General features: G+C 69.8%; 44 protein-coding genes, 4 pseudogenes and 2 CRISPR repeat arrays (2 of these 50 only partly in view). Of the genes and pseudogenes, 12 read left to right on the top strand and 36 right to left on the bottom strand.

Translation table 11 applies throughout. From position 1 onward, the window contains the following. The 12 genes and pseudogenes from TthTMY_RS11840 to TthTMY_RS04390 form a co-directional block, all read right to left on the bottom strand. Nucleotides 1–2948, bottom strand: the 5' portion of a protein-coding gene (locus TthTMY_RS11840) for a hypothetical protein (protein ID WP_267873999.1). Its footprint begins 2440 nt before the window's first position; 2948 of the gene's 5388 nt are visible here — the first part of the coding sequence; its start codon is at nt 2946–2948; the stop codon falls past the left edge of the window. Further along, nucleotides 2945–5647 (bottom strand): hypothetical protein, encoded by a 2703-nt coding sequence (locus TthTMY_RS11835; RefSeq protein WP_267873998.1) that lies wholly within the window; start codon nt 5645–5647, stop codon nt 2945–2947. Before TthTMY_RS11835 ends, TthTMY_RS11840 begins: the two co-directional genes overlap by 4 nt. 50 nt (nt 5648–5697) lie before the next feature. Further along, complete coding sequence (locus TthTMY_RS04440; RefSeq protein ID WP_096412861.1) at nt 5698–8373, bottom strand: DUF11 domain-containing protein; 2676 nt, start codon at nt 8371–8373, stop codon at nt 5698–5700. A 14-nt stretch (nt 8374–8387) separates the two neighbouring features. Further along, nucleotides 8388–8882, bottom strand: coding sequence for a hypothetical protein (locus TthTMY_RS04435; RefSeq protein WP_172844689.1), 495 nt, complete (start codon nt 8880–8882; stop codon nt 8388–8390). A gap of 275 nt (nt 8883–9157) precedes the next feature. Further along, nucleotides 9158–10266 (bottom strand): annotated as a pseudogene (locus TthTMY_RS11940) (ISAs1 family transposase). A gap of 40 nt (nt 10267–10306) precedes the next feature. Next, nucleotides 10307–10792, bottom strand: a pseudogene (locus TthTMY_RS04420) (transposase); the annotation flags it as partial. A gap of 112 nt (nt 10793–10904) precedes the next feature. After that, nucleotides 10905–12617, bottom strand: a complete 1713-nt coding sequence (locus tag TthTMY_RS04415; protein WP_096412855.1) for an aldehyde ferredoxin oxidoreductase C-terminal domain-containing protein — start codon at nt 12615–12617, stop codon at nt 10905–10907. A gap of 265 nt (nt 12618–12882) precedes the next feature. Beyond that, nucleotides 12883–13752, bottom strand: a complete 870-nt coding sequence (gene uvsE, locus TthTMY_RS04410) for a UV DNA damage repair endonuclease UvsE (RefSeq protein ID WP_096412852.1) — start codon at nt 13750–13752, stop codon at nt 12883–12885. Then, nucleotides 13749–14261, bottom strand: a complete 513-nt coding sequence (locus TthTMY_RS04405) for a YceI family protein (RefSeq protein ID WP_096412849.1) — start codon at nt 14259–14261, stop codon at nt 13749–13751. The genes uvsE and TthTMY_RS04405 overlap by 4 nt, the downstream gene beginning before the upstream one ends. Then, a complete protein-coding gene (locus tag TthTMY_RS04400) occupies nt 14258–14764 on the bottom strand; it encodes a flavin reductase family protein (protein WP_096412845.1) in 507 nt (168 codons plus the stop codon). Before TthTMY_RS04400 ends, TthTMY_RS04405 begins: the two co-directional genes overlap by 4 nt. Next, nucleotides 14765–15388 (bottom strand): SDR family NAD(P)-dependent oxidoreductase, encoded by a 624-nt coding sequence (locus tag TthTMY_RS04395; protein WP_223903465.1) that lies wholly within the window; start codon nt 15386–15388, stop codon nt 14765–14767. A 61-nt stretch (nt 15389–15449) separates the two neighbouring features. Next, complete coding sequence (locus TthTMY_RS04390) at nt 15450–16895, bottom strand: SDR family oxidoreductase (protein WP_223903464.1); 1446 nt, start codon at nt 16893–16895, stop codon at nt 15450–15452. Nucleotides 16896–16978: 83 nt separating this feature from the next. Here TthTMY_RS04390 and TthTMY_RS04385 point away from each other — a divergent pair, with 83 nt between their 5' ends. Beyond that, nucleotides 16979–18382 carry a phytoene desaturase family protein gene (locus tag TthTMY_RS04385; protein ID WP_096412842.1) on the top strand — a complete coding sequence of 468 codons (1404 nt, stop codon included), beginning with the start codon at nt 16979–16981 and terminating at the stop codon, nt 18380–18382. Here TthTMY_RS04385 and TthTMY_RS04380 read toward each other — a convergent pair. The 11 genes from TthTMY_RS04380 to cas2 form a co-directional block, all read right to left on the bottom strand. After that, nucleotides 18297–19565 (bottom strand): alpha/beta fold hydrolase, encoded by a 1269-nt coding sequence (locus TthTMY_RS04380; RefSeq protein WP_172844688.1) that lies wholly within the window; start codon nt 19563–19565, stop codon nt 18297–18299. The genes TthTMY_RS04385 and TthTMY_RS04380 overlap by 86 nt on opposite strands. A 5-nt stretch (nt 19566–19570) precedes the next feature. After that, nucleotides 19571–20323, bottom strand: coding sequence for a methyltransferase domain-containing protein (locus TthTMY_RS04375; protein ID WP_096412837.1), 753 nt, complete (start codon nt 20321–20323; stop codon nt 19571–19573). After that, the gene (locus TthTMY_RS04370; protein WP_096412833.1) at nt 20310–20975 is read right to left on the bottom strand and encodes a DUF4397 domain-containing protein; all 666 of its coding nucleotides are present in this window, start codon (nt 20973–20975) and stop codon (nt 20310–20312) included. Before TthTMY_RS04370 ends, TthTMY_RS04375 begins: the two co-directional genes overlap by 14 nt. A gap of 327 nt (nt 20976–21302) precedes the next feature. Then, the gene (locus TthTMY_RS04365) at nt 21303–22532 is read right to left on the bottom strand and encodes a YeeE/YedE family protein (RefSeq protein WP_096412829.1); all 1230 of its coding nucleotides are present in this window, start codon (nt 22530–22532) and stop codon (nt 21303–21305) included. A gap of 147 nt (nt 22533–22679) precedes the next feature. After that, nucleotides 22680–24074: a type III-A CRISPR-associated protein Csm6 gene (gene csm6, locus TthTMY_RS04360; RefSeq protein WP_096412826.1), complete on the bottom strand. Its 1395-nt coding sequence runs from the start codon at nt 24072–24074 to the stop codon at nt 22680–22682. A 10-nt stretch (nt 24075–24084) separates the two neighbouring features. After that, on the bottom strand, nt 24085–25209 hold the full coding sequence (csm5, locus tag TthTMY_RS04355; RefSeq protein ID WP_172844687.1) for a type III-A CRISPR-associated RAMP protein Csm5: 1125 nt from the start codon (nt 25207–25209) through the stop codon (nt 24085–24087). Beyond that, nucleotides 25197–26081, bottom strand: a complete 885-nt coding sequence (gene csm4 / locus TthTMY_RS04350; protein WP_223903463.1) for a type III-A CRISPR-associated RAMP protein Csm4 — start codon at nt 26079–26081, stop codon at nt 25197–25199. The genes csm5 and csm4 overlap by 13 nt, the downstream gene beginning before the upstream one ends. 9 nt (nt 26082–26090) lie before the next feature. Next, nucleotides 26091–26816: a type III-A CRISPR-associated RAMP protein Csm3 gene (gene csm3 / locus TthTMY_RS04345; RefSeq protein WP_096412819.1), complete on the bottom strand. Its 726-nt coding sequence runs from the start codon at nt 26814–26816 to the stop codon at nt 26091–26093. A gap of 10 nt (nt 26817–26826) precedes the next feature. Next, nucleotides 26827–27231, bottom strand: coding sequence for a type III-A CRISPR-associated protein Csm2 (csm2, locus tag TthTMY_RS04340; protein ID WP_096412817.1), 405 nt, complete (start codon nt 27229–27231; stop codon nt 26827–26829). Beyond that, nucleotides 27232–29649: a type III-A CRISPR-associated protein Cas10/Csm1 gene (gene cas10 / locus TthTMY_RS04335; RefSeq protein WP_223903462.1), complete on the bottom strand. Its 2418-nt coding sequence runs from the start codon at nt 29647–29649 to the stop codon at nt 27232–27234. 55 nt (nt 29650–29704) lie between these two features. Further along, nucleotides 29705–29977, bottom strand: coding sequence for a CRISPR-associated endonuclease Cas2 (cas2, locus tag TthTMY_RS04330; RefSeq protein WP_096412813.1), 273 nt, complete (start codon nt 29975–29977; stop codon nt 29705–29707). A gap of 29 nt (nt 29978–30006) precedes the next feature. Further along, nucleotides 30007–31788: direct repeats of the CRISPR family, unit length 36 nt; unit sequence GTCGCAATCCCCTTACGGGGCTCAAGCTCTTGCAAC. A gap of 460 nt (nt 31789–32248) precedes the next feature. Here cas2 and csx2 point away from each other — a divergent pair. Next, a complete protein-coding gene (gene csx2, locus TthTMY_RS04325) occupies nt 32249–33436 on the top strand; it encodes a TIGR02221 family CRISPR-associated protein (protein WP_096412810.1) in 1188 nt (395 codons plus the stop codon). Here csx2 and cmr6 read toward each other — a convergent pair. From cmr6 to cas10 (TthTMY_RS04295), 6 genes are read right to left on the bottom strand one after another with little or no spacing between them, the layout of a single operon-like run. Next, nucleotides 33433–34479 carry a type III-B CRISPR module RAMP protein Cmr6 gene (gene cmr6 / locus TthTMY_RS04320; RefSeq protein ID WP_096412806.1) on the bottom strand — a complete coding sequence of 349 codons (1047 nt, stop codon included), beginning with the start codon at nt 34477–34479 and terminating at the stop codon, nt 33433–33435. The genes csx2 and cmr6 overlap by 4 nt on opposite strands. 2 nt (nt 34480–34481) lie before the next feature. Continuing rightward, on the bottom strand, nt 34482–34826 hold the full coding sequence (gene cmr5 / locus TthTMY_RS04315; protein WP_096412803.1) for a type III-B CRISPR module-associated protein Cmr5: 345 nt from the start codon (nt 34824–34826) through the stop codon (nt 34482–34484). Between the two features lie 3 nt (nt 34827–34829). After that, nucleotides 34830–35690: a type III-B CRISPR module RAMP protein Cmr4 gene (gene cmr4, locus TthTMY_RS04310; RefSeq protein WP_096412800.1), complete on the bottom strand. Its 861-nt coding sequence runs from the start codon at nt 35688–35690 to the stop codon at nt 34830–34832. Between the two features lie 15 nt (nt 35691–35705). Beyond that, nucleotides 35706–36935 (bottom strand): type III-B CRISPR module RAMP protein Cmr1, encoded by a 1230-nt coding sequence (cmr1, locus tag TthTMY_RS04305; protein WP_096412797.1) that lies wholly within the window; start codon nt 36933–36935, stop codon nt 35706–35708. Then, nucleotides 36932–38017: a type III-B CRISPR module-associated protein Cmr3 gene (locus TthTMY_RS04300; RefSeq protein ID WP_223903461.1), complete on the bottom strand. Its 1086-nt coding sequence runs from the start codon at nt 38015–38017 to the stop codon at nt 36932–36934. Before TthTMY_RS04300 ends, cmr1 begins: the two co-directional genes overlap by 4 nt. Beyond that, entirely contained in the window at nt 38007–39761 is a 1755-nt protein-coding gene (gene cas10 / locus TthTMY_RS04295; RefSeq protein WP_096412794.1) for a type III-B CRISPR-associated protein Cas10/Cmr2, read from the bottom strand. The genes TthTMY_RS04300 and cas10 (TthTMY_RS04295) overlap by 11 nt, the downstream gene beginning before the upstream one ends. Before the next feature lie 126 nt (nt 39762–39887). On the opposite strand from cas10 (TthTMY_RS04295), the gene TthTMY_RS04290 reads away from it, so the two are divergent. Genes TthTMY_RS04290 through TthTMY_RS04265 form a run of 6 tightly spaced genes read left to right on the top strand, consistent with a single transcriptional unit; the run spans nt 39888 to nt 43655 of the window. Then, the gene (locus tag TthTMY_RS04290) at nt 39888–40298 is read left to right on the top strand and encodes a hypothetical protein (protein ID WP_096412792.1); all 411 of its coding nucleotides are present in this window, start codon (nt 39888–39890) and stop codon (nt 40296–40298) included. Further along, nucleotides 40291–40776 (top strand): hypothetical protein, encoded by a 486-nt coding sequence (locus TthTMY_RS04285; protein WP_223903460.1) that lies wholly within the window; start codon nt 40291–40293, stop codon nt 40774–40776. Before TthTMY_RS04290 ends, TthTMY_RS04285 begins: the two co-directional genes overlap by 8 nt. Before the next feature lie 45 nt (nt 40777–40821). Beyond that, nucleotides 40822–41919 carry an IS4 family transposase gene (locus TthTMY_RS04280; RefSeq protein WP_096410480.1) on the top strand — a complete coding sequence of 366 codons (1098 nt, stop codon included), beginning with the start codon at nt 40822–40824 and terminating at the stop codon, nt 41917–41919. A 48-nt stretch (nt 41920–41967) separates the two neighbouring features. Next, on the top strand, nt 41968–42441 hold the full coding sequence (locus tag TthTMY_RS04275; protein ID WP_223903459.1) for a hypothetical protein: 474 nt from the start codon (nt 41968–41970) through the stop codon (nt 42439–42441). Beyond that, nucleotides 42410–43129, top strand: a complete 720-nt coding sequence (locus TthTMY_RS04270) for a hypothetical protein (protein ID WP_223903458.1) — start codon at nt 42410–42412, stop codon at nt 43127–43129. The genes TthTMY_RS04275 and TthTMY_RS04270 overlap by 32 nt, the downstream gene beginning before the upstream one ends. Nucleotides 43130–43133: 4 nt before the next feature. Beyond that, complete coding sequence (locus TthTMY_RS04265; RefSeq protein WP_223903457.1) at nt 43134–43655, top strand: hypothetical protein; 522 nt, start codon at nt 43134–43136, stop codon at nt 43653–43655. On the opposite strand, the gene TthTMY_RS04260 is transcribed toward TthTMY_RS04265, so the two are convergent. Next, nucleotides 43626–45539 carry a hypothetical protein gene (locus TthTMY_RS04260; protein WP_223903456.1) on the bottom strand — a complete coding sequence of 638 codons (1914 nt, stop codon included), beginning with the start codon at nt 45537–45539 and terminating at the stop codon, nt 43626–43628. The genes TthTMY_RS04265 and TthTMY_RS04260 overlap by 30 nt on opposite strands. Nucleotides 45540–45922: 383 nt before the next feature. Here TthTMY_RS04260 and TthTMY_RS04255 point away from each other — a divergent pair, with 383 nt between their 5' ends. After that, the gene (locus TthTMY_RS04255; RefSeq protein WP_223903455.1) at nt 45923–46441 is read left to right on the top strand and encodes a transposase; all 519 of its coding nucleotides are present in this window, start codon (nt 45923–45925) and stop codon (nt 46439–46441) included. 10 nt (nt 46442–46451) lie between these two features. Further along, a CRISPR array of direct repeats spans nt 46452–46950; the repeat unit is 36 nt; unit sequence GTCGCAATCCCCTTACGGGGCTCAAGCTCTTGCAAC. A gap of 355 nt (nt 46951–47305) precedes the next feature. Here the strand turns inward: TthTMY_RS04255 and cas1 are convergent. The 4 genes and pseudogenes from cas1 to TthTMY_RS11825 all read right to left on the bottom strand — a co-directional run. Beyond that, nucleotides 47306–47887, bottom strand: coding sequence for a CRISPR-associated endonuclease Cas1 (cas1, locus tag TthTMY_RS04250; protein ID WP_223903454.1), 582 nt, complete (start codon nt 47885–47887; stop codon nt 47306–47308). Nucleotides 47888–48017: 130 nt separating this feature from the next. After that, nucleotides 48018–49223 carry a TIGR02710 family CRISPR-associated CARF protein gene (locus tag TthTMY_RS04245; RefSeq protein WP_223903453.1) on the bottom strand — a complete coding sequence of 402 codons (1206 nt, stop codon included), beginning with the start codon at nt 49221–49223 and terminating at the stop codon, nt 48018–48020. Between the two features lie 19 nt (nt 49224–49242). Then, on the bottom strand, nt 49243–50775 hold the full coding sequence (locus TthTMY_RS04240; RefSeq protein ID WP_223903452.1) for a glycerol-3-phosphate dehydrogenase/oxidase: 1533 nt from the start codon (nt 50773–50775) through the stop codon (nt 49243–49245). After that, nucleotides 50775–51467, bottom strand: a pseudogene (locus TthTMY_RS11825) (FGGY family carbohydrate kinase); the annotation flags it as partial. The pseudogene TthTMY_RS11825 and the gene TthTMY_RS04240, both read right to left, overlap by 1 nt. 66 nt (nt 51468–51533) lie before the next feature. Between TthTMY_RS11825 and TthTMY_RS04230 the strand changes: the two are divergent. Then, entirely contained in the window at nt 51534–52631 is a 1098-nt protein-coding gene (locus tag TthTMY_RS04230; RefSeq protein WP_096410490.1) for an IS4 family transposase, read from the top strand. Nucleotides 52632–52639: 8 nt separating this feature from the next. Here TthTMY_RS04230 and TthTMY_RS04225 read toward each other — a convergent pair. Beyond that, nucleotides 52640–53446 (bottom strand): annotated as a pseudogene (locus tag TthTMY_RS04225) (FGGY family carbohydrate kinase); the annotation flags it as partial. 132 nt (nt 53447–53578) lie between these two features. Between TthTMY_RS04225 and TthTMY_RS04220 the strand changes: the two are divergent. Both TthTMY_RS04220 and TthTMY_RS04215 read left to right on the top strand, forming a co-directional pair. Continuing rightward, complete coding sequence (locus TthTMY_RS04220) at nt 53579–54253, top strand: glycerophosphodiester phosphodiesterase (protein WP_223903451.1); 675 nt, start codon at nt 53579–53581, stop codon at nt 54251–54253. Nucleotide 54254: 1 nt separating this feature from the next. Next, nucleotides 54255–55724, top strand: coding sequence for a PhoU domain-containing protein (locus TthTMY_RS04215; protein ID WP_223903450.1), 1470 nt, complete (start codon nt 54255–54257; stop codon nt 55722–55724). Here the strand turns inward: TthTMY_RS04215 and TthTMY_RS04210 are convergent. Next, nucleotides 55630–56159 carry the 3' end of a multidrug effflux MFS transporter gene (locus tag TthTMY_RS04210; RefSeq protein WP_223903449.1) on the bottom strand. 715 nt of this gene lie beyond the right edge of the window, so the window shows 530 of its 1245 coding nt (coding positions 716–1245); its start codon lies off the right edge, out of view; its stop codon occupies nt 55630–55632. The genes TthTMY_RS04215 and TthTMY_RS04210 overlap by 95 nt on opposite strands.

The following is a 56159-nucleotide window of genomic DNA, read 5'->3' as shown; positions in this document are numbered from 1 at the left end:
TCCACCTCAACGCCGTTCACCCGCACGGCGATGGGCCCGAGGGGAGCCTCAATCTTCAAGGCCACGGCCTCCTGCTGCACGATGGCCCCGTCCATGGGCTCCTGGATGAGCCCCTTGCGCTTGGCGGAGAGGGGCTTGGCCCGCTCGTAGTCCCTTAGGCGGAGTTCCCCTTTTAGAGGAAGCTCCCGGTCCAGGCGGAGGAGGGTGAGGGCGGGCTCGGGGAGGGGCGGCAGGGCCCGGGTGTGGAGGAGGGTGAGGGTCAGGAGGCCTTCCCGGGCGAAGGGGAGGCGCCAGACCAGGGTGCCGTCCGGGAGGACCCTCGGCTCCTCCACGGGCCTCCCGTCCAGCCGGGCGGAGCCTGGGCTGTACTCCGCCCCTTCCGGGGGCCTGAAGCCCAGGAGGAGGGCGTCCCCTTCCCCCTCCACCCGGAAGGGCAGGCGCACCACCGAGACCCGCTCGGGGGCGAAGAGGGGAAGGACGGCCACCTTGGCCTTGACGGGGAAGGCGGCGGGGGTCTCCCCGAGGAAGGCGGAAAGCCCGTTTTCCAGCTCGCCCACGGCCTCGGCCCGGAAGGGAAGGGCGAAGGTCCTCTCCTCCCCCGCCTCCAGGGCCACCCGCTCGCTCCAGGGGGCCATGCCGAGGCCCTGGCCCGGGATGTCCTTGAGCTCCACCTCCACCCGGTGGTCCGCGGGGTTCCTCACCCGGAGGCGGAAGACCCCCTGGCTTCCCTCCAGGAGGCGCGGGGGGTCGGCCTCCTTCCCCAGGAGGAGAAGCCGCCTCTCCAGGGCCACCTCCGCCCGCAGGGTCTCCGTGGGGGTGCGCAGGGTGGCGGCGCAGGTGCCCTCCGCCTCGGGCCCCAGGAGGACCCGGGCCCGGTAGGTGTGGAGGGCCCCTTCCCCGGGCTTGAGGTAGCCCTCAAAGCGGGTGGGCCCCAGGGGGCTCAGCCAGTCGGGGCAGGCGTCCTCCAGGACGTAGCGCATGGGGGCCTCGCCCCGGTTCTCCACCCGGAGGGCGAGGGCCACCTCCTCCCCGGGCAGGTAGATCCGGTGGGGGAGGCTCCGCTCCAGGTGGGCCTTGGGCCTGAGGACCCGCACCTCCGCCTCGGCCTTTTCCCCGGTGGAAAGCTCGGCCCGGTTCACCAGGGTCCCTTGGGCCTCGAGGGGCACGGGGAAGGCGAACTCGTAGCTCCGCCCCTCCTTGGCCTTCAGGAAGACCTCCCGCCGCTCCTCCCCTCCCAGGAAGCGGTCCAGGAGGAGGGCCCTGCCTTCCTCGTCCCCCTCGTTCACCACGGTGACGCGGAAGCGGGCCACCCCTCCGGCCTCCACCTCGGGGGTGAGGGCCTCCTTGGTGAGGCGGAAGGTGGCAGGGCGGACCACCACCACCCTTCCCTCCGCCCTAAGCCCCCAGGGGGCGAGGAGGCCTTGGAGGGCGTAGGTCCCCTCCTTCTCCGCCAGGAAGCGCACCTTGAGGGGGAAGGGGCGGTCCTTGGTGAGGGGCCCCTGGGCCCTGGGGGCGCCCAGGGGGGCGAGCCCTTCCGGCAGGGCCAAGGAGAGCTCGGCGGGGAGGAGGCCCGGGTAAGGGGTGGTGGCGGTGAGGACCACCTCCCCCTCCTCGCCCACCCGCAGGTAGACCTCCTCGGGGGCGAGGCTCAGGGCCACCTCGGGTAGGAGGCGCACCAGGACCTCCTGCCGCTTTCCGGGGAGGACCTCCACCTCCTTGGGGGCCTCCACCCGGGCCCCTTCGGCGAGCACGGCCAGGGGGTAGCGGCCCTGGGGCAGGGCCAGGGTCTTTTCCCCGTCCACGGGGGCCTCGAGGTCCCCAAGGCGGAGGGTGGCCTTGGCGGGGAGGTCGCCGCCGGGCAGGGCCACCACCACCCGGAAGCGCACCTCTCCCTGCGGGGGTCTTTCGGGCTCGGGGGGCTTGGGAAGGCGGACCACGAAGGCCACCTCCCCCCCGGGGCAACCCACCCTCACCCGGTCCCCCTCTGCGAAGACCGCCCCCCGGGCCTCCACCCGGAGGAGGCTTGCCCCCTCGGGGAGGAGGGGCCGGAAGACCCGGTCCTTCGCCTCCACGGGGACGGAGAGAGGCCTGCCCTCCTCGTCCACCACCCGCGCCCGGGCCTCCCCTGAGGGGACGGCCTTCAGCACCCCGTTCTCCAAGGAGGTGCAGGCCCCCACCCGGAAGGCCACGGTGTTGGAGTACTGCCTGGCCGTGGGGGGTTGGGTGAAGCCGAAGATGGCGAGGCCCGGTCGCTTGGTGTAGGCGATCCACTCTCGGTCCCCGGAAACGGGGCGCTCTTCCACGGAGCCGTCCCCGTAGCGCACCCGGGCGCGAAGCTCCTCGGGGCCGTCTTCGTCGTAGAAGGCCACCTCCAGGGGGCCTTCGGAGTAGACGCTAAAGGGCTCCACCCAGACCCAGCCCCGCTCGTCCGGAAGAAGGCGCAGGGTGGTGGTCTGGGTGGAGACGTCAAGGATGAGCTGGGGCCTAGGGTCTAGGAAGAACCCGAAGTTCGGGGCCTCCACGCGGAGGACGAAGGCGTTTTTGCCGTTTCCGAGAAACTCGCTCTGGAAGAGGTAGACCCCCGCCTCCACCTCCCCCTCAAAGAAGCCGGCCCAGCGGTGGGGCTCCACCCCGAAGGCCATCTCCCGGAGGAGCTTCCCGTCCTTGTAGAGGCGGAAGGTGGCCTTAAGCTCCCCCTTCCCACCGTCGTAGCGCTCGTCCCCTAGCTCCGGTTTCCCGAGAAGGGCGCTCCGGTAGTCCGTGGGGTCAAACCCCGGGGAGAAGAGGTCCAGCCGAGCCCTTCCCTTCTCCGGGATCGCGAGCCAGATCTCCAGGGTGTGGGTTTCCCAGCCCACCCCGTCCCCCACCACCGTGGCCTTGAGTTCCCGGACCACGGGCTGGGCCAGGGCGGAGAGGAGGAGGAGAAAGAGGGCCAAAGTCCGCTTCATGGGTACCTCCAGCGCACCTCGGGGTCGGACATGAAGGGCCTGTCCAGGGTGTACTCGTAAAGCAGGACCTCCTCCCCGCCGAAGCGGGCGAAGGTGAAGGTCTTCTCCGTGCCGTCGGGCAGGGGGTCGCGCACGGTGAGCTCCTCCAGGGGCTCCTGGGAGCGGAGGATGAGGACCACCCGGAAGCCCCCTTCCACGGGAAGGAGGCGCTTTTCCAGGGTGAGGGGTCCAAAGCGCAGGGTGGTCTCCCGGTAGGCCTCCACGAACCCCTTGGGGGCCTTAAGGGGGAAGTCCGAGACGCTAAGCCCCTGCACCCGCACCCCGTGGCGGTACCCCTCCCCCAGGGCCTCGGGGTGGGGGAGGGGCGGGAAGGGGGCGGAGGCGGGGTCCAGCATCACCTGCCACACCCCGGGGTCCAGGTCCCGGAAGGCGTAGCGGCCCTCCCGGTCCGTGAGGGCCTGCCAGCCGTTGGCCAGGACCACCCGGGCCCCGGGCACGGGGATATCGGTTCCGGGCTCGTAGCGCCCGTTCTCGTTCACGTCCAGGTAGACCCGCCCCAGCAACACCCCCCGCTCCAGGCCCAGGGTTCCAAGCCGCGCCCGCACCTGGGCCCGGGCCTGGACCTGGGCGGTGGCCGCCCCTTGGGTGCTCAGGCCCTGGGCCTCGGCCACGTTGAGCAAGGTGGCGGGGGCCCCGGGGAGGACCCGCATGCGGTACTCCAGGCAGAAGCTCTCCTTGGGGCCCAGGGTGAGGGTCCAGCGCAGGGAGGCCCCTTCCCTCACGGGCTCCAGGGGGCCCAGGCTTCCCCCGCACCGCCCTCCCCGGGCGCTTCCCTCCAGGTAGGCCAGGTGGGGGTCGGGGGTGTCCTTTAGGCGCACCTCCAGGGGGGTGGAAGCGGGGTTGGTGACCCTTAGGGTGTAGGTGAGGACGTCCCCCGGGGCGGCCTCCTCGGGGCGCACCCGCTTTTCCAGGGCCAGGTTCACGGAGAGCACGGGGTGGGACACCTCGTTGGACACCAGGGGGTTAGGGGTGGCCTCGGAGGTGAGGGTGAAGCGGTTCTGGAGGAGGGTGTCGTCCGGGGTGTCCGCCTTCACCCGCACCCGCACCCACAGGCGGGTCTCCCCCAGGGGCAGGGGGTCCAGAAGGAAGACCACGGCGTGGCGTTCCGGGTCGTAGCTTCCCCCGCTGGCCTCGAGGAACTCCACCCAGGAAGGCAAGCGGTCCTCCACCCGGGCCTTGAGAGGGGCGAAGCGGTTTTCCACCACCAGGGTGTAGGTGAGGAGGTCCCCCGCCTTCAGGGTGGTCCCCGGGGCGGGGTCCGCCTCTTTGCGGAGGGAAAGGGCGCCTTGGGGAAGGACCTCCAGGCGGTCTCTGGTGCGGTTCTCCCCGCCCCCCGCCAGGGAGACCGCCACCAGGGTGGCCTCGAGGACCCCCGCCTCCCTGGGGTCAAAGCAGGCCAGGAAGTCCAGGCTCTCCCCCGGGCCCAGGGGGATGGGCTCGGGGAGGGGTGTCCCCTGGAGGGTGAGGAGGCGCACCGGGGCGCCCTCCACCCGGATGCGGTAGCGGTCCTGGGCGGTGCCCTCGTTGAGGAGGGTGTGGCGGAAGCAGTAGGGCTGGCCCGCAAGCCCCCGGGCCTCCTGCAGGTCGTCCCCGCTCCCCTCCCCCCCTGGCAGGGCCTTGGGGTTTCCCCCGGGGCCCAGGTGGTGGAGGTAGAGGGGAAGCACCTCCACCACCGCCACCCCTTCCGCCGGCCCCCCGGGGCCTTCCGCCAGGGCCCGGTTCTCCCGGGGCCCCGGGGAGGCGGTGGGAAGGGCCTCCACCCCGAAGGAGAGGGTGGCCTCCTCCCCGGGGAGGAGCCTCTCCAGCCGGAGCCGGACCCCGAGGGGGGAAGGGGGCTCCTCGGGGCGCCAGGAGGTGCCGTCAAAGAACTCCAGAGTCCCCTTGGGGGCCCGGGCGCTTCCCGGCACGTAGCGGAAGCCCTCCAGCCCCGCGAAGAGGTCGGTGAGGAGGATGGGCCCCCCGGCCTCCCCGGTTCCCAAGTTCCTCAGGGTGAGGGTGAAGGTGGCCCGCTCCCCGGGGAGGAGGGCGGCGGGGCTTACGGCCTTGGTGAGGAAAAGGCTGGGTTGGGGGATGGAGGAGGCCTCCACCCGGGCGTAGTTCTCCCCGTCCTCCTCCCCCCCGGAGCAGGTGGCCACGGGGCTGATGAAGAGGCTTCCCGAGGCGGTGGCGGGCACCTTCAGGGCCAGGACCAGGGCCACCTCTTCCCCCATATCCAGGGCCACCTCGGCCACCTCGGGCTCCCCGGGGTCGGGGAGGGCGTTGCCGTTTAGGTCCAGGTGGAAGCGCACCGCCTCGGGGGTCCAGGAGGAGGTTCCGTGGACGGCGTGCCCCAGGGCGAAGGTGTAGGGGGCGTTTCCCCCGTTCTTAAGGCGGTAGGGGAGGTAGACCCAGCCCCCCGGGGCGGCGCTCGCCCTCAGGCCCGGGGCCTCCGGGGTCCCGTCGGGAGAGAGGAGGGGGCGGCAGACCGCCTGGACCCGGGTTTCCGCCACGTTGGAGAGGTAGCGCTCCCCCGAGGCCTCCGCCGCCGCCTGGTTGCGGATCACCGTGCCCGCGGGGGTGAGGGCGAGGGCGAAGGAAAGGAGGAGGGGAAGGGCGAAGGTCATTCCCCAGATGCCTCTCCTTTCCCTTCGCGTCCTCATCCTTACCCCTCCTCCCGTCTTCATTCTTCACCTTCCCTGTGAAAACCTCGTCAAAAAGCGCCCTGCACCTGCACCTGGAGGGTGATGGTGATGCTGGCGGCCGGGGGCATGAGGTCGGCGTCGGTGATGTTGCCGTCCCCGTTCGTGTCCACGCCCACGTAGACCGAGCCGCCCGTGGGCACGGAGGTGGGGGCGCTCGTGCTCCAGGTGACGCCGTCCGTGGAGTAGAGGACGGTGTAGGTGCCGCTGAAGCCCGTGGCCGTGGCAGAGACGCTCACGAAGGTGGTGTAGGCGGGGATGGGGTCGGCGACGATCACCTTCTTGAGGTCCCCGGTGCCGATGTTCTCGGCGACGATGGTGTAGGTGAGGGTCTCCCCGGGGTAGGCCGTGGCCTTGTCCACGGACTTCTGGAGCCTGAGCTCCCCGCCCACGATGGTGGTGGTCTCCGTGGCGGTGTCCGTGGCCTCGTAGCTGTTGTCGGGGGTCCCCGTGGTCACGTCGCACTGGGCGGTCACCGTGTTCACGTCCACCCGGCCCACGGGCTCCCCGGCGGGCACCAGGACGCGGACGTAGATGGTCTGGGTGCCGCCGTTGGGCGCTGCATAAACGTCGGCCAGGGCGCCGTACCAGCTGGTGCCGTCCATGGAGTACTGGTAGGTCCAGCCGTGGCTCCCGCCGTCCCCGGAGATGTCGCAGTAGGCCGGGGCGTTGGAGTTGTTGAGGAGGGTGTGGGTGTAGGTGATGGTGCCCGGGCTCGTCACGGTGCCGGAGCGGTCGGGGTCCAGCTGGACCTGGGCCAGGAGGTTCACGTTGACCGTGGAGCTGATGGTGTCGGAGACCGTGCCCACCGTGGTGCTGGTGGCGGTGAAGGACACGGGGTTAGCCCCGGGAGCAGTCCCGCTAGGCACGCTCACCGCCGCCACGAAGCAGCGCTTCTGGTTGGGGTTGATCACGCCCGTGTTGGTCACGGGAGCGCCGTCGGGCGTGCCGTTGCAGTCCGTGTCCGGGTAGAAGACCGCGCTCCAGCCCGTGGGCACGCTGGCGGTGAGGGTGTAGTTGTCGGCGTTGTTCCCGGCGTTGTAGACCTCAACGGGGAAGTAGACCGTCTGGCCGGGGTTGGCGCTCTGGGCGGGTGGGTTGTCGTTGGTGGGGTCGCCGTCCCCAGCGAAGCCCTGTTGCGCCAGGTCCACCGCGTACCCCAGGAGCACCTGGCTCACCGTGTCCGTGGTGGTGTCCTGCTTGCTCGGGTCGTTCGCGCTGGTGGCGGTGACGGTGAGGTTCACGGGGCTCGTGCTGGTGTAGCTTCCCGGGATGGCGCACTTCAGGGCGAAGTCGTAGGTGCCGCCCGCGGGGATGGGGCCCACGGGGCCGGAGATGGGGGTGGTGAGGTCGTCCGCCACCAGCTGGCAGGCCCAGCCCGAAGGCGCCCCGGAGAAGCTCAGGGTGAAGCTGTCCGCGGCGTTCCCGGTGTTCTTCAGGGTGTGGCGGAAGACCACCGTGGTGCCGGAGTAGGCGCTGGCGATGGTCTGGGTGTCGCCGCTACGGGCCACGGTGTAGCCGCCCACGCTGTAGGAGCCGGAAGCCCCTGCCTCGGGGTACCCGTAGGGCCCCACGGCCACGTTGTGGCTCGCCCCCACGGTGTTGGTGGTGGTGTTGGTGGAGACGGTCTCGCCGGGGTCGTTGGCGTCCCCGTCGCCGTTGGCGTCAAACTGGACGGTGGCGTAGTTGGCGTAGCTCGTCCCGGCGCTGGCCGCGGGGGGCACCGTGGCGGTGAAGCTGAAGGTGTACCCGGCCCCCACGGGGAAGAAGGCCCCCGTGCCCTCAATGAGCATGCCGATCTTCACCGTGCCGTTTCCGGTGAGGGGGAGGGCCGAAGCGGTGAGGGTCTGCCAGCCTGCGCCGCTGTCGTAGATGATGCTCACCGTGCCCGCGCCCGCCGAGCCCGTGGGCATGGTGTTCACAATGAGGCCCGTGGGGATGGTGTCGGCGATGAGGATGCCCGTCTTGGACGTGCCGTCCACCGTCACCGGGATGCCGTAGGCCGGGCTTCCGCCCACGTTCTGGCCGCTGATGGTGTAGGTGATGGTGCCTCCGGGGCTTGCGCTGCCCGCGGGGCTTGCCGCCTTGCTGGCGGTGAGGGCGGCCAGGGTCGTGGCCACGGCCCGGGCCCAGTTGTTGTTGTCGGTGATGGGGCTAGGGGCGGCGTCGGTGCCCACGAGGTTCAGGTTCCCGTACTGCCCGCTCGTGGCGCTCGCGGGAATCGTGGCCACCACCAGGACGCAGGCGCTTTCGCCCATGCCCAGGGTGAGACTCGTGATGGGCGTGGTCTCCCCGGCGTCCAGGGTGCCGTTGCAGTTGGTGTCCCGGTAGATGGTGGGGCTTAAAAGGTTAAAGTCGTCCGCGGTGCCCTGGGCGGTGGAGAGGTTGATGGTGTCGGTGCCGTTGCCGTTGTTGGTCACCACGTAGTTGAAGACCACCTGCCCCCCGGGAAGGGCGTTTTTGGTCTGGCCCGGGGAAGCCTCGGTGCCGTCTGGCGTGATGGTGAAGGCGTAGACCTGCTGGACGATGGTGGTCACCAGGTTGGACGTGGTGGTGCGGAGCTGGTTCGCCGAGTCAATGTAGCTCGCCGAGGCCTGGTTCTGGATGGCCGTGCCCGCCGGGGTCATGGCGTAGGCCAGCCCCAGAACCAGGGCTACCAGAAGACCGATAAGACCTGCTCTTTTCATGCTCTAACCTCCTCTTACCTCACGATGGTCCTGAGGCTCACCATAACCTTGGTCCCCTTGGGAAGAAGGGGGATGAGCCAGCGCGCGTGGGTGTACTCCTCGGGCTTGACCTCAACCTCCTTCTCCACCTCCTTTCCGTTTTCCACCACCCGGATCCGCTTCTTGAGGGGGGGCTTGCCGAAGGTCTTCCCCCCGTCAAAGCTGAACTCGGGCGGCACGGCCGTCCCTCCCACCTGCAGGGGCTTGGCGCTCCCCTCCAGGTAGTAGGTCTCCTTGGGGATGGGGATGACGAGGGCCACCTGGCGGAGGTCGCCCTGGGCGCGGTTTTCCGCCACCAGGCGCCACTCCAGCACGTCCCCCGGCTTCACCGCCAGGGGGTTCTCCTCGTAAACCTCCTTGCCCTCCGCCACCTTGACCAAGTAGGCCCTCAGGTCCAGGGTGAGGGCCTGGGCCAGGGCCAAGGAGGCCAGGAGCAAGACCGCTAAACCAAGAACACGCTTCCGCCTCATGCCGTGAGCATAATAAACATGCCCGTGTGAAAACCGTGTGAAACCCCCCCCAGCGCCAGACCCCGCCCTCCCCCTGGCCATCTCCCTCGGGGACAGGCTCAGGGACCGCCCGGACCCCAGGCAGTAGGCCGAGGAAGGCTCCGGCCCTTCCCGCGAAGCCGGGTTCAGATGCCTTCGTGTGCTACCTCATAGCTCCACCCCGGCCATCCTGAGAAGCACCCGGCTACGTATGAGGTTGTGAACGAGCGTCAGCGGAGCTACGGCAGACTTGACCGTTATACCGCATAGAGCCCCAGGAACCTGAGGGCGGAGAGGGGATGGAAGGAGAAGGTCTCCAGGGCCGCCTTCTTCTTCCGCACCCCCCTGCGGTACAGCAGGGACACCAGAAAGGCCCGGAGGACCGCCAAGACTTGCGCCCCCACGCCCCGCACCTGGCAGGCGTCCTCAAGGTAGCTTCGCTGACCATGTAGGAGGACGTCCCGTACCCAAAAGGACCGGTTCTCCACCTCCCACCGGGAAAGGAGAAGCTCCCCAAGCCGCCTCGCGTCCGCCTCCTCGGCTCCCAAGCTGGTGAGGGCGTAGCTCACTGTCCGCCGCACCTCCCCCGTCCCCTTGTGCACCACCTCCCGCTCCACCCGCACCACCTGTCGGCACCCGGGAAAGGCCAAGAGCGCATCCGGCAGATAAGGGGAAGCCCAGACCCGGTAGGTCCACACCTCCCCGTCCCGCACCACCTCCCAAGCTGACTCCGTCTCCCCGGGAAGCCGCCTTTCCTCCATCCCCTTGAATACCTCCAGAGCCCACTCCAGCAGTTCCCCCTGGTTGGCCTTCAGAACGAAGAGGTATGCCCCCCTTTTTCCACCACCTTCCCCGCCACCTCCGGGTACAGGTACCCCGCGTCCCCCACCACTACCTTCCCTTTGAGCCCCTCCGCCCCCAGGCGGTCCAGGAGCTCCAAAAGTGCTTGGTCCTCCCTCCCCTCCACCCGGGCCTGGGCCAGGGTGGTCTTGAGGTGCAGGGCCAGGACCTCCACGAGCCTGACCTGGGGGCTCTTCCCCTTGCCGCTTCCCCGGAGGTGCTTCCCGTCCACCACCAGGACCCCTCCCAGGTCCACCTCGGGGAAGACCTGGAGGAGGGCCTCCTGGAGCTTCTTTGGGTCCAGACGGTGAAGGAGGAGGGTGAGGATGGTGTGGCCCGGGGGGTTGCGCAGGCCCAGGTGGGGCAAGAGGTGAGGGTTGGCCCGGGCGAAACGTTCCACGCCGCGCAGGGAGTCCACGCGGGCGAGAAAGGCCACCAAGATGAGGGCCAACAAGCCCCACAAGGGATACCGCCGGTTGCGGGCCCTGGGGTCGGGGACTTGGGACAAGGCCTCGCGTAGGGTCATGCCTCCTCTTTACCCTAAGGCCGCATATCGGTCAAGTCTGGGGGCCCACCCCCACAGCGGCCTCAGGGAGGTCCAAGCCGTGAATCCGGTGGCCGTGGGCCAGGGGGATGGGTTTGGTCACGGGCGAGGCCCGTAGCTTGGGGTCCACCACCTGCAGAAGACCTTGCCCTCCGGAGAGCCTTATGGCCAGGTGAGCCAACAACTCCTGAGCCTTCTGAAGGACCCGGTAGAAGCGGGAGAGGTGGGGGAGGGAGGGGAAGTAGGCCTTGAGGGTGGTCTTGGCGGCCAGGTAGCCTTTGGCGAGGTCCTGGCCTTGCAACAGGAGGGTCACGGCCGAAGGCCGTATCTTGCAGATGGCGAGGGTCAAGAGCTCGGCCAGGGTAGCTTTCTGGTGCTTTTGCTTTGGGGGGAGCTTGAATCCTTGGGCCTGCAGGGCTTTCAGTTCGTCATCTACCCAGACGTAGATAGCCACGAGAAGGGTTTCTGCGTCAAGATAGTAAAGGGGGTGCTCACGATTTTGCTGCATAGCACCCCCTCTTTTTTCACACCCCGAGGGTCCAGATCAAGTAGCACACGAAGGAATGCAAAAGGCCGCTATGACACGGGAAAGCATAGCGGCCACTATTTTTGGGTTAAGGTTACGCCTCCCGGTGGAGCCGCTCGTAGAGGGGCCCTAGGTCCTCGGGGCGGAAGCGGGCGGTGTGGCCCTTGGGGGGCACGGGCTCCTCGTAGAAGAAGGCGGGCAAGCGGTCGTCCTCGTGGGTGAAGCCCGCCAGGTGGTTGAAGCGGTGCTCCAGGCGCAAGACCCCTTCCCCGAGCTCCCGCCAGAAGGCGGGGGTAAAGGCGGTGCCCAAAGCGGCGTTCACGCTCTCCACCACGAAGGCCACCTCCTTGTTGGTCACGCTCCCCCCGAAGACGCAAAGGCCTAGGCTGTCGTTGGCTGCGGCGTTCACCTGGGCGGTGTAGCTCGCCTCCAGGATCTCCTCCGGCTTCATGGCCCGGGTCTCCAAACGGGGGGCGTTTCCCGCCGTGTGGTCCGCCCCCTGGGCGGTGACCATCATGGTGATCCCCGTGGCCTCCACCACCCGGGGGTCGTAGGCGGAGATGGCCTGGCGCTTGATCACGGGGACCCGCTTAAGCCCCAGGGCCTCCCCCACCCGGGCCGTGCCCTGGGCAAGGAAGCGGGCCTCCTCGGAAGGGGTGTAGAGGGCCTTGAGCTTCCCCTCCATGAAGGCGTAGTCCCCCCAGGGGGCGAGGCCCTTCTCCATGAGGAGGGCCAAGGTGGCCCCGGTCTCAATGGTGTCTATGCCCAGGTCGTTGGCCAGGCGGTTCAGCCGGGCGAGGGCATCGGGGTCGTTTAGGCCGCAGTTGGTGCCGAGAAGCCCGATGGTCTCGTACTCCAGGGGGGAGACCACCTCCTCGCCCTTCTCGTCCACGATGACGTTGGAGCACTGGATGACGCATCCCGGCATGCAGGCGTGGGTGTGCTTGCCGCCCCGGGCCTTGTTGAGGGGGGCGATGTACTGCCCCCCCATGCGGAACTCCTCCGGGGGGGCCAGGCGCCCTTCGCGGAAGTTGCGCACGGGAAGCCCCCCGAAGGCGTTCTGGAAGTCGGCCATGCCCATGGTGCCGATGGCGTTGTAAAACTGCATGACCAGGGGGTCTTCCCTTAGGAGCCTGGCGTAGCGGCGGATGGCCTCGGCCACCTTGGGCTTGTCCACAACCTCGGCCTTCCCCGGCACCTCCACCACGATGGCCTTCACCCGCTTCCGCCCCATCACCGCCCCCACGCCTCCCCGGGCGGCGAGGCGGGAGGGCCGGCCGTCTATGTCGGAGAAGGCGATGCCGGAAAGGAGGCCCAGGTACTCCCCCACAGGGCCTAGGAGGGCGAAGGCGATCCGCTGCCCGTAGGCGGCGAAAAGCCGCTTGGCCGCCTGGAAGTTCCCGAGGCCCAGGAGGTCCTGGGCGGGGTCAAAGTGGACCTCCCCGGACCGGGTGAGGCGGAGGACCACCCACTCGGGGCTTTCCCCCTCCAGCACCAGGTGGGCGAGCTTCAGCTGGCCCAGGGCGTAGCCGAAGGTGCCCCCGCCGTTCGCCTCCTTGATGCCGAGGGTGAGGGGGCTACGGGTGCCCACGCTGGTGCGGTTGGCGTTGGAAAACCCCGTCCCCGCCAAGGGCCCCACGGCGAAGACCAGGGGGTTTTCCGGGGAGAGGGGGTCAACGCGGTAGGCCTCCCGCTCCAAAAGGAGCTGCCCCGTGCGGTAGCGCCCGCCAAGGGCCACCTCCTCGGGCGGAACCTCCTGCCAGTAAGCCTTCCTCGCCTTCAGGTCAACCCGCAAAGACCGCCACACCGTCCACCTCCGGGCGGAAAAAGGTCCTCTTCCCACGATACCAGCCCGGGGCTTTGGGAGGCACACGCCCCCAGTCCAAAATCTCCGTGGGGCGGCCCTCGGGATCACCATCTCCTCGTAGGCCCGCACCGGGCGGGCGATGGCGTGGTCCTCCAAGCGGTAGCGCGCGGGCTCTGCGGAGCCCCCAGGGAAAAGGGCCAGGGCCCCCGCCGCCAGAGCGCCTTTGAGGACATCCCTTCGCCTCCGGCCTCAGGCTAGGGGGAGGTCAGAGGGAAGCCAAGAGGAAGGCCTCCCCTCGAGGCCCCAGGCCCCTCTCCTTGCCCTTGGCCTCCACCATCACGTCGGCCGGGGCGGGCAAGGCGGCAAGCAGGCGCTCCCAGTCGGGCTCCGCCACCCGGAAGGCGTGGGCCCCGGGGCGCTTGTTGGGGTCCTGGCTTGCCAGGTGCACCTTGGGCCGCCCCCGCCAGGTGGGAAAGGCGAGGCGGAAGGCCTCCTCCAGGGAGAGCCTCCCCGGGTTTAGGGCGTGGTGAAGGGTGTCCACCACCACCGGCACCCCCAGGGCCTCCGCCGCCTCCAGGGCCTCCTCCACGTTCCAGAGCCTCTCGTCGTTCTCCAGGGCCAGGTAGCGCAGGACCTCCCCCTCCCCCCGGAGGTTTTCCACGAAGCGGCGGAGGGCCCTCCCCTTCTCCCCGTAGGCCCCGCCCAGGTGGAGGACCAAGACCCCGTCCTCTGCCCCGAGGAGGGAGAGAAGGCGGGCGGAGTAGCGGAGCTCCATTAGGGAGCGCTCCACCACCTTGGGGTCTTGGCTTCCCGGGTTCACGTAGGGCCCAGGGTGCATGGAAAGCCGCTGGCCGAGGGCACGGGCCAGGGCCCCGAGGCGCCCCAAGGCCTCCTTGTGGGCCTTCTCCCAGTCGTAGGGAAAGAGGGGGTGGGAGGCGAAGGGGATGAGGTGTTGGCCGATGCGGAAGAGGGCGAAGCCGTGTTCGGCGTTGAAGCGGAGGACCCTTTCCAGGTCCTTCAGGTTTTCCGCCACCTTCTCCCGCACCCTCTCCTCGGTGAGGTGGGCGAGGCGCAGGGTGCGGTTGGTGGTGGCCTTCAGGGTGAGGTTCTCGCAGGGGTAGCCCAGGCGGATCACCGGAGAAGCCTCGCCTCTAGGTAGACCTCCACCTCGTCCCGGACCTCGAGGAAGAGGAACCTCGGCCGCTCCAGGCCCCACTGGGAAAAGCGGGTGGTGAAGCGCCCCGAGAAGCGGTACCCCCCTCCCTCCTCCCTAAGCTCCCCAAGGACCCTCACGGGAAGCCTTTTCCCCGCCATCTCCAGCTCCCCCTCCACCACGAACCCGGAGCCTTCCCGGTAGGCCCTTTGGGGGTAGAGGCAGGCCTCGGGGTGGGCCTCGGCCTTCAGGATCTTCCGCGCCTTCTCGTCCCGCTCGGCGTTCCCCGAGTCCCAGGCCGCCTGCTTTAGGCAGACCTTTCCCGAGGCCTTCTCCCGCCCGTCCCAAAGCACCTCCCCCCGGGCCGTGGGGTTCACCCCCTCCCAGCTTCCCAAGGGGTAGTACCCCCGGTAGCGGGCCACCCCCTCCACCGCCAGGGGGGCCTGGGCCTGGGCCAGGAGGAGGAAGGCGAGGAGGAAAGCCCGCCTCACGGCCCACCCCCTCCCGAGGGGGAGAAGCGCCAGCGCTCCCCCAAGGTGGCGTAGTCCCGGAAGCCCAGGAAGAGGATGGGCCTGAGCCTGGCCTCGGGGCTTCCCTCCACGTGGACCACGTCCCCCAGGAAGAGGGCGTGGTCCCCGTCCATGGGCCACTCCGTCACCTTCAGCTCAAACACCGCCAGGGCCTTTTCCGGGACCAGGGTGTGGGCGAGCCTCCGGGCAGGCCTCAGGGCCACCCCGAGCCTTTCCGCCTTCCGGCCCTTCCTCCCCGTGAGGTAGCCCGCCCGCACCACCCAGGCCCGCTCCTCCCAGGGGAGGAAGGAAAGGGCCGCCTCGGAGAGCTCCCGAAGGAGGCTTAGGGTGTGGTTCTTCCGGTCCACGGCGAGGAGGAAGCGGAAGGGGCTTTTGGAAACGGGGGTCCACCAGGCCATGGGCATGAAGTTCTCCCCCGAGGAGAGGAGGGCGAGGCGCATGGGGTAGAAGAAGCTCCGGTACATCTAGACCTCCAGAACCTGCGGGGGAGGGTCCTTGAGGACCCCCTCCAGGACCTTCCGGGCCGCCTCCTCCGGGGAGAGGGCCCCCTTGGGCGGCCCCCCGAGGGGGGCCCAAAGCCCCGTGGCCACGGCGGGAAGCCGCACCAGGACGAGGTGCACCCCTTCCCGAAGGAGCTCCTTTCGGGCGGCCTCGAGGTAGGCCTCGAGGGCCCCCTTGGCCGCGGCGTAGGCGGCGAAGCCGGGAACCTGGACGTACCGGGGGTAAGCCCCGAAGAAGACCGCCCTCGCCCCCCGCTGGAAGCGGGCGTGCTTCAGGAGGAAGGCCGCGGTGAGGAGGTGGGCGGCGAGCATCCCCTCCAAGAAGTCCCGCCCCGCCTCCCGCACGGAGGCCCGCCCCGCCTTCCCCACGGCGTGGACCAGGAGGTCCAAGGGCCCCACCTCCTCCAGGAGGGCCTTGGCCTCCAGCTCGTCGGCGAGGTCCGCGGGAAGCGCCCTGGCCCCAAGCTCCCGGGCAAGTTCCAAAAGCGCCCCGGCCCGCCTCCCCGAGAGGAAGAGCTCGTGCCCCTTAAAGGCCCGGGCAAAGGCGCCCCCCAGGCCTCCCGTGGCTCCGGCGATGAGGACCCGCATGGCCTTCAGGCTAGGGCCTGGGGCGGCTTTGGTTTGTAGGGCAGGGAGAAAAGGGCTCCTCTCACCCCGCCCCACCTCGCGGTGGCGCATGGGCGGCTTCGGCCTCGCGGACGATGGCCCGGGCCAGGTCGCTGAAGATGCGCCGGTGGATGGGGTAAAGGGCCCACCAGTAGAGGAAGCCCGTGAGGCCCTTGGGCTCAAAGTAGGCGGTCTGGAGGAGGAGGCTTCCCCCCTCCTCCTCCCGGGCCTCCCACTCCAGCCAGGCCCGCCCGGGCAGGCGCATCTCCGCCCTTAGGCGGAGGAGCCTCGGGGGCTCCACCGCCTCCACCCGCCAGAAGTCCACCGCCTCCCCGGGGAGGAGCTCGGTGGGGTGGCGCCTCCCCCGCCTCAGGCCCGGCCCCCCGAGGAGGCGGTCCAGAAGGCCCCTCAAGGCCCAGGCCCAGTTCCAGACGAGCCAGCCCCTCTCCCCTCCCAAGGAGGCGAAGCTCCGGAAGAGGGCCTCCGGAGAGGCCTTGGCGCGGAGGGCGCGGACCTCGCGGATGAGGCCCTCCCGGTCCTCGAGGCGGAACCCCCCGCCGTAAAGCGCCCCCGACCAGCGGGTCTCCACCTCCCCCAGGGCGATCCTCTCCAGGGCGAGCTCCACCGCCTTGCGGTAGGGGATGGGCGAGACCTCGGGGAAAAGGGCCCGGGCCCGGGCGGTGTCCGCCACCAGGGGGTGGAGGATCCCCTCCACCAAGGGGAGGGCAAGCCGGTTGGGAATGGGGGTGACGAGGCCCACCCAGAGGGCGGCAAGCCTCGGGGCGAGGACGGGGACGGGGACGGGGAGGATGACCCGCTTAAGCCCCCGCACCTCGGCGTAAGTCTCCATCATGGCCTTGAAGGAGAGGGGTTCCGCCCCGATCTCCACCACCCCGGAAGGCCCCCTCTCCAGGGCCAGGAGGAGGTAGGCCAGCACGTCGCGGACGGCGATGGGGGAGACGGGGTTCAGCACCCAGCGGGGGGCCAGCATGACGGGCAGGCGCTCCGTGAGGTAGCGGACCATCTCAAAGCTCGCCGAGCCCGAGCCTACGATGGGCCCCGCCCGGAACTCCGTGGCGGGAAGGTTCGCCCTCAGCACCTCCCCCACAAGGGCCCGGCTTCGCAGGTGGGGGGAGGGCTTCCCCTCCTTGGGCAGGAGGCCCCCGAGGTAGACCACGTGCGCAAGGCCCGCCTCGCGGCCCACCCGGGCGAAGGCCTCCGCCTGGCGGCGCTCCGCCTCCTGGAAGGCCCTCTCCGAGAGCATGGCGTGGACCAGGTAGTAGGCGGCCTCCACCCCCTCCAGGGCCCGCCTCAAGGCCTCCTCGTCCTCCAGGCTCCCCTGGACCACCTCCACCCCCTTGGCCCAGGGCCTTCCTGCAAGCCGCGCCCCGTCCCGCACCAGGACCCGCACCTCGTGCCCCCGCTCCAGGAGGCGGGGCACGAGCCTCCCCCCCACGTACCCCGTGGCCCCCGTGACCAGGACGCGCACGCCCCAAGCCTACACCCCTATTCCCCCGGGAAAAGGGCGGTAGGCCAAGGTCTTGCCGGAAAAGAGGCGCTACCCTGGCCCCCGTGCGGGCTTTGGTGGTGGGGGCGGGGATCGGGGGGCTCGTGGCGGCCCGGGCCCTGCAGAAGGCCGGGCTAGAGGTGCTGGTCCTCGAGGCCCACACCTACCCGGGGGGCCTCGCCGGAACCTTCACCCACAGGGGGCACCGCTTGGACGCCGGGGCCACCCTGCTTTCCGGCTTCGCTCCCGGGGCCCCCCTGGCCCTGGCGGCCGAGGCCCTGGGGATGCGCTTCCCCCTGGAGCCCCTCCCTGAGGGCTTTCCCCTCCTCGAGGTCCACCTGCCCCGGGGAAGGGTGGTGCGGCCCGTGGGGCGGGAGGCGGAGCGGGAGGCCCAGCGGGACTTCTTCGGACCCCGGGTCCTCCCCTTCTGGCGCTGGCAGGAGGAGAGGGCCAAGGCCCTCCTCCGCCTCGCTCCCCGCCTCCCCTGGCCCCCCGAGAGGGAGGAGCTTCCCCGCCTCCTCGCCCTCGTGCCCGGGCTTCTCCCCCTCCTCCCCGACCTCTTCTTGAAGGCGGTCCACCGGGCCCCTCAGGACCCCCACTTCCTCCGCTTCCTGGACGCCCAGCTCCTCATCGCAAGCCAGGCGGAGGCGGGGCGCACCTACGCCCTCTACGCCGCTTTGGCCCTGGACCTCCCCCACATGGGCCCAGCCCTCGCCCCAGAAGGCGTGGGGCGGGTGGCGGAGGCCCTGGCGGAGGGCCTTCCCGTGCGCTACAAGGCCCGGGCGGAGAGGCTTCTCCTCCGGGAGGGGCGGGCCTTCGCCGTGGAGGTGGCCTACGGGGGAAGAAGGCGGGGGGAAAGGGAGGTGGTGGAGGCCGACCTTTTCGTCCTGGACGTCCCCCTCGCCCCCCTTCTCGGCCTTCCCCTCAAAGCGCCCAAGGACGCCTGGGGGGCCTTCGTGGTCCACGGGGTCCTGCCCTTTAGGGCCCCTCCCCCCTACTTCCGGCAAAACGCCAGGGAAAAGCCCTTCGCCTTCCTCTCCCTGCGCCCCGAGGGGGAGAAGACGGCCTTCGCCCTAAGCCTCCACACCCCCCTCGCCCTCTGGGAGGGGCTTTCCCGGGAGGAGTACGGAAGGCTCAAGGCCCGGTGGGGGGAGATGGCCCTACGCCTTGGGGAGGCCCTCCTCCCGGGGCTGAGGGAGGCGGAGTTCCTCCTCTTCGGCACCCCCAGGACCTACGCCCGCTTCGCCGGGCGGGCCTGGGTGGGGGGGTATCCCCAGACCCACCCCTTCCGCTTCCCCCGGGTGCGGCCCTTTCCCAACGTCTTCCGGGTGGGGGAAGGGGTCTTCCCGGGGCAGAGCGTCCCCGCGGCGGCCCTCTCCGGCCTCAGGGCGGCCCGCCTGGCCCTAGAAGCCCTAGGCCTTGCAGGTAGCGAAGGAGAAGCCCGGCCGTCCTTCCCTCCCTCTCCGTGAGGAGGTCCAGGTGGGTGAGGCCGGGGAGGACCTGGGCGCGGGCCTCTGTCCCCGGGAAGAGCTCCCCCAAAGGGAAGTCCTCCGCCCTCGGGTAGAGGCCCCGCCCGGCCCCCAAGGCGAGCACCGGGTAGGGCAGGGCCCGGGGCTTGAGGCCCCGGAGGACGTAGGGGTACCCCCCCACCTCCAGGAGGAGCCGGTAGGGGAAGTACCACTCGGAAAAGCCCGTCTCGGGGAGGGCGAAGGCCCTCAGGAAGGCCCTGGGGTCCGTGGCCTTCCCCGTGTCCCGCCAGGCGACAGGGCCCGCCCTCGGCCCCCGCACCGTGCGCACAAGCCGCCCCTGGAGGAGGCCCAAAAGGCTAAAGCCCTCCCTGGCCCAGGCCCGGCCCACGCCCACGCTGAAGACGGGAAGGAGGCTGTAGTCGTCGTCCACCCTTAGGAGGGCTAGGGCTTCCCGGGTGGCCCGGTAGGGCCCGAAGGGAAGGACTTCCTCGGGCCTTCTCGCCGCCAGGAAGGCCTCGGCCTCGGCCAGGGCGAGCGCCTTAGGCCCAAGGCCCAAAAACTCCACGACAGGGCTTCCCTCCCCCCGGAGAAAGGCCCGGTAGCCCACGAAGCGGCCAAAGGGGAGGTCTGTCCCTTCATAAAAGGCCTCCTCCGTGAGGCGCGCCACCCCGGGGGCCCCGTCCAGGAGGACGAGGCCGGAAAGCTTCTCCCCGTGGAGGAGGGCGTAAAGCCCGGCAAGGGCCGCCCCCAGGGAGTGGCCCCCGAGGACCACGGGGGCGCGCCTCCTGGCCTCCTCCACCGCCAGGTCCAGGTCCTTGAGGTGCACCTCCAGGCCCCAGGCCCTTAGGGGGGTGAGGTCGGGGAGGGGCATGCGCCGGTAGTAGGCCACGGGGTCCTCTTGGAGGAAGCCCCGGCGGTCCTCGAGGCCATTCGCTCGCCTCTCCCAGGCCCAGACCTCGAGGTCCGGGTCAAGGGCGCGCAGGTGCTCGGCCAACAGGGCGAAGTTGGTGCTCCCCCCGAGAAGCCCCGGCACCAGGAGGAGGGCCTTGGGCCTTGGGGCGGGGTAGACGAGGGCGTAGCTATGGTCCAGGTCGGGCCGCCCCGTGTCCGCCCCGGGGAGGGCCCGGTACTCCTGGCCTTGGGCCAGGAGGAGGGCGAGGGAAAAGGCCAAAAGCCGCCTCATGCCCCTCACCCTACCTCGGCGAGGACGAGGCCAATGAGGCCTAGCCTCCGGACCTCGGCCCGGAAGCCCGCCCCTTCCAAGAGGCGGAGGAGGGCTTCCGGGGAGGGGCGGAAAAGCCCGAGGGAGGCCCCGGGGCCGAGGAGGAGGAGGCCGAAAAGCCTCCCCCCAGGCCTTAGGACCCGCCTCGCCTCCCGGGCCGCCCCTTCGGGGTCCAGGAACTCGTTCCAGGTGGGCCCGATGGCCACGCCCCCAAAAGCCCCCTCCCGGAAGGGAAGCCTCTCCCCGTGGGCGAGGAGGTAGGCCCCCGGGCGGCGCTTCCGGGCCACCCTCAGGAAGGTGGGGGAAGGGTCCACCCCCACCATCCCCTCCCCCAGGGCCTCCCGGTAGACCCCGGTCCCCGTGCCCACGTCCAGAAAAGGCCCTCCCGTGGGAAGAAGCCACTCCCGGAGGAGGGCGAGCTCCCCGGCGAGGTCCAGGCGCCCCCCGGAGAGGAGGCCCGTGGAGCGGGTGCGCCAGAGGTCGTAGCCCAAGGCCACGGGGGGAAACCGGTTGACGAGGGCGAGGAGGGGCCTTTCCCGGAAGGCCCGGAGGTCCAGAAAGCCCCCCTTCCAGGGGAACGCCCGGCCACACCCGGGGCACCCCTCCTCGAGGAGGGGCCCCCGGCAGAAGGGGCAGGCGAGGAGGGGAGGGAGCCAAGGAGGAACCCCCTCCTCGGGAGGCCCCGGGAAGGGGGGCTTGGGAGCCTCAGCGGTTCCCACCGAGGGCGGTGGCGTCCACCACGGGGACCACGGTGAGGGTCCCCTCCTTGAGGCTCCCCACGGCGAAGACCGTGTAGACCTTGCCCGGCTCCAGCTCTACCCCGGGAAGGCTCAGGGCCACGGTGTCGGTGCCCGCCGCCCGGACCTCGAGGTCATAGGTCCCCGCGGCCACGGAGAGGTAGGGGCTCGCCTGGGGGAAGGGAAGGCCCGCGAAGAGCACGGGGCCCCCCTTCACCGCCACGTCCACCGCCGGGGCGTCGGGGGAGGCGTGGACCACCCGGATCCGGGCGTACCCCGCCCTGGGGAAGAAGCCGGCGAGGAGGTCCGTGTAGACCTGGGGCCGGATCTGGGCCAGGAAGCCCGTGGCGGCCACGGTGTAGTAGACCCCTTCCTTGAGGTCCAGCTCGGCGTCCATCACCACGGGGGCGTCCTGCCCCGCGGGCACCACTTGGACCCGGACCTTGGCGGCGGGGAGGGGGAGGTAAGGGGTGACCTCCTTGAAGGCCAGGCCGGTGATGGCCCGCTGCCCGTTCACCAGGACATCCACCGCCGGGGCGTCCGGGGAAAGGTGGGCCACCCGCACCATGGCCCCTTGGCCTAGGGCCAGACCCACCAAGCCCGTCAAAACCATAGCGAAAAACCCTCGTTTCATGCCTGTTCACCTCCAGGCCTTGAGCCTAGCCGGGAGGCCTCGGGAGAACCTGGGTTTGAACCACAAAAAACTTCCGAAAGTAGCCGGGCTTACGCTGCGTGGAAGCCCCTGGGTGCCGAGGTGCGCCTTGCGGCTGGATACGGAACGCCTCGTCCCCCCTCCTGGCTATGGACCCGTGCCCCATGCTCAGGACGCCCCCTTTCCCGGGGCCCTAAGGGCCGTCCTGCTAAGCGGCTGCACGTTGATTCCGCAACACGGGTGGCCCGAAATAAGGCTTGGGAAGGTCCTTTTGGGGCCCCCACCGCGGCGAAAGCCGCGGTGGGGTACTTAGACCCTGTGGGCCTCGAGGCCCTCCTTCCCACCTGCCTGCGGTGCGGATCCCCCTTCGTTTTCCAGGCGGCAGACGGGCCTAAGCCGCACCCCCAGGGCCGTCCCCAATAGGGCGAAGACTCCCCAGAGGGGGCCGTGGAGGCTGAAGGAGGCGGTACCCCCCAGGTAGGCCCCGATGTTGCACCCCCCGGCAAGCCGGGCCCCATAGCCCATGAGCACCCCGCCTAGGAAGACGCCCAGGTGGGTGCTCCAGGGAATTCGGCGAAGGTCCTTCAGACGTAGGCTTCCGCTTAGGGCCGCCCCTAGAAAGGCCCCCAGGAAGAGGCCGAAGTTGGTAACGCTGGTGGCGTCCCTCAGCACGCTCTCCTGCAGCCTCTCGGCGAAGGCGGGGTTGTGGAAGAGGGCCCAGTCCAGCACCGGGACCCCCAAGGCCTGGGCCAGCTTGCCCCCCCAGAGGGCGAAGGCCGCTGTCACCCCCCAGGGGCGGCCCTGGAGAAGGAGGAGAAGGAGGCTTCCCAGGGCCAGGAGAAAGGCCCCAGCGGCCAGGCTCCAGGGGCCGAAGAGGGGGTGGGTGGCCTCTTGGCGGAGGAGGGGCTCGAGCCTTCCCCGCCTCCTCCGCTCCACCTGGCTCACCCCCAGGTACAAGGCGGCGAGAAGCCCCATCCAGAGGGCAAGGCCCAGGTACGGGGAGGGGAACCAGGTGAGGGCGCTTCCCGGGGTCCAGGCGGGGAGGGCCTGCCAAAAGGGGAGGTGGTAGACCCCGAGGAGGGAGCCCGCCATGAAGCCCAGGAGCACTAAAAGCCCCCGGGTGTCCCCGCTTCCCGTGTGGTAGAGGGTCCCCGAGGCGCACCCGTCCCCAAGCTGCATGCCCACCCCGAAGAGGAAGGCCCCCACCGCCAGGGCCACCCCTAGGGGCACCAGGAAGCCCTGGACCGGGAGGCCGAAGGCCTCGCCCTCCTTCAGGAAGGGGAAGAAGAAGAGGGCCGTGAGGGCGAAGAGGAGGAAGTGGGCCCTTAGGAGGCGGCTTTCCCCGGTGAGGAGGAAGCGGCGGAACCCCGAGGCGAAGCCGAACTTGGCGTGAAAGAGGGTGAGCCCCAGGAGAACCGCCACCCAGAAGGCGAGGAGGAGCCGTGGGCCGGAGGTCTGGTAAACCAGGTGGGAAAGGACCGCAAAGCCGAGGGCGAAGAGCCCTAGGGCTAAGGGTTGGGGTCTCGCCGACCGCTCCATGCCCCCATATTACCCATGAGTCTAGTAAAGTCAAGGGTATAAGGTCCGCGCCGAGAAAAGGTTGATTCCGCAACACGGGTGGCCCGAAATAAGGCTTGGGAAGGTCCTTTTGGGGCCCCCACCGCGGTGAAAGCCGCGGTGGGGTACTTAAAACCCCAAGGGCACGGGCTCGGGGGAGAGGGGGCCAAGCCCGAGGCGGGCCTCGAGGTCCTGGAGGAGGCCCTGGGCCAGGCGGGCGATGCGCTCCACCTCCTTGGCCGAGGGCACGTCAAAGCCGTGGACCAGGAGGGCGCTGTTCCGCCCCTTGAGCACCCCGGCGAGGCCCCGAAGCTCCTCTAAGGGGATGCGGCCAAGCCCCTCGTCCCCCTTGAGGCGGAGGAAGGCGAGAAGGTCCAAAAGGCCGAGCTTGGGCGAAAGGCGCACCTCCTCGGGGTCCACCCCTAAAAGCTCCGCCAAAGCCCCCCGAAGGGCCTCCGCCTCCTCCGGGGAAAGCCCCGGGGCCTCGGCCCGCCTGCCGAGGCGGGCGAGCCTCTCTTGAAGGAGGAGTTCCAGGGCCCGGTAGGCGTAGAGGGCGGCCAGGACGGAGGCCTCCTCCTTGGCCCCCTGGGCGAGGTGGAGAAGGGTGCGGGCAAGGCCATAAACCCCCTCCCCCAGGGCGAAGTCCCGGGCCTTCAGGAAGCGGTCCACGGCCTCGAGGAGGGCCACCTGGGCCTCCAGGGCCTCCCTCCGGGCGTTCAAGGGGTGGTTCAGCCAGACGTTTTGGGAAAGCTGGCCGAGGAGTTTCCTCCCCGCCTTCAAGGCCTCCCCGAAGTCCAACGCCCGCCAGGCCCGGTACATCTCCGCCAGGAGGGCGTAGAGGGCGTAGGCCTGGTTCCCCGTCCTCCCCACCATGCCGCGGAAGTAGGCCGCCGCCTGGCCGAACTCCCCCTTCCCGTAGAGTTCCTTGGCGAAGAGGGCGTCCACCTCCGCCAGGGCCTCGTGGGGGTTGGGGAGGATGCGGAGCTTCTCCGTGCCCGCCCGGGGGCGGCGGAGCTCAGGGTCGTAGTCCTCGTTGTCCACGTAGACCACCCGCACCTTGGGGTAGAAGCGCTGGAAGAAGAAGCCCGCGGCGGCGAGCCCCGCGCTCATGGCCTTGGTGCCGCTGGTAAGGTCCAGGGCCACGGGCACCTCCGGGTGCTTCTCCAGAAGCCGCTTCACCTCCCGGTAGATGGCCTCCACGTCGCTCTTGCCGATCTCCACGGGGTAGAGGTCCTTCCCCGTGTCCTGGCGAAGCCTGGGGAGGAAGCGGGCGCTTTCCGGGGTGTGGAGCACATAGACCTGCTCCGCCCCCGTCCCCAAGATGGCCAGGGCCGTGGCCTCGGGGCTCGTGCCCAGGGTGTGAACGGACACGGCGAAGGCCTGGGGAGCGGGGTAAACCCGGGGCTTCTCCCGCCAGAGGGCGAGGAGGGCGGGCCAGACCATCTCCTGGTAGAGGGCCTGGGGGTTGCCCCCCGCCCGCACCGCCTCCCGGTACCGCTCCCAAAGGGTGTCAAGGTCCTCCATGCTTCACCTCCTAAAGGGGCTCCAGCTTGCCCACCATCCAGCCCAGGGGGTAGCCGTCCACGGGGTTCTGGGCCCCCGCGGTCTTCCGGGTCTTGGGCTCCTGGGCCTCGGGGTGGTCCTCGGGGAGGAGGAGGGCGAGGCGCAGGGCAAGCCTTCCCGAGCCGAAGCCCACCCGGAGGGGGAAGGCCTCGGGGTCCCGAAGCCGCTCCCTTAGGGCCCGGTAGACCTCCAGGGCCCGCTTAAGCCCGTGCTCCTCGGCGAAGCCCTCCTCCCACTCCGCCACCTTGCCGTAGTAGTCCCTGAGGGCCCGGACCAGGGCCTCCGGGGGGACGGGCATGGACACCCCCAGGCCCTCGTGGTAGCGAAGGGCGAGGGCGAAGCGGGTGCCCATGCGGAAGGTCTCCGCCAGGAGGGCCATCCCGGAGGTGTCCTTCCCCGGGTGGAAGACCCCGAGGCGGTTCAGGAAGGTGGGGGTGGGGCCGGAGTCCGCAAGGCGCACCGCCCGGAAGGGGTCGCGGTAGAGGTCCAGGACCATCCCCCGCCCCCCTTTCCCCTCCCGGGCGTAGCCCAGCACCGCCCCCTCAAAGGCCTGGTTCTCGTAGAGGCCGGGGTCCCGGGAGGGGTAGATGCGGGCCTCCCCGTCCCCTGGCCTGAGCCGCCAGACCCCCGCCCTCCGGTCCCACTCCGCCACCTGGTCCCGCTCCACCAGGACGTGGAAGAGCCAGGCGGTGCGCAGGGCCCCCTTGACGCTGGAGCCGGGGAGGTAGGCCCCTAAGGGGGAGCGGGGCAGGGGACGGTACTCCAGGAGGGCCTCCTCCGTGGCGGAGCGAAGGGTTTCCAGAAAGGCCTTGCTGGCGGGGAGGGTGTGGAGAATGGCCTCCCGGGGAAGCTGGCCCTCCTCCAGGAGGTGGCGCAGGACCTCCTGGGCCGCCTTGGGGCCCTGGGCCACCTTCTCCAGGTACTGGCGGCGCCTGGCCTCGGGGAGGGCGAGGAGAAGGGTGCCGGGGTCCAGGAGGTGGACCTCCTTCCGGCCAAAGTCCGGCACATAAGCGTAGGCGGGGTAGGCCTCCCCCGTGCCCACGTGCACGGGGCTTAGGGCCTCCAGCTCCAGGCGAAAGCTCCTCAGGAATCCCATACCCTCACCCCCAGGGGAAAGACCGAAAGGGCCTCCCACACCCGCGCCCCCGCCTCCGGGGGCTCCGTGGGGGTCACCTCCAGGAGGCGGTGGGTGGGCCTCCGGTAGACGCTCCCCTCCTTGGTCCGAAGGTAAGGCCTCTTGAAGGGCTTGGCCCCCACGTAGGCCCCTCCGAGCCTGCCCCAGTAGGGCTCCACCTCGTAGTAGAGGGCGCCTTCCAAGGGTCCCGGGGCCAGGGTGGCGTAGGCGTTTGGGGCCTCGGCCTCGGGCAGGTCCACGGGAAAGGGGCCCTCCACCCGGAAGCGCCCAAGCCCCACGCCCGCCTGCCCCCCGTACCCCATCTCCCCCACGAAGGCCAGGGCCTCCCCGAGGTCAAAGGGGGCCTCCCCCAGGACGTAGAGGGCGTGGGGGGTCTTGGGGTCGGGGAAGAGGTACTCCTGGGTGAAGAGGACGCCGGGGCAGGCCGTGCCCGCGGCCCGGTCCACCCCCACCCGGGTGCGGCGGAGCCTCCGCACCTCCGGGGGCCTGGCCCCTCCCAGGACCTCGGGGGCTTCCAAAAGGGCCTCCTCTCCCCTCTCGGCCAGGGCCTGGAACGTGTCCAGGCGCACCAGGGAGAGGCTCTTCAGGGCCTTCCTTAGGGCGGTTTCCTCCACCTGCACGGGGGGAAGCTTGGGCCGGGGAAGCCAGCCCTCGGGGTAGACGCTGGAGAGGCGGAAAGGCGGTTCTTGTTGGAGCCTTTCTAAAAGCTCCTCCAAGGCCTCCCGCCCGTGGGTGTACCGGTACCACCAGAGGAGGTGGCCCAGGAGGGTGGGGGCCCGGGGGAGGGCCTTGAGGGGGCCCTGGAAGTAGAGGCGGAAAAGGGTCGCCCGCATCCAGGCCCCCTAAAGGACCACTTCCTCCACCTTGAGCCTTTCCCTAAGGGGCCAGCCCTCCTGGTCTTCCGCAAGCCTTTCGGGGTGGAGGAAGTAGACCTGGCCGTAGCCCCGGCTGATATGCCCCCCGAGGCCGTCCAGCTCCAGAAGCTCCAGGGCCCGGAGGAGGTATTTCCCGAAGTACTCCTCGTCCAGGTCGTCCAGCACCCGGTAGGTCATCTCCACCTTAAAGCGGGCCCCGGCGGGGACCCTTTCCGTGGTGCGGGGGTTGGCGTTCCCCCCGAGGCGGGGGATGAAGACCTCCTGCTTGATCTCCGTGTAGAGCCCGCCCCGGGCGGAGGTGCGCTCTAGGGCCTCCTTGGCGTCCTCCGTGAGGTAGGCGTCCCGCACGAGAAGCCTCGTGGGGCCCCGCTCCCGGGCCACCGCCAAAGACTTCTCGTCGTTCTCCGGGGCGAGGCCGAAGATGCGGGCCACGGGGTCCTTGGGGTCGGGGGAGGCGTAGACGTGCTTGTCCTTGGCCTTCAGGATGTAGTCCCCGCCCAGGCTCCACTCCAGGAGGTAGCGGAGCTTCCCCTTGAGGCTGGAGCCGGGGATGTAGGGCTCGTCCGTGAGGGGGTTGCGGACCACGGGGTTGTCCAGGTCGCCGATGGCCATCTGGTCCCGGCTCATCCCGATCCTGAGGCCCGTCTTGGCCAGGAGCACCGAGCGGATGCGGATCACCTTCTTGAGCTTCATCCCCTTCCTCCTACTTCCCCACGGCGTAGAAATAGGCGAGCACCGCCTCCACGTACTTCATCATGGCCTCAAAGTCCTTGGGGCTCCGCTTGCCCGCCTCCAGGGCCTCCTCCATGAACTCCACGAACTCCCTCGCGTCCTTCAAGGGGCCCTGGGAGCGGGTGTTGTAGAAGAGCTTGGCCTTGAGAAGCTCAAGCTGGGGGACGAGCCGGGCGAAGGCCAACTCCTCCCCCTCCTTGCGCCTCTCCTGCGCGAAGCGGTTCTCCAAGGCCCTGAGCTCAGCGAAGTAGTTGCGGAACTGGCTGGACTTGAGCTTGCCCCTGGCGAGCCTCTCCGCCACCTCCCGCGCCCGCTCAAAGACCCTGGGGTCCAAAACTCCCCGCGCCTTGTCCTTGAAAAACTCCAACGCCGGCATTCACGTCCTCCTTTCCCGGTAAAGCGCCCACTGGACCCAGACGGGAAGGTAGACCCACGCCGGGCCCTGGTGGTCAAGAAGCCCAAGGTACCTTTCCCAAGCCTTTTGGTCCCGCTCCCGCACGCGCCTTAGGGCGTAGGCCAAGAGGGGCTTGTAGCGCATCCGCTCCCCGGGGTCCTCCAGGGGGAAGAAGCGGCGCCAGAGGAGGAGCCAGCGGTAGACCTGGGCCCGGGAGACCCTTTCCTCCCGCAGGTCCCGCCTCAGGCCCTCGGCCCAGGCGCGAAGGTCCCCCAGGACCTCCCAAGGCACCGCCCGGCCGAAGAGGAAAAGCCTCCCCCGCCCCTCCGCCTTGGCCCGCCCCTCCGCCTCGGCAAGGAGCCGGGCGAGCTCGGGCACGGGGAGGCTGGGGTGGGCGAGGAGGAACCCCCCGGAGAGGGTGAGGCGGGGGTGGCGGGTGAAGAGGCGGTAGAGCCTCTCCAGGTCCAGGGCGAAGTCCAAAAGGGCGTCCCAGGGCCCGAGGAGGAAGAGGTCGTCCCCCCCAGAGTAGACGCTGTAAAGAAGGGGGTAGCGGGCCTCCTTGCCCTGGGCCTCGAGGCCGTCCCACCCAAGCCGCTCCCGGTAGCGCCGGGGCTCCTCCAGGAGGGTGAGGACCTCCGTGGTGAAGAAGACCTCCAGGGTGCGGGAAAGGGCGGCGAGGCGGCTCGGGGTGGCGAGGTCCCTTCCTTCCCGGCGAAACCCCGTGGCGAAGGCCTCCCCCATGCGGTCGGCGTCCAGCAGGAGGGCCCCGAGGTAGGGGGCGCCTTCCGAGAGGGCGGCGAGCTCGGCGAAGGTGAGGACCTTTCCGGGGTGAACCTCCTCGTCCTCCAAAAGCCCCTCCTCCTCGGCCCAGGCCCGGTAGGCCTCCAGGCTCCACCCCTTGGCCTTTAGGGCGTGCTCCACCCGGGGCAGGTGGCCGAGGAGGGGCTTGGCCTCCGAGGGGTGGGGCCAGGGGGCGAAGTCCAGCCGGGCGCGGAAGAGGTGGAAGGCTCCCTCCAAGGGCCCTCCCAGGCCCACCTTCAGGCCGGGGAAGCCCAGGTGGGGCCTCGGGGCCTCCTCCAGGAAGAAGCCCACCCGGTCGCTTTGGGGAAGCCGGGCCCCGAGGGCCGCCTCCCGCTCGCAGTCCGGGCAGAGGCTTCCGGGCTCGTCCCTTCGGGCAGGCTCCAGGCCGCAGGCCGCGCAGGGACGGAGGGGCGCCCCCAGGACTTCCCCCGTGGCGGCGAGGAAGGCGAAGGGCCTGAGCTTCTCCCGGGCGAGGGCCTTGTGGAGGCGCCCTAGGAGGGCGGCGAAGTCCCGGAAGTCCTCCCCCCGGAAGGCCACCCAGGCCAGGTGGGGCACGAGGCTTCCCCCCCGCCCCAGGGCCCACCTCCCCCAGGCCTCCCGGGCTTCCTCCAGGGCCGCCCTCGCTTCCTCGGTGTTGGGCAGGAGGAGGTAGAACTTGCCCCCCGCCCCCAGGATGCGGTTCAGGGGGGTGAGGCCCAGGCGCCGGAGAAGCCCCAGGGCCATGGCCTCCGCCGCCAGGCTCACCTCGAGGCTCCTCGCCCGAAGCCGCTTGGCGATGCCCCCCACCCCCGCCTCCGCCCCGGCGATGCGGTAGATGTGCCCCTGGATGCCCCCCATGTCCCCCACCGCCAGGAGGAACTTCTCCCCGTCCTGGCGCAGGTCCTGCGCCCGGGGGCTTTCCCCGTGGAAAAGCCACAGGGCGTGGGCGATGGCCGCGGTGAGGCGCAGGTGGTCGTAGAGGGAGACGTCCGGCTCCGACTGGGTGTCCGAGGGCACCAGGGAGAGGGTTTCCTGGAAGGCCAGGGCCAGGTTCAGGAGGAGGGCCTCCTTGGTGAGGCGGAGGCGGGCCATCTCGGAAAGCCGCCCCTCCAGCCGCTCAAGGAGCCGCTTGTAGACGTCCTTGGAAACGTTGGGCCGCTCCTCCGGGTAAAGCCCCCCGGCCTCGAGGCCCACCCGCCCCCCGGCCCGCACGGGGCTGTACCCCCCTTCCCTCCCCTCCTCGCCCCCCAGGAGGAGCCTGCGGAAGGGGGGAAGGAGGGGCACCTCCGGGGGGCTTCCCCCGCCCTCCCCCTCCTCCCGCTCCTTGGAGGCGTGGGTGTCCGCCAGGGCCACGCACCACTCCTCGGGGGTCTCGGGCCGGTACTGGGGGCGGTCGCGCCAGCCCTCGTGGTGGCGGCTCGCCGTCTGGGCGAGCCAGTCCGGGTCCAGGCCCGCCCCTCTAAAGAGGGCCTCGTGCCTCTGGACGAAGTGGGCGGTGTAGGCGGTGTGGGTGCGGTCGGGAACCCGCTCGTCCCGCTCCCCCCAAAAGGCCCGGGAGTAGAGCTTGCCCACGTCGTGAAGGAGGCCCGCCAGGGCCACGCTCAGGCCGTCCCCAGGCATGGCCCGAGTATATAGGGGCCCCCCCGGGGCCCGTGTGAAGTATGCACGCGGGGCCTCACAGCACCTGGACCTCCCGGGGCTCCGGCAAGGGCCCCACGCCCAGAACCTCCACCCGGCCCGCCACGGGGTAGATGCGCAGGGCGTCCTGGCCCAGGTCCAGAAGCCGCCCGGCCCTCCGCCGCAGGTCCTCCAGAAGCCGCTCGTCCAAGTAGCACTCAAACACGGAGAGCTGGACCCGCTCCCCGTAGCTTTTCAAGAGGTTGGCCAGCTTCACCCGGCGGGTGTCGTCCGAGATGTCGTACACCACGGCATAAAGACGCTTTCCCATGGGGAAAGGCTAACCAAAAGACCCCATGGGCGGCAATCCCCTTACGGGGCTCAAGCTCTTGCAACATGGGCGTCATAGGCGGCGAGGATGGCGGCATCCAGAGCGTCCAGTCGCAATCCCCTTACGGGGCTCAAGCTCTTGCAACACTGCGGCGTAAGCGCGGCCTCACGGAAGCCGAACTTGCTGTCGCAATCCCCTTACGGGGCTCAAGCTCTTGCAACTCGCGGAACTCCTCTCTGCTCTGGTAGAAGCGCAGAAAAGGCTGTCGCAATCCCCTTACGGGGCTCAAGCTCTTGCAACCCATGTGGTTAAGGCGAACCACCACCGGGGCGATTTCCGGGGTCGCAATCCCCTTACGGGGCTCAAGCTCCTGCAACAAGTTTGCACGCGAAGTCTTTGAGCGTATGTGGGAGGGTCGCAATCCCCTTACGGGGCTCAAGCTCTTGCAACGCCATGGGGGCGTTAGGCGTAAGCTGTGGGCCCATGCGGGTCGCAATCCCCTTACGGGGCTCAAGCTCTTGCAACCGCCAAGATAGCCCGCAGGTTTACAAGCCTCAAGGAGAAGTCGCAATCCCCTTACGGGGCTCAAGCTCTTGCAACCGAAGAATCGGTTTGGACCTTTGACGGCAAGCGCTGGCGGTGGTCGCAATCCCCTTACGGGGCTCAAGCTCTTGCAACGCATCGTCCCTCTCCACCTCGTCATCGCAACGCACACATGTGTCGCAATCCCCTTACGGGGCTCAAGCTCTTGCAACCTACATTGACGGGCAAAAGGTAACAGAGAGGGAAGCGGCGGGTCGCAATCCCCTTACGGGGCTCAAGCTCTTGCAACACGAACCAAAAAAAGAACCAAACAAAGAACCAAAGTCGCAATCCCCTTACGGGGCTCAAGCTCTTGCAACCCTGGGCCAGGGAGTGGGGCAGGGGTTGCGCAAGTATATCGGGTCGCAATCCCCTTACGGGGCTCAAGCTCTTGCAACGGGGGCGAGGAGCTCTGGATAGCGGAGGAGGTCTGGTCGCAATCCCCTTACGGGGCTCAAGCTCTTGCAACCAAGCGGACGGGAAGGCGTGGGAGCTGTGGCGTGAGGTCTTGTCGCAATCCCCTTACGGGGCTCAAGCTCTTGCAACCCACCTCCTGTGCAACTGGCGGCCCCACGAGGGCCGGTCGCAATCCCCTTACGGGGCTCAAGCTCTTGCAACACATTTGATGAGGCCCACATCGGGATAAGCGCCCAGCTTGTCGCAATCCCCTTACGGGGCTCAAGCTCTTGCAACAAAAACTCCCATCCTGTGAGAACCCCGGCCCGCTGAGGCGTCGCAATCCCCTTACGGGGCTCAAGCTCTTGCAACGACTAAGGTCATACAGGAGAATGGGGGCTTGACCCTATCTGTCGCAATCCCCTTACGGGGCTCAAGCTCTTGCAACTCGGTTACGTGGACCCCGCTACGGGGAAGCGCTACGGCAAGTCGCAATCCCCTTACGGGGCTCAAGCTCTTGCAACAAGTATGGGCCCATGCTCTTACGGCGTGCGCGCGCCATTACGTCGCAATCCCCTTACGGGGCTCAAGCTCTTGCAACGGGAGGTTGGACGCCCAATCTCCCCGCCTCTTGTGGAGGGGGGTCGCAATCCCCTTACGGGGCTCAAGCTCTTGCAACATAACCGCTTGGGCCGAAAAAGTGCCCGCTGAAGAGATCGTGTCGCAATCCCCTTACGGGGCTCAAGCTCTTGCAACCCATCGAGGACGGGAAGCGGCTGCTCGGCTTCACCGCCACCGTCGCAATCCCCTTACGGGGCTCAAGCTCTTGCAACTCTACCCCCCTCAGAACCCCGTCCTGGACGGCACCGCCAGAGGGGGGGTTTGTGAGAAAGATGAAGCTTGGAATATGCACACGGCGAATAACGGGGGTTTTCGGGGGTTTGGGCCGATGGCAAGCCACAGGAGAAAGGGGCGATGAGAAGGGGAAAACGCATATTCGCCCTCGGCAAGGGGAAAACTGGCTTTCAAGGTCCCCGCCCGGAGGTCCGGACAAGGGCATTATAGCATCTCAGGGCAACGGTGGACCGGGTTTATTTTGGAGCGGAAAAGACCTTGAAAAAGGAAACTAGTAAATGAGAAAGCGATTAACGTACCTTCGCCCGGCAATTTCGCGCATAGATGTAGTTACTAGTGCTTCCGCAAGTAAAGGGGCGCGTACCCCTCCCGCCCCCAAGGCCCACCTTGGCCGCCGGGTGGGGACGCGGTAAGCTTAACCCCCAAAGGGGGAAAGCCATGGACTCCCGGAGGCTCATTCTTTCCTTTCTGGGAACGGGCAACTACCAGCCCGCCAAGTACCCGCTGGACGGCGAGGAGTACGAGACGCCCTACACGCAGGAAGCCATCCTGCGCCGCTACCAGGAGGAAGGGTACGCTTTAAAGGTCCTGATGACCAAGGAGGCGGAGGCAAAGCACGGAGCGTCCCTGAGAGAGCGGGTGGAGTACGAGCCCGTGCCCATCCCCTCGGGGCACACCGAAGAAGAGCTCTGGGAGATCTTCAACACCATCGTGGACAACGTACCCGAGGGAGCGGAGCTCATCATGGACGTCTCCCACGGCTTTCGCTCCCAACCCATCCTCGCCCTCGCGGTCCTGCACTTCTTGCAGGCCACCAAGGGGGTGAAGGTGCGCCGCATCCTGTACGGCTTTTACGACCCAGGAACCCGGGAGGCGGCCTTCTTTGACCTCACCCCCTTCCTGACCCTAACGGAGTGGACCCAGGCGACCCGCGACCTCCTGGAGCACGGGGAGGGGTTGCACCTGCGGGAGCTGCTGAGGGAGATTCACCGGCAAAGCTACCAGGTGGATGGCCCCAAGGCGAAAAAACTCTCCAGCGTAGGGGAAGCCCTGGACAGGGTGGAGGACGCCCTGGACCTCCTCCGGGTGAAGGAAACCCTGGAGTCGGCCAAGGAGCTCCTGAAGCACCTGGGAGCCGCCGCCCAGGACGTGGCCCAGCTGCCCCGCTCCAGGCCTCTGGGGACCCTTTTGGATAGGATCCGGGAACGGTACCACCCTCTGGCCGCGGAGGACCCCTTCAGCCCCGAAGGCCTTAAGGCTCAGGGGGAGATGATGCGCCTCCTCCTCCAGACCCGGAGGTACGCCCAGGCCATCGCCCTCGCCCGGGAGCTCCTGGTAACCCTCGCCTGCCTCCAGAAGGGCTGGGACCCCCTGGAAGAGCGCGAGGTGGCGGAAAGGTGGCTCAGCACCAAAACCAAGAACAAGAAGTCCGCCGCGAAAGACCCCCAGGCCCTTCCCTTGATCTCCCTCTGGGAGGAGACCGCCGACCTGCGCAACGACGTGGCCCACGCGGCCATGCGGGAAAACCCCGCCCGCACCGGGCGCCTCAAGGAGGCGATAGAGAAGGTTTGCGCCCGGACGCAGGCCCTTCTGGAAGCCCACCTCTCCCGGGGAGCGGAAGGCTAGGCCAAAAGGCCCAGCTTGGCCAGGACCCCTTCCAGACCGGGGTGCTCCTTGCGCCAGCGCTTAAGGTCGGCCAGGTTGCGGAGGAAGCCCCGCTCCTCCAGGGCCCGGCGAAGGGCCTCGGCCTCCTCCGCCGAGAGGCCTAGGATGGCCTCCGCCTGGGCGGCCAGGAAGCGGGGCACCTCCTTGTAGGAGAGGGCGCGGGCCCGGGTGAGGAGGTCCTGGAGGACCGGGCTCGGCCCTGGCGCCGGGGGCTTTTCCCCTTGGGACACGGGCTCCTCCAGGGCCATGCGCCCGTACCCCGAGGAGGTCTTGGCCCCCACCCCCTCCTCCCTCAAGGCCCAGGCGAGGATGCGCCAGGCGGCCCGAAGCCAGGGCCCGGCTTCCTCGGGAGAAACCCCGGGGGCCGGGGAGAGGGCGAGGAGGAAGGTGCCCGTGACGGAGAGGAAGGGGACCGGGACGGGGCTGTCCCAGTCCGCGGGGGGAGCCTCCCCGCTCCCGTAGTAGTCGGGGTGGTGGGGGTTCAGAATGTCGGGGTGGAGCTTCCACTTCCCGGGAAGGGGGAGGGCGTCCCAGAAGACCACCAGGCCCTGCTCCTCCGTGGTGCCGAAAAGCCCCGCCTGGGCCTCGCCCCGCTGGAAGCGGGCCAGGTCGCGCCGCCAAGCCTCGCCCTCCAGGTAGAGGTGGGCGTAGCGGCTCGCCAGGCCCTTGAGGGCCGAGCCCGGGATGTAGGGCACCCCGTAGGCGCGTTGAAGGGTGAGGGCCGTCTCCAGCACCCCTTCCCCACCCAAGCCCACCGCCAGGCGGGAGAGGGTCCTGGCCTGGCGGAGCTCGGCCCCCAGGGCCTCCAGGGCCTTGCGGTACCGTCCGAAAAACGCCCGGTACTCCCCGGGTTCGGGGACCCCCGCCGCCTCCCGGACCAGAACCCGCTTGGCCTCGGTGTCCTCCCGCCTCGCCGACCTCAAGAACTTGTCCAGCCAAAGGCCCCGGTGAGGCTCTTTCCCCTGGGGGAGGCGGACGCCCTCAAGCGCGGATCGGCGGCCCATGGCTACTCCTCTATGAGGGCCTGGGCGAAGCGCTTGAACCACTCCGCCACGGCCAGGACCTCCCGGGTGAGGCGAAGGTACTGGAGGAGCTCGGCCTGGCGAGCCGCCTCCGCCAACTCCCGAAGGTCCCGGTAGCCCAGCACCTGGGCCAGGTGGTTCCCCAGGGCCCTGTGGGCGTCCTTCCCCCGGGAGTCCACGAAGGCCAGGGCCTGGGAAAGCCCCGCCTGGCGCACCAGGACGGGAAGCTTTAGGGCCATGTCCCGGTACTCGCCCCGGCCCTCGCCCCTGGCCGCCTCCCGGACCTTCTCGTAGGCCTTCTGGGCCCACACCTGCGAGCGGGTGCGCACGGCCTACCTCCCCACCACGATGCGGCAGAGCCCCCGGCCCACGGTGGCCTTGCCCCCAAGCTGGAGCACCCCCCCGCCCTCCTCCAAGACGCCCCGGAAGAGACCCCAGACGCTCTCCGGGGGAAGCTCCTTCCCCTTGCGGAAGGAGCGGTCGGCCCGCACCAGGGCGTAGAGGAGGCTTTCCGCGGGGAGGCTTTCCTCGTACCAGAGGGCCCCCTTGGCCACGGTCTTGGTCTCGTCGTCCAGGCGGATGCGGGCCACCACCTCCGTGGCCGTCTCCAGGAGGAAGCCCATGAGGTCGTCGTGCACCACGGCGAGCCTCCCCTGGACCGGGGCCTCCGTGCGCTCGGCAAGCCAGTCTTCCCAGGCCCTGGCCCCCGTCTCCTCCCGGGCTTTAAGGTCCAGGTCCTCGAGGTAGGCCTTGCCCCCATCCCCCAGGACCCGGGAGCCCGGGGCGAGAAGGGCGTGCTCGGCGTCTGGGACCTGGGGAACCCCAGGGACCTGAAGGCCCGCCATCCCCGCCTCCCTGCGGAAGCGCTCCAGGAGGTAGGGGCTCGTCACCAGGGCGAAGACGCCGTAGAGGCTCCGCACGGGGAGGAGGAGGAGCTTGGCGTCCCCCACCTGCACCGCCCCGGCGTGCTCCGAGGCGCTTTCCGTGTCGGGCCCGAAGACGGCGAAGAGGGTGTCCTTGTCCCAGGCGGAAGCCCGGTCCCGGAGCACCCCCTTGAGGGAGCTTCCCGGGAGGTAGGGGATGCCCGTGGCCTTCTCCCGGGCGATGGGCAGGTCTATGGCCCCGATGCCCTGCCCCGTCCCCGCGTGCAGGGGGGAGAGGGCGTGCAGGAAAAGAAGCGCGGCGTGGCTCATTCCGGAACCTCCTTCCTATAAGCTTTTCACGAAGGCCAAGACGGGGTCCACCTCACCCCCAAGCACCCGGATTCCCCGGGCCTCCACGGGGGTGAGCCAGGGGTCCACGTCCCAAGTGCGGCCGTTCCTCTTATCCTCCAAGATCAGCTTTCCTCCGGGAAACCTGGCTCCCTCGAGGACCGCCACCAGGCAAGGCCTCTGCCCTTCCCCCAGGGGGCGGAAGAGGAGGGGGCTCGCCCGGCGCTCGGCCTCCTCGAGCTGGAGGGTGGTGTCGGAGGGGTCTCCCTTGTCCTTGAAGTGGAAGATGATGGGCAGGCCGAAGTGGGCCCGGGGGAACTTGCGCACGGGGTGCCTGGGCGGGTGGTTGGGGGCGTGCCGCCCCGTGAGGCGCCGCACCTCGTCGGGCTCGGGCCAGTAGGAGCGGCCCGGGCTTTTGGAGTTCCCTCCGGGACGGGCCTGGCGGAAAGCCTGGTAGCGCTCGGCGAGCTCCCTCCAGGAAAGGGGCACCACCCGCACGAGGCTTTTTGGGGTGAGGTGGGGCACCCCTTCGGGCCACCCTGCCTCGCGGCTGTAGCGGCGAAGCCTTTCCCGGACCTCCCCCTCCGTGGGGGGCCTGACCCCTTGGGGCAGGAGGGCGCCAAAGCCCCTCCGGGTCCGGGCCCCGATCCCCCCGAAGGTCTCCCAGGCCCAGAGGGCGGCCTCGAGCTCTTCCCTCAGGTCCAACCCCCCCGCCCTTTCGGGGAAGCGGAGGCGGAGGCGGAAGGCCACGCCCACGCGCACGGGGTAGTTCCTGGGGTCCTGCTCCGTGCGCCGCAGGGGGAAGGCCAGGTAGGGATGGGCCACCTCCCGGTTGGCCTGGGGGAACTTCTTTCCGGGAACGTCCGTGAACGGGTAGGCCTCCTGGCCCCTCTCCAGAACCTCCACCTCCACGCTCAAGGGCGAGGCCCCGCCTTCCCCCGCGTGGCCGAACAAGGCGGACTCCAGCTCCCAAAGCCTCTCCGGCGAACCCCCTGCCCGCCAGCCCCTCAGGGCCCGCCACCAGAAGCGGAGGTGCCCCCGCACCGCCGTGGCCCGGACCACGCTCACCGGGTCCGCCTCCCTGGGCTCCACCCCGCCCCCGAAGAGGGGGGTGAGCAGCGTGTAGATGCGCTCCCAGGTGAGGACCTGCGCCCCGTCCCGGCGCGCCAGGGCCCCTCCCTCCTCCTTGCGCCTCGGCGAAAACGCCTCCTGAAACGCCCTTCTCATGCCTCCTCCCAGCGCCTGAGCTTCCCGTCCCAAAGGCCCAGAGCCGCCAGGCCGAACCCGTCCCGCCGGTCCTGCTCCTCCTCGGAGAGGTTCCGGAACCAGACCTTCCCCGCCCAATCCCGGACCTCCCCTTCCCCCCAGGCTTCCGGGAGCCGGACGAAGTAGACGCTCCCCGCGGGCACGGCCCGGCGGCTCGGCTTGGGCTTCCCCTCCTTCAGGTTCCAGCCCGAGACCGCAAGCGGCCTCCCCACCACCGCGGCCACCACGGAAGCCCCCAGGAAAGCCCTCCCCTTGGGGAGGTAAGCCTCCCCCAAGAAGGCGGGGGTGAGGAAGACGAGGCGGGCCGCCCGGTGGCGGAGAAGCCCCGCCACCACCTCCTCGGGCAGGGGGGGAACCCCGGGCCCGCCCTTCCACCAGAAGGCGAGGCGCCTCTCCCCCCCGAGGGGGAAGACCCCTTCCAGCTCGGGCCCCTCGGGCCACAGGACCAGGGCGAGGCGGCGCCTCCCGCGGGCGAACTCCAGCCCCGAGGTCTGGAAGAGGAACCCCTCCCGGGCGGTCTGGACCTCGGGGTCCAGGGCCACGTGGGTGCGCGTCTCCGGGGTGGGCCCCTCGTGCCCCTCGGGGGCGAAACCCGCCGGGGCGTCCTGAAGGAGCCACTCCAGAAAGCTCTCCCAGTACCAGAAGGCGGGCAAGGGGGCGGGCTTCTCCTTGAGGGCGGGGCTGGGAAGGCCCACGGGGGAAAGCCCCTCCGGCAGGTTGGTCCCGGCCCCTTGGGGAGGCTCCAGGGGCCGGAGGGGGTAGACGGCCTCCCCGAGCTTTAGGGCGTCCAGGGGCCGGGGCGCCATGAGCCGCCACCCCCCTTCCCCCTCCTCGGCGAGGAGGGGCCCCCGGAGGCCCCACCGGAGGACCTCCTCCGCCCCCTCGGGGAGGGGAAGCCCCTCCAGGAGGGCGCGGCGGGTGCGGTAGGCCCCGGCCAGGGTCTGGGGCAGGGGGAAGGGCAGGCTTCTCGCCCGGGCCCCGGGGCTATTGGTGAAGGGCCTGCCGTCCCGGGCGATCAAAGGGTCTCTGGGCTCAATGAGCATCCCACACCTCCCGGCTCTCCACGGGCACGCCCGCCTGGTCCAGGGCCTCGGCGAAGGGCCGGGCGAGGAGGAGCTCCTCCGCTAGGCGGCGCACGTCCTCCCCGGTCCGGAGCCAGGCCTTAAGCTCCTCCCGGTAGGCCCCCTTCATCTCCTTCCTCCCCAGGATCCGCAGGGCCTCGGCCGCCAGGGCCTCCCCGGGAAGGGCCTCCCCCACTTCCTGCACCAGGCTCCAAAGCTCGTAGGCGGCCCTCGAGGGCACCTCCCCCGCCCGCAGGAGGTCGGCGTAGCGGAGGAGGCGGCGGGTAAGGGGGGGGTCCTCGTCCCACCGGCCCCGGACCATCCGCTCTGCCCCGGAGCGGGGGCTGTAGGCCACGCAGAGGGCGTTGCGCTTGGGCTCACCCTCCTTGGCCCGCTTCTCCGCCCGGCGGGCCAGGTCCAGGGCGTCCTGCAGAGGCTCCAGGTGGTGAACCACCGCCAGGCCCACGGAGAGGCTCGGCGCCCGGCCCTCCCGGCCGAAGGGGGCCATGGTCTCCCGGAAGCGCTCCGCCAGGGCCCTCGCGGCCTCGAGGGCCCTGTGGAGGGGAAGAAGGGCCAAGACGTCGTCCCCCCCGGAGTAGACCAGCCCGCCCCCGCGGGCCTCCACGAGCTCCTTGACCTGGGCGGCGAACCCCAGGGCCAGGGCGTTGGAGAAGCGGCGGTGGGCCTCGGGGGTCTGAAGGCCGTCCAGGGTCTCCCCCATCCGGTCCCCGTCGGCGTGGAGAAGGGCGTAGTAGGCGCCCGGGGGCACCCTCACCTTGGAGGAAAGCCTCCGCCAAAGCGCCCTCAGGCGGGCCCGCGCCTCTTCCAGAAGCCCGGGGTCCTCGGCGAGGGCGGGGAACTCCTCGAGGCGGCTCTCGTAGAGGAGGCGCACGTCCCACTCCGCGAAGGGGCTGTCCCACAGGGCGGGGTGGTGGACCTCCGCCCGCGCCTCCTCCCCCACGAGGCCCCCAAGCTCCTCCAGGGCCTCCCTCAGGACCCCTTCCAGGCCCGCCCGCCTGACCCCTTCCCAAAAGGGCAAGGCCGCCATGTGGGTGGTGCTGGGGAAGCCGTGGGGGGTCTCCCACCACCGCTTGAGGAGGTCCGGGCCGGAGAGGTACTCCCCCGGGCGCAGGCCGAGCCGCACCCGGAGGCGGTCCGCTCCCCCTTGGGGCAGGCGGAGGACGCTCTCCCGGGCCCCGTCCAGGGAGCTCTTGTAGGCCTCACGCCCCCAGGAAACGGGGGCGAAGTCCCGGGTGTTCTTGCGGGCGGCCAGGAGGGCCATGAGCCGCTCCCGGGCCCGGGGATAGTCCCCCTCCAAGGGAAGGTAGGCGTAGTAGCCCTCCAGGAGGTCTGCCACCTGGGCCAGGGCCTCGTCCCAAAGGAGGTGTTCCCTTCGGCGGGCGAAGACCTCCTCCGCCCTCCCCCGGAGGTGGGCCCGGGCGGCCTCCAGGGCCTTTTCTCCCAGGGCCTTGGGGTCTTTTCCCTCCGGAACCCGCACCAGGAGGACGTTGGGAATGCCCGCCTCAGCAAGCTTTTTCAGCTCCTCTGGGTCTTGGGGCGCGGGGAAGATGAGGCCCTCCGCCCCCACCTCGGAGAGCAGGGCCCTTGCGGCCTCTGCGGCCGCCTCGGAGAGGAGGCGGCTTCCCGCGTAGAGGTCCCGGGTCCTGCGGGCGGTGGCGATGAAGTCCTGGACCGGGCCTAGGGCGATAGCGAGAAGGTGTTCCATGGTGCCCCCTCTTTGAGGGGGATTATAAGGGGCGGACGGGCCGGGGCAAGGGGGAAATCTGTATACAGGTGCCCGTGCAAATGCCACATGGAAACGGCCAGGCTAGAATGAGAATAGGGGTTTGCTATGCTTTGGCGGCGCATGAGCCCTGAGGAAGCCCGGACACGGCTCGTCCTGCTGAGGGAAGGGGTGGGAAAGAAGGTGAGGGCCCTCGAGGCCCAGCTCGCCAAGAAGAAAGCCCCCCTGGAAAGGGCCCTCCAGGAGTACCGGGGGGTGCTGGAGCACCTGAGGCGCCTGGAGAGGGAGGGCCGCTACCCCGAGGCCGTCCTCCGCCCTGCCCTGGCCCGGGAGGAGCTCCGCATCCGGTACGCAGAGCAGGAGATGGCCCGCTTGGAGGAGGCCCACCGGCAGGCCGTGGCCCAGCTCGTGAGCCGGGCCCGCCTCAAGGCCGCCCGGCTCGCCGCCTTGGCCCAGATGGAGGAGGCCTTGGACCGCCTCTTCCCTTTGCCCGAGATCAAGGAGGAAGCCCATGCTTAACGGCTTCAGGGTGCTGCGTTCCTACTGGGTGGGACGCCGGGACGGAAAGGCCCTTTCCCGGAAGCACGCGAGCCTCGCCTACCTCACCCCCAACCCCTACCCCGAGCAACTCAAGGAGTGGTTCCGCCGCTGGATGGAGGGCGTGGCGCGCCGCTATCTGGCCAGGCGGGCCAAGCTGGAGGAACGGCTCGCCCTCGTCCGCCACCAGCGCAAGGCCCTGGAGAAGGTGGTGGGGCAGGACGAGCCCAGCCCCGAGGTGTTCGGGGGGTACGCCGCGCGCTACGGGTTCCTGGGGTTGGTCTTCCTAGGGGAGGCCTACTACAACAAGATGGCCATGGACGCCCTGGAGATGAACCAGTTGGAGGCCTTCATCATCGGCGCCGTGGCCACCGTCGCCCTGTTCTGGCTGGGGCACGCCGCCGGGAACGAGTACCGCAAGGGCAACCTGCCCCTGAGCCCTGAGCTCTCATCACTTTGAGGGCTGGGGCTTGACAAGGGAAGAGAAGAGGGGGGTAAGTAAGGTGTGCCGCCCACCACCCCCCTTTCCCAAGTTATCACCCTCTGGGTCCATAAGGTCTTCGCCTCCCTCAGGAAAACCATCCGCTCCAACCTCGCCCTCTTCCTGTCCACCCTCCTCACTACCCCCCTGGACCCCACCCTCTCCGACCTCGCCCGCAGAACCCCCCTCCCCACCCTGGCCCAAAGCCGCCTCAATCGCCTCTGGCGCTTCCTCCATCACCCCACCCTGCAAGACCCCTGGGCCCTCACCGAAGCCCTCCTCCCCCTCCTCGTCCCTCGTTTCCCCAAAGACCGCCCCCTCCCCCTCATCGTGGACTGGACCTTCACAGAGGACGGTAGGCACCAAGCCCTGGTGGCCGCCCTTCCCCTCAAGGGAAGGGCCCTGGTGGTGGCCTTCGCTCTTCACCCCCTCTCCCCTTTCCCCAGTCAAAACCGGGTGGAGGAGGAGTTCCTCCACCGCCTGGGCCGCGCCGTCCAGGACCTGGGATATACCCCCCTCTTCCTCCTGGACCGCGGCTTTGACCGGGTCTCCCTGATGCGAAAGCTCCAGGGGTGGGGCATGGGCTTCCTCATCCGCCTGCGGCAGAACCGGGAGGTGGAACCCCAAGGGGGGAAGCGCCTTCCCCTGAAGGAGGGCTACCGGCGTGTGGTCCACCCCCTGCGGGAGGAGGTCCGCCTTTTCGGACACGGTGGGGAGGGGGTAGAAGTCACCCTCCTGGTGTACCCAGGGGGTCGGGATCCCTGGTATCTGGCCTATTCGGGCCCTTTTGGGGGGGAGCCGCCCTATGGGTGGCGGATGTGGATTGAAGAGGGGTTTAGGGACCTGAAGGGGCAGGGGTTTGGGCTGGACCGCCATCGGCTGCGGACGGGGGCGAGCCTCAGGGGGTGGTTATGGCTTCTGGCCTTGGGGATGGCGCTCTTGGTCCTTCTGGGGGCGCGCTTGCAGGGCAGGGAATGGCTTCCCCGGCTTCTGGCCCATCCCGAGCGGCAAAGCCTCTTCCGTCTGGGCCGGATCGCCCTGGCCCAGGGGCCCCCGCCTTGGAGGGAAGCAGTGGTGGAGGAGCTGGTCAGGTTGCTTCAGGAACTGGGGGGAGGAAAGTGATGAGAGCTCAGGCCCCTGAGCCTTATCCTGGGTATCCTTCCCCTTCTGGTGGTGATCCTCTTCGCCGCCTTGCGCTTCACCTGGACCCAGCGTATGGCGGCCATCCACGGGAGCCCCGCCCCCACCGTCTACGGTCTCCTGGCCCTGATGGCCGTGGGCTTGTTGCTGGTGGGCCTCACCTTCTACCTGGGCTACCGCAGCCCCCACGAGCGGGAGGTGCTCCTCCGCAGGCTCTTCCTCGCGGCCCAGAAGGAAAGGCGGGTCTGGCAGCGCCTCTTGGCCCTAAACCGCAACGCGGAGCGCGCCTTGGACCACCTCCTCGCCCACTACCGGGAGAACGTGGCCGCCTACTGGCGGGGCTTCGCCCGCGCCTGGCCCCAGTGGGACCCGGCCCCTGAGTTCGTGGGCCACATCCCGCCCCTGAACCGGCCCGCCCTCCCGCCCCTGGACCTCGAGGCCCCCAGCGACCCCCTCACCCAGGAAAGCGCCCATGACCGCCTGGCTCCTGAGCCTCGCCCTTAACCTGCCCTTCCTGGGAGGGCCCGAGGAGTACCAGGTCCTGGTGGCCCTGGGGTGTAGCGCTCCCCGGCACGTGCAAAACGGCTACCGGGAGATGCTGGCCCACGAGGTCCTCCCCCGGGTCACGGGGAGGGTGATCAACACCCAGGTCCGCCTCACCCTCGCCCCCATCACCGGGAGGAGCTACACCGCCCCTGCCCGGGTCCTGGAGACGCCCAACCCTCTCTCCACCCCGCGCTTTCAGCTAGAGGAGGCCAAAAAGGCCTTCCAGAAGGAGGCGCTGAAGGCCTTTGACGAGCTTCGCAAGCGGGCCGCCGCCGAGTGCAGCCGGGGGACGGAGATCATCGGGGCCCTGAAGGCGGCGGGGGAGCGGGCCCGGAAGCCCGGCCACATCCTCGTCCTGGCCCACGGGTTTGAGCAGTCCGAGCTCATGAACCTCTACGACTACCGCCTCAAGCTGGAGAGGCCGGAGGTGCGGCAAGGACTCCTCCAGCGGGTGAAGGCCCGTCTGGGCCTGCCCAACCTCAAGGACCAGGAGGTCTGCATCGCCGGGATCACGGCGGGAAACGACAACAACGCCAACGCCCGGCTCACCACCTCCATCAAGGCCTTTTGGGAAGAGCTCGTTCAAGCCTCGGGGGGCAGGCTGGTGGGGTACGGGTCTACCCCCCGGGTCTGCCCCTTCCTCTAGCGCCATGGAAGCCCTCTGGCAGCGCACCGGAGACCCTTTGGGGGACTTCATCCGCCTCGTCCTCCTTCTGGAGGAGCTTTTGGAGCGCCTGGGGGCCCCCAAGGAGGACACCCTGGGGGCCAAGCTCCGCTCGGGGGCAGTAGAGGCCTTCTTCCAGAGCCACCCCGACGGCCCGGCCCTCCGGGGGAGGCTTTGGCGGCTCGTGGAGCTGAGGAACGCCGTCTTGCACGATAGGGCCGAGGTGCCCCCCTGGGCCTTCGCCGAGGGAAGGGCCCTCGTGGCCCGGCTCCTCGCCGCCGTGGAGCGCCAGGGGTTTTACAGCCGGGAGGAGTGGAAGGCCAGGATGGCCTTCCTGGAAGCTCCCGACCCGCCCACCCCCCTGGCCTTCCCCGAGGTCATCCCCCCGGAAAGGGCCAAGGCCCCGGAAGCCGAGGAGCGCCCCCCGGGGGCCTGGAAAACCCTTCCCTTCCCCCGGAGGCCCCTGGAGAGGCGGGCCCTAGCCCTTCCGCGGCGCCGGATCCCGTGAGAGGACCTCGCCCAGATCCTGGGGGAAGCGGTAGACCCCGGGGACGCCTTCGCCTCCCTCTAAGGCCATGTAGACCAGGTTGGGGCTCGCCGGAGGCGGGGCTCCCCGCCAACGCCGGGCCACCATGAGCCCCCTGGCCCCCACCCCACCCACGGAGCGCACCAGCTCGCCCATGAGGAGGGCCCGCTCCCGAAGACCCTCGTCCGTGGGTTTGCACTCCACGAACCAGAGGGTACCCCGGTGGAAGAAGACCCCGTCCACCTCCGTGTACTGGGGGGCCAGGGCCTCGTTGCCCCCCAGGGGCACCAGGTGCCCGCCTATGCGGGCCTGGCCCCCTCTTGGGGCCAGGTAGTCGTTCAGGTGGCTGTAGACCACGTACTCCAGGGGAAGCCCCTTGAGGCTCTCCTCTTCCTCTTTTGAAAAGGTTTGGCCGAAGCGCTTCCTCCAGAGGCGCAAGAACCTCTGCACCAAGGGCGAGGCCTTCCAGGAGGCCTGCACCTCGTCCCACCGTCCCAGGATTTCCTCGGCCAGGGCGAGGAGCCCGGGGTCGGGGCGGGCCCCCGGGTAGCTCCCCTCGAGGCGGTACCCCCTCAGGGCGAGAAGGTCCTCCGGGGCCCCCTCCTCCCAGGGCACCTCAGCCTCCCCCCCGTCCAGAAGGAAGAGGCGATCCCCGTCCAGGTAGTGGGCCTGGGCCCCCTCCCCCAGGGCCAGGTAGAGGCCCAAGGCCATGGCCGTGGTCCCGCCGTTCAGGTTGGCATGCACGGGGAAGCCCTTGCTCAGGGCCTCCCTCACCACGGGGGCCAGGAGGTCCCGCACCTCCCTCAGGGCCCAGGGGCCGGGGACGAAGCTCCAGCGCACCCGCGCCCCCTTGCTCCGGAAGAAGGCCTCCGCCCACCGGAGGCGGCTTTCCATCTCGGGGGTGGTGAGGAGGTAGACCTCCCGGGGGCGGGCGTAGAGGTAGGCCGCGTAGAGGGGAACGGCCTGCTCGGAAACCAGGGCCAGGAGAAGGGGCCCCTCCTGGGGCAGGGGCAAGGCCTTCTTGGGGGTCTTCCCCTTGGTGTAGAGGGCCATCTCTTTCTCCAGAGGCCTGCTTGGGTCCACCAGGAACACCCCGTACTCCTGGGCCCAGGCTTTCCAGCGGGCGAGGACGTTTTCCTGCTCCCTAGGGTGGCGGGAGCGGAGGTGGGCCTTGTGGTACGGCACCACGGGCAGGCAGAGCTGGCCCCCAAGACGCTTGGCCTCACCGGAGAAGGCGGAAAGGGCCTTCCGGGACATGTCCTTGGCCTCGTCCCCCAGGTGGGGCCGCACCCAATAAGGAAGGCCCAGGTGGACCACGAACACCCCGCCCTCCCGGCCGGGAAGGCGGGCCGCCTGGGCCCTAGGGGGGAAGGCCACGGGCAGGGGAACCCGAACCCCCTCCCAAGCCTCCCCCTGGGGCTCCAGGTAGAGCTTGGCGTACTCCTCCAGGGTGAGGGCTTCCCCCTCTAGGGAAAGCTCCTTCTCCTGGGGCCAGAGGAAAAGCGCCCTGGGTGCCTCGAGGACGCGGTGCCCCTCCACGAGGAAGACCCGGGCCCCAGGCCGCCGCCAGCGCCTGAGGAACCGGACCGCCCAGTACTTGGCCCCTCCCGTGAGGTTCACCCAGACCTCCCGGGCCTCCGCCTCTTCCAGTCCCTTTTCCAGGGGCCTCTCCTCGTAGAGGACGCCCTTTTCGGAAAGGAAGCGGAAGAGGGCCTGGCGCTTTTTCCCGTACTCCTCGTTCCACGCCGGGAAGGAGTAGAAAACGGCCTTCGCCACCCTTCCTGCCTCCCGCTCCACCACCTTCAAGCCCAGGTAGGCGGGGGCCGGGTCGTTGCCCAGAAGGCACAGGTACACCGGGGCCTGCATGGACGCCTCCTAGGAAAAAGATACAGGCCCCCTGCCCGAGGCCATCCCCTTACGGGGCTCAAGCTCTTGCAACTGCCCAGAGGCAAGCCCTCCGGGAGGCCCTGGAAATCCTGTCGCAATCCCCTTACGGGGCTCAAGCTCTTGCAACCCTAAACCTAGGCCCTGCCCGGCATGGGCGGCTACCGGGGTCGCATGTATCTTGCCCCCTGAGGGAGGCCCTACCGCCCTGGTTGCCGGGCACCCACGCCCGCGGGATTGATGGGTAGCCACCCGCCCCGGCCTCCCCGCCGCACAGTATCCCGGTCGTCCAAGACCGCATCCACATGGAAGGCCCACGGGGTCGGGTGGCCACCTCCCTCAGCTTACCAAAAAGGAGAGAGCCCATGACCTTCGCCGGTATTGACGTCAGCAAACCCCACCTGGACCTGGCCCTGGTCTCCAACTCCCCCAAACCCACCCGCCTCCGCTTCCCCAACACCCCCGAAGGCCGTCAAGCCCTCCTCGCCGCCCTCCCCGAGGCGGAAGTCCTGATGGGCCTGCCCGGGGTGGGGCCCCAGGTGGCGGCGGCGGTGCTGGCCCTCCTGCCGCCAGAGCTTTGGGGCCGGGCGAAGGCGGCGGCCTCCTACGCGGGGCTCATCCCCGAGCGGGAGGAGTCGGGGAAGAGCGTGGAGAGGGGTCGGCTTTCCAGGAAGGGGCCTCCCCTTTTGCGGCGGAAGCTCTACATGGGGGCTTTGGTGGCGGTGCGGCACGACCCAGAGATGCGGGCCTTCTACCACCGCTTGCTTTCCCGAGGGAAGACAAAAAAGCAGGCGCTCTTGGCCGTGGCCCACAAGCTCCTCAGGCGGATGATGGGGCGGCTCAGGGAGTACTACGCCGGTCAGCCAGCCCAAGGGGTGGCTTGACAGGCAAGACAGTATCAATCCCCTTACGGGGCTCAAGCTCTTGCAACAGGGCCTCCCGGACCCCCAGGACGACACTTTCTACATCGTCGTCGCAATCCCCTTACGGGGCTCAAGCTCTTGCAACTGCGGCGCTGTGTGGCGCTTGCTACCGGGAGTTCTACCGCATGTCGCAATCCCCTTACGGGGCTCAAGCTCTTGCAACTCAACAACTCCTCGTAGAAGACGAAGAGGAAGAAGACGGTCGCAATCCCCTTACGGGGCTCAAGCTCTTGCAACCCATCGGGTGGGTTATCGGCGGGGCCGTCCTTGCGACGGCCCGTCGCAATCCCCTTACGGGGCTCAAGCTCTTGCAACCGTTCATATAGCTGACTTGGACAGCCTCCCAGCATATCTGCGGTCGCAATCCCCTTACGGGGCTCAAGCTCTTGCAACTCGGTCAATGGAGCGATGGTCCCCGAGCTTGCGCTGGAGTGGTCGCAATCCCCTTACGGGGCTCAAGCTCTTGCAACTCTACCCCCCTCAGAACCCCGTCCTGGACGGCACCGCCAGAGGGGGGGTTTGTGAGAAAGATGAAGCTTGGAATATGCACACGGCGAATAACGGGGGTTTTCGGGGGTTTGGGCCGATGGCAAGCCACAGGAGAAAGGGGCGATGAGAAGGGGAAAACGCATATTCGCCCTCGGCAAGGGGAAAACTGGCTTTCAAGGTCCCCGCCCGGAGGTCCGGACAAGGGCATTATAGCATCTCAGGGCAACGGTGGACCGGGTTTATTTTGGAGCGGAAAAGACCTTGAAAAAGGAAACTAGTAAATGAGAAAGCGATTAACGTACCTTCGCCCGGCAATTTCGCGCATAAGTGTAGTTACTAGTGCCTCCGCAAGTAAAAGGGCGTGTACTCCCCCCGCCCCAAAAGGGCCCCCTTCAGCCGCTGGGCCTGGAGCTCTATCAGCTCCCCCAGGGGCTTGCGGAACCCCAGGGGGTGGGCCACCTCCTCCAGAAGGCGCGCCTCCACAAGCTCAATGAGCCGCCTCCGCCCCTCCTCGTTCAGGTACACGCCCCCCTCCCGCGCCTCGGCGTGGGCCGGGGTGAGGTGCCCCCTCCGGAAGGCGGAGAGGACCACCTGGTCCACGGCGGGCACCCGGAACTCCTCCATGAGGTCCAAAGCGAGGGCGGGGCTCCGCCGCCCCTCGGCGTGGAGGAAGCCCACCTCGGGGTGGAGCCCCGCCAGGCGCACCGCCACCAGGACCCTCCCCAGGAGGAGGGCGTACCCGTAGGAGAGGGCGGCGTTCACCGGGTCCGCGGGGGGCCTGCGGGTGCGGCCCCCGAAGCCGTAGGGGCCGAGGAGCCGGGCAAGGCCCCGGAAGTAGGCCCGGCTCCCCTCCCCTTCCACCCCCCGCAGGCGCTCAAGCCCCAAGGCCCCCTCGGCCCGGGCCAGGGCCTGGGCCACCTCCTCGGCCTCAGGCAGGCGGTGGCGCTCAAGAAGGGCCAGGGCGGAGCGAACACCCCTTCCTCCTCCAAAAGGAGCCTTCCCCGGCGCAGGCGCAGGGTGGCCCCTTGGCGGGTGAGGTGGAGGGTCATCAGAAGAGGGGCCAGGGGGGAAGGGGCCGCAGGCGCTCGTCCAGCCCCATGAGGAAGTCCCGCAGGGCGGCGTAGTCCTCCTCCCCCACGGGCCTCGTGCCGTGGGCCAGGATGCTTCCGTGCCGCTTCTGAAGGAGGGCCTGGAGGCGGTTTTTCTCCCCGTAGAGGCGCTGGGCCAGGGTGCCCTGCTGGCCGAAAGCCAGGTCCAGGTCAAAGGCCGCGTCCAGGAGGTCCATGAGGCCCCGGGGCTTGAGGATGCGCTCCTTAAGGCTTTGGGGGAAGCCCTCGGGCCAGGTCCTGGGGTCCTTCAGGGCGAAGCCCAGCCGCTCCTGGACGTCCGCCTCCACGGCGAGCTCCAGGGCCCGGTAGAGCCTCGCCAGGGCGTCGTCAAAGCGGCCCAGGGCCGCCCGGCGCTCGGCGTTGGCCAGGAGGTCCTGGAGGAGGAGGAAGGTGGGCCTCCCCCCGGCCTCCACGATGCCCTTCAGGTGGGGGAGGAGGTCTTCCAGCCCCTTCAGGACCCGCACCTTGGCCCCGTGCCCCCAGGCCTCGGCCACCGCCAGGGCCACGGGGAGGTGGGCGGAAAGCCGCGCCCAGGCCTCCCGGTGCCGGAAGCGGTCCCACTCCATGAGCCCCTCCACCACCCCCTTCATCGCCCCGTAGAAGCGGGCCTCCGAAGGGGAGAGGTCCCGCCTCAGGAGGCTTTCCAGCTCAGAGAGGGCCATGCCCAGGTTCAAGGCGTTCCAGGCCCGGGTGAAGCCCGCCCACTCCCTAAGGCCGAGCCGGGCCGTGGGGTCCTCCAGGAGCCTGAGCCGCTCCTTCCCGGCCAGGACCCGGCCCGTGCTGGGGTCGCGGGCCTCCCCGCCCACGTAGCTGAAGACCACCCCCCGCCCCGTGAGGGCGAGGACGAGCCCCGCGGCCATGGGCTTGGTGCCCCCGGTGAGGTCGGCGACGATGGCCGTGGCCTCCCACTCCAGGGCCTTCCTCAGGGCGAGAAGGGCCTTCTGGTAGGCCTCCATGAGGCTTTCCGCGTCCTCCAGAAGGAGGGTGTGGTGCCGGAAAGACCCGCCATAGTCCCGAACGAGCTCCGCCGCCACCGGGTGGGAGGCCTGGCTCGCCAGGAAGACCACCCCCTGGGGGGCGTGCTCGGAAAGGGCCACCTCCAGGGGTTCCCGGGTGGTGCCCACGGTGAGGATGAGGACCTTCATGGGCCCATTATCCCGGGCCTCAGCAAAGCCCGAGAAGGCCCTCCTCGGCCTCCTTCAGGCGCAAGGCCCGCTCCTCCTCGCCCCAGCCCAAGAGGGGCGCCATGAGCTCCACCACCCTCGGCAGGGCCTCCCGGGCCTTCTTCTGGTCCAGAAAGGCCAGGCCCATCCGCCGCGCCAGCACGTCCAGGGGCTTCCTGGCAAGCTCCCGCCGCACCGCCCAGACCACCTCCCCCTCCAGGTAGGGAAGCCCGGGGAGGAGGGGCCGCTCCCCCAGGGCCAGGACCTCGGGGGCCAGGGCGCCGTAGGTCTCCCAGAGGTGCCGGGCCGTCTCCTCGGGCAAGGGAAGCCCCGGCCTCGGCCCCGCCCCGAGGAGGGGCGTGGCGTGGCTTTGGGAGGGCGGCAGGGCCAGGCCCAGGTCCCCGGCGAGGCGCTCCACCAGGTCCAGGGCCATGAGGCGGAAGGTGGTCCACTTTCCCCCCACCAGGGTGTAGAGGCCCCGCCTCTCCTCTATGTAGTGGTCCCGGACCAGAAGCCTCGTCTCCCCCTTCCCCACCAGGGGCCTCAGGCCCGACCAGACCGCCCGCACCCGGCCCGAAACGTCCCCCAGGTAGGGCCTTATCTCCTCCAGGAGGTAGGCCACCTCCTCCTCCCGGGGAAGGGGGCAGGAGGTGGGCTCGGCGGGGAGGTCCGTGGTGCCGAGGAGGGCCATGCCCCGGTAGGGGAGGAGGAAGAGGACGCGGCCGTCCCGGGTCTTGGGGATGAGGAGGCCCGCCTCCAGGGGGTAGTCCAGAACCAGGTGGACCCCGCTGGAGGGGGTGAGGAGGGGGGGAAGGTGGGGGTCCAGGAGGCGGCGCACCCGGTCGGCGAGGGGCCCGGTGGCGTTCACCACCGCCTTGGCCCGGACCTCCACCTCCTTCCCCGAAAGCCCGTCCCGCACCACCGCCCCCCGCACCCTGCCCCCCTCCAGGAGGAGGGCCTTGGCCTCGGCGTGGTTCAGGGCCACCGCCCCCCGCTCCAGGGCGGAGAGAATGAGGGCGAGGTTTAAGCGGAAGTCGGCGAACTGCCCGTCCTGGTAGGCCACGCCCCCTAGGGTCTTTGGCAGGTCCGGAAAGAGCCTCGCCACCTCCTCCGGGGGAAGGTAGCGGCTTGGGGCGAGGCGGCGCTTCCCGGCGAGGAGGTCGTAAAGCTTCAGGCCCAGGGTGTAGTAAGGGAGCTCCAGGGGGCGGAAGAGGGGGGTGACGAGGGTGAGGGGGCGGGCCAGGTGGGGGGCAAGGTCCATCACCACCTTGCGCTCCTGGAGGGCGTCCACCACCAGCTTGAGCTGGCGGCGGTCTAGGCGCCTGAAGGCGAGCTCCAGGTACCGCACCCCCCCGTGGAGGAGCTTGGTGGAGCGGGAGCTCGTCCCCGAGGCGAAGTCCCCCGCCTCCACCAGGGCGGCCTTCAGGCCCCTAAGCGTGGCCTCCCACAAGACCCCGGCCCCCGTGGCCCCGCCCCCCAGGATGAGGAGGTCAAAGGGCTCCTTGAGCCGCTCAAAAAGGGCTTCCCGGTCCACTACCCCTCCCTGGCCCAGCCCTTGGCCCTTTCCACCGCCTCCCGCCACCTCCGGTAGAGGGCCTCCCGCCTCCCTTCGGGCATCGTGGGGAGGAACCTTCCCCCCTCCCGCCAGAGGGCGGGCACCTCCGCCAAGGAGAGGGCCCCCACCCCCACCCCCGCCATGAGGGCCGCCCCCAAGGCGGTGGTCTCCGTCACCTCCGGCACCGCCACCGGCACCCCGAGGAAGTCCGCCTGGAGCTTGAGGAAGAGGCGGTTTTGCGCCATGCCCCCGTCCGCCTTGAGGACCTTGAGCCGGACCCCGGCCTCCTCCTCCATGGCCAAAACCACGTCCCGCACGGAAAAGGCCACCCCCTCCAGGGCCGCCCGGGCCAGGTGGGCCCGCGTGGTCCCCCGGGTGAGGCCGAGGATGGCCCCCCGGGCGTAGGGGTCCCAGTAGGGGGCGCCAAGCCCGGTGAAGGCGGGGACGAAGTAGACGTCCCCCGTGTCCTCCACGCCCTCCGCCAGGGCCTCCACCTCGGCGCTTTCCCGGATGAGGCCCACCTCCTTGAGCCACCCCACCGCCGCCCCCGCCACGAAGAGGCTTCCCTCCAGGGCGTAGGTGGCCCTTCCCCCAAGGCTCCAGGCCACCGTGGTAAGGAGGCCCCTTTCCGAGAGGACGGGCTTTTCCCCCGTGTTCAAGAGGAGGAAGGCCCTGAGCTCTCATCACTTTGAGGGCTGGGGCTTGACAAGGGAAGAGAAGAGGGGGGTAAGTAAGGTGTGCCGCCCACCACCCCCCTTTCCCAAGTTATCACCCTCTGGGTCCATAAGGTCTTCGCCTCCCTCAGGAAAACCATCCGCTCCAACCTCGCCCTCTTCCTGTCCACCCTCCTCACTACCCCCCTGGACCCCACCCTCTCCGACCTCGCCCGCAGAACCCCCCTCCCCACCCTGGCCCAAAGCCGCCTCAATCGCCTCTGGCGCTTCCTCCATCACCCCACCCTGCAAGACCCCTGGGCCCTCACCGAAGCCCTCCTCCCCCTCCTCGTCCCTCGTTTCCCCAAAGACCGCCCCCTCCCCCTCATCGTGGACTGGACCTTCACAGAGGACGGTAGGCACCAAGCCCTGGTGGCCGCCCTTCCCCTCAAGGGAAGGGCCCTGGTGGTGGCCTTCGCTCTTCACCCCCTCTCCCCTTTCCCCAGTCAAAACCGGGTGGAGGAGGAGTTCCTCCACCGCCTGGGCCGCGCCGTCCAGGACCTGGGATATACCCCCCTCTTCCTCCTGGACCGCGGCTTTGACCGGGTCTCCCTGATGCGAAAGCTCCAGGGGTGGGGCATGGGCTTCCTCATCCGCCTGCGGCAGAACCGGGAGGTGGAACCCCAAGGGGGGAAGCGCCTTCCCCTGAAGGAGGGCTACCAGCGTGTGGTCCACCCCCTGCGGGAGGAGGTCCGCCTTTTCGGACACGGTGGGGAGGGGGTAGAAGTCACCCTCCTGGTGTACCCAGGGGGTCGGGATCCCTGGTATCTGGCCTATTCGGGCCCTTTTGGGGGGGAGCCGCCCTATGGGTGGCGGATGTGGATTGAAGAGGGGTTTAGGGACCTGAAGGGGCAGGGGTTTGGGCTGGACCGCCATCGGCTGCGGACGGGGGCGAGCCTCAGGGGGTGGTTATGGCTTCTGGCCTTGGGGATGGCGCTCTTGGTCCTTCTGGGGGCGCGCTTGCAGGGCAGGGAATGGCTTCCCCGGCTTCTGGCCCATCCCGAGCGGCAAAGCCTCTTCCGTCTGGGCCGGATCGCCCTGGCCCAGGGGCCCCCGCCTTGGAGGGAAGCAGTGGTGGAGGAGCTGGTCAGGTTGCTTCAGGAACTGGGGGGAGGAAAGTGATGAGAGCTCAGGAGGAAGGCCCCGGTGCCGTAGGTGCACTTCCCCTCCCCCTCCCCCAAGGCCCCCTGGCCGAAGAGGGCCGCTTGCTGGTCCCCCAAGACCCCCCGGATGGGAATGGAGGCCCCCAGGAGCCCGGGGAGGGTTTCCCCGAAGTCCCCGTCCGAGGGCCGCACCTCCGGGAGGAGGGCGGCGGGGATCCCCAGGACCTCAAGAAGCTCGGGGTCCCAGGCGAGGGTGTGGAGGTTGAAGAGGAGGGTGCGGCTCGCGTTCGTGGGGTCGGTGGCGTGGACCTTCCCCCCCGTGAGGTTCCAGATGAGCCAGGCGTCCACGGTGCCGAAGAGGACCTCCCCCCGCTTGGCCTTCTCCCTTAGCCCGGGCACGTTCTCTAGGAGCCAAAGGAGCTTCGTCCCCGAGAAGTAGGGGTCCAGAAGCAGCCCGGTCCTCTCCCGGAACAAGGGCTCGAGGCCCCTTTCCCTCAAGGCCTCGCACAGGGGGGCCGTCCTCCGGTCCTGCCAGACGATGGCGTTATGGAGGGGCTTCCCCGTACTCCGGTCCCAGACGAGGGTGGTTTCCCGCTGGTTGGTGATCCCCAGGGCCAACACCTCCCCTGCCTCCACCCCGGCCTTCCCAAGGGCCTCCCGCGCCGCAAGGAGGGTGGTCTCCCAGAGCTCCAGGGGGTCGTGCTCCACCCACCCGGGCTTCGGGTAAAGCTGCCGGAACTCCCGCTGGGCCACCGCCACGGGCCTCCCCTCCAGGGTGAAGAGGAGGGCCCGGCTGCTGGTGGTGCCTTGGTCCAAAGCCAAAACAAACGCCACGGCTTTCCCCCTTCCCGAAGTTTACGCAAAAATGCTCTGGGAGGACGAGGTCTTGGGGCCCTCGCCACAGCGGGGGACTTAGCATGGAAAGCGGGTCTGCCGCTCGGGCGGCCCCCTCCGGAGGAAGCGAGAATGACCGCCTTCCGCAAAAGACCGCTTCGCCTCGGCCACCGGGGCGCCCCCCTGAAGGCCAAGGAGAACACCCTGGAAAGCTTCCGGCTGGCCCTCGAGGCCGGCCTGGACGGGGTGGAGCTGGACGTCTGGCCCACCCGGGACGGGGTCTTCGCCGTCCGCCACGACCCGGATACCCCCTTGGGCCCCGTCTTCCAGGTGGACTACGCCGACCTCAAGGCCCGAGAACCCGACCTGCCCCGCCTGGAAGAGGTCCTCGCCCTCAAAGAAGCCTTTCCCCAGGCCCTCTTCAACGTGGAGCTCAAGTCCTTCCCCGGCCTCGGGGAAGAGGCGGCGCGCCGCCTCGCCGCCCTCCTCCGGGGGCGGGAGGGGGTGTGGGTCTCCAGCTTTGACCCCCTCGCCCTCCTCGCCCTCAAGAAGGCGGCCCCCGGCCTCCCCTTGGGCTTCCTCATGGCCGAGGACCACTCCACCCTCCTCCCCTGCCTCGGGGTGGAGGCCGTCCACCCCCACCACGCCCTCGTCACGGAGGAGGCCGTGGCAGGGTGGCGAAAGCGGGGGCTTTTTGTGGTGGCCTGGACGGTGAACGAGGAAGGGGAGGCCAGGCGCCTCCTCGCCCTGGGCCTAGACGGCCTCATCGGGGATCGGCCCGAGGTCCTCCTTCCCCTGGGAGGGTGAGGTGGCCCTCCTCGGGGTCCTCGCCCTCCTCTACCTCGGCACCCTCCTCGTCACCGAGGGGGCGGGCGGGCTCGTGGGCCCCTCGGGGAGGCGGCTCCTCTCCCGCCTTAGGGGCTTTCCCCTGGGGCTGGCCGCCCTCCTCCTCGGGGCGGCCTCGGGGAGCGGCACCGGGCTCAGCCTCCTGGGGAGGGGCCTCCTGCAGGTGGGGGTCCTGCCCCTATACGAGGCCGCCCTCCTCGCCCTTGGGGGCACCCTGGGGGCCACGGTCCTCGTGGCCGTGGCGGGCCTGGGAAACCGCACCCTGGCCTTCGCGGCCCTGAGCCTGGCCTTGGCCCTCGAGGTCCTCAAGCGGGGCCAGGGGGCGAACCGCCTCCTCTTCGGCCTCGGCCTCCTCTTCCTGGGCCTGGACCTCGCCCGGGGGGAGGCCTTGGGGGCGGGGGCGTGGCTGGGAAGCCTTCCCCCCCTGGCCCTCTTCCTCGCTGGGCTTCTCCTGGCCTTCGCCGTGGGCTCGGCGAACCTGGTGGCCCTCCTCGCCCTGGGCCTCGCCGGGGAGGGGGTGGGGCTCGAGGGGACCCTCGCCTTGGTCCTGGGCGGGGGTGTGGGGTGCACGGGGCCCGTCCTCCTCCGCCCCACCCCGGAAAGCCTCCGCCTCGGCCTCGTCCTCCTTTCCCACCGCCTCGCCCTCGCCCTCCCCCTGCTCCTCGCCCCGAACCCGGGCGTCTTCCCCGCCCACGCGGGCTTCCACGCCCTCGCCTTCCTCACCTTCCCCCTCGCCTACCCCCTCTGGGTGAGGCTCGCCGACCGCCTGGCCCCAAGCCCCAAGCCCCTCGCCCCCAAGTACCTCCGCCCCGAGGCCCTCAACGACCCCCTCCTCGCCCAGGGGCTCGCCCTGAGGGAGCTCGCCCGCATCGGGGACGCCGCCCGGCACATGCTGGAAGCGGTTCTGAAGGCCCTGGTCCAGGAAACGGGGCGCGAGGCCGAACTCTTGCCCCTGGAGGAAAAGGTGGACCGGCTGAGCCGGGAGGTCCTGGTCTACGTGGCCAAGCTCCCCCAGGACACCCCCGCCCTCCCCCTCCTCAAGGCGGCGAGCGAGCTGGAGCACCTGGGGGACCTGGCCAAACGGGCCCTGCGCAAGGCGGAAAGGCTCTGGACCCAGGGGGTCACCTTCAGCCCCGAGGGGAAGGCGGAGCTCGCCCGGATCGTGGGGCGGACCCTCGCTCGCCTGGAGCGGGCCCTCACGGCCCTGGCCACGGGGAACCGGGCCCTGGCGGAGAGGGTGCTCGCCGAGTACCCGGAGGTCCTCGCCGAGGTGGAGGCCTCGAGGGAGGCCCACCTCCATAGGCTCCGCGACCGGGTGGAGACCCGAGCCTCCACCCTCACCCACCTGGACCTCCTCCTCCTCCTGGAGGAGCTGAACCTGGGGGTGAACCGCCTGGCCCGCCTGGTGGAGGAGATCCACAAAGAGGGCTAGCCTCCGCGAGGAACACCCCGGCGAAGGCCAGGGCCCCAAGGCCCAGGAGGCCGAGGCTGAAGGGGAAGGGTGCCCCGCCCGAGGCCTGGCCCACCAGGGTGCCGAGGAGGGCGGCGAGGAGGGTGGAGAGAAAGCCGGTGAAGCTCGCCGCAAGGCCCGCCACCCTCCCCAGCCCCTCCAGGGCCCGGGCCTGGGCGTTGGGAAAGGTGAAGGCCACGAGGAGAAGGACCAGGGTGAGGTGGAGCCAGAAGGGAAAAGGCCTTGGGGCCAGGGCGTGGAGGGGGAGGAAGAGGAGGAGGAGCAAAAGAGCCCCCACGGCCAGCCTGAGGGCCCTCCCGAGGCCGAGGCGGGCCACAGCCCTGGGCCCCAAGAGGTTCGCCCCGGCGAGGGCGAGCCCCGTGGCCCCAAAGGCCAGGGCGAAGGCGGGGTTGGAAA

The sequence above is a fragment of the Thermus thermophilus genome (genome assembly GCF_019974155.1).
Lineage (GTDB): Bacteria > Deinococcota > Deinococci > Deinococcales > Thermaceae > Thermus > Thermus thermophilus_C.
This window is presented reverse-complemented; position numbering and strand designations above follow the sequence as displayed.

Excerpts from the sequence above, each read along its gene's own strand:
- TthTMY_RS11835 (WP_267873998.1), bottom strand. The coding sequence starts at position 5,647 with ATGAGGACGCGAAGGGAAAGGAGAGGCATCTGGGGAATGACCTTCGCC.
- TthTMY_RS04440 (WP_096412861.1), bottom strand. The coding sequence starts at position 8,373 with ATGAAAAGAGCAGGTCTTATCGGTCTTCTGGTAGCCCTGGTTCTGGGG.
- TthTMY_RS04435 (WP_172844689.1), bottom strand. The coding sequence starts at position 8,882 with ATGAGGCGGAAGCGTGTTCTTGGTTTAGCGGTCTTGCTCCTGGCCTCC.
- TthTMY_RS04400 (WP_096412845.1), bottom strand. The coding sequence starts at position 14,764 with ATGTACCGGAGCTTCTTCTACCCCATGCGCCTCGCCCTCCTCTCCTCG.
- TthTMY_RS04395 (WP_223903465.1), bottom strand. The coding sequence starts at position 15,388 with ATGCGGGTCCTCATCGCCGGAGCCACGGGAGGCCTGGGGGGCGCCTTT.
- TthTMY_RS04380 (WP_172844688.1), bottom strand. The coding sequence starts at position 19,565 with ATGAGGCGGCTTTTGGCCTTTTCCCTCGCCCTCCTCCTGGCCCAAGGC.
- TthTMY_RS04370 (WP_096412833.1), bottom strand. The coding sequence starts at position 20,975 with ATGAAACGAGGGTTTTTCGCTATGGTTTTGACGGGCTTGGTGGGTCTG.
- TthTMY_RS04365 (WP_096412829.1), bottom strand. The coding sequence starts at position 22,532 with ATGGAGCGGTCGGCGAGACCCCAACCCTTAGCCCTAGGGCTCTTCGCC.
- csm6 (WP_096412826.1), bottom strand. The coding sequence starts at position 24,074 with ATGGAGGACCTTGACACCCTTTGGGAGCGGTACCGGGAGGCGGTGCGG.
- csm5 (WP_172844687.1), bottom strand. The coding sequence starts at position 25,209 with ATGGGATTCCTGAGGAGCTTTCGCCTGGAGCTGGAGGCCCTAAGCCCC.
- csm4 (WP_223903463.1), bottom strand. The coding sequence starts at position 26,081 with ATGCGGGCGACCCTTTTCCGCCTCTACTTCCAGGGCCCCCTCAAGGCC.
- csm3 (WP_096412819.1), bottom strand. The coding sequence starts at position 26,816 with ATGAAGCTCAAGAAGGTGATCCGCATCCGCTCGGTGCTCCTGGCCAAG.
- csm2 (WP_096412817.1), bottom strand. The coding sequence starts at position 27,231 with ATGCCGGCGTTGGAGTTTTTCAAGGACAAGGCGCGGGGAGTTTTGGAC.
- cas10 (WP_223903462.1), bottom strand. The coding sequence starts at position 29,649 with ATGCCTGGGGACGGCCTGAGCGTGGCCCTGGCGGGCCTCCTTCACGAC.
- cas2 (WP_096412813.1), bottom strand. The coding sequence starts at position 29,977 with ATGGGAAAGCGTCTTTATGCCGTGGTGTACGACATCTCGGACGACACC.
- csx2 (WP_096412810.1), top strand. The coding sequence starts at position 32,249 with ATGGACTCCCGGAGGCTCATTCTTTCCTTTCTGGGAACGGGCAACTAC.
- cmr6 (WP_096412806.1), bottom strand. The coding sequence starts at position 34,479 with ATGGGCCGCCGATCCGCGCTTGAGGGCGTCCGCCTCCCCCAGGGGAAA.
- cmr4 (WP_096412800.1), bottom strand. The coding sequence starts at position 35,690 with ATGAGCCACGCCGCGCTTCTTTTCCTGCACGCCCTCTCCCCCCTGCAC.
- cmr1 (WP_096412797.1), bottom strand. The coding sequence starts at position 36,935 with ATGAGAAGGGCGTTTCAGGAGGCGTTTTCGCCGAGGCGCAAGGAGGAG.
- TthTMY_RS04300 (WP_223903461.1), bottom strand. The coding sequence starts at position 38,017 with ATGCTCATTGAGCCCAGAGACCCTTTGATCGCCCGGGACGGCAGGCCC.
- cas10 (WP_096412794.1), bottom strand. The coding sequence starts at position 39,761 with ATGGAACACCTTCTCGCTATCGCCCTAGGCCCGGTCCAGGACTTCATC.
- TthTMY_RS04290 (WP_096412792.1), top strand. The coding sequence starts at position 39,888 with ATGCTTTGGCGGCGCATGAGCCCTGAGGAAGCCCGGACACGGCTCGTC.
- TthTMY_RS04285 (WP_223903460.1), top strand. The coding sequence starts at position 40,291 with ATGCTTAACGGCTTCAGGGTGCTGCGTTCCTACTGGGTGGGACGCCGG.
- TthTMY_RS04270 (WP_223903458.1), top strand. The coding sequence starts at position 42,410 with ATGACCGCCTGGCTCCTGAGCCTCGCCCTTAACCTGCCCTTCCTGGGA.
- TthTMY_RS04265 (WP_223903457.1), top strand. The coding sequence starts at position 43,134 with ATGGAAGCCCTCTGGCAGCGCACCGGAGACCCTTTGGGGGACTTCATC.
- TthTMY_RS04260 (WP_223903456.1), bottom strand. The coding sequence starts at position 45,539 with ATGCAGGCCCCGGTGTACCTGTGCCTTCTGGGCAACGACCCGGCCCCC.
- TthTMY_RS04255 (WP_223903455.1), top strand. The coding sequence starts at position 45,923 with ATGACCTTCGCCGGTATTGACGTCAGCAAACCCCACCTGGACCTGGCC.
- TthTMY_RS04245 (WP_223903453.1), bottom strand. The coding sequence starts at position 49,223 with ATGAAGGTCCTCATCCTCACCGTGGGCACCACCCGGGAACCCCTGGAG.
- TthTMY_RS04220 (WP_223903451.1), top strand. The coding sequence starts at position 53,579 with ATGACCGCCTTCCGCAAAAGACCGCTTCGCCTCGGCCACCGGGGCGCC.